At 56.8% G+C, this 57671-nt stretch carries 55 protein-coding genes, 2 tRNA genes and 1 riboswitch (2 of these 58 only partly in view); of the genes, 26 read left to right on the top strand and 31 right to left on the bottom strand.

Translation table 11 applies throughout. From position 1 onward, the window contains the following. On the bottom strand, positions 1–50 hold the start of the coding sequence (locus NAT49_RS03285; protein ID WP_251590280.1) for an adenosylcobinamide-GDP ribazoletransferase. Its footprint begins 733 nt before the window's first position; the window shows 50 of its 783 coding nt (coding positions 1–50); it begins with the start codon at positions 48–50; its stop codon lies off the left edge, out of view. Then, positions 47–1090, bottom strand: coding sequence for a nicotinate-nucleotide--dimethylbenzimidazole phosphoribosyltransferase (cobT, locus tag NAT49_RS03290; RefSeq protein ID WP_251590282.1), 1044 nt, complete (start codon positions 1088–1090; stop codon positions 47–49). Before cobT ends, NAT49_RS03285 begins: the two co-directional genes overlap by 4 nt. A gap of 98 nt (positions 1091–1188) precedes the next feature. Next, positions 1189–1333: riboswitch (cobalamin riboswitch) on the top strand. Positions 1334–1425: 92 nt separating this feature from the next. Between cobT and NAT49_RS03295 the strand changes: the two genes are divergently transcribed. The 18 genes from NAT49_RS03295 (at position 1426) to NAT49_RS03380 (ending at position 21819) form a co-directional block, all read left to right on the top strand. After that, positions 1426–3201 carry an AAA family ATPase gene (locus NAT49_RS03295; RefSeq protein ID WP_251590283.1) on the top strand — a complete coding sequence of 592 codons (1776 nt, stop codon included), beginning with the start codon at positions 1426–1428 and terminating at the stop codon, positions 3199–3201. After that, positions 3198–3800 (top strand): cob(I)yrinic acid a,c-diamide adenosyltransferase, encoded by a 603-nt coding sequence (cobO, locus tag NAT49_RS03300; protein ID WP_251590285.1) that lies wholly within the window; start codon positions 3198–3200, stop codon positions 3798–3800. Before NAT49_RS03295 ends, cobO begins: the two co-directional genes overlap by 4 nt. Before the next feature lie 7 nt (positions 3801–3807). After that, positions 3808–5145 (top strand): cobyrinic acid a,c-diamide synthase CobB, encoded by a 1338-nt coding sequence (locus tag NAT49_RS03305; protein WP_251590286.1) that lies wholly within the window; start codon positions 3808–3810, stop codon positions 5143–5145. A 2-nt stretch (positions 5146–5147) separates the two neighbouring features. Beyond that, positions 5148–6266 (top strand): cobalt-precorrin-5B (C(1))-methyltransferase, encoded by a 1119-nt coding sequence (locus NAT49_RS03310; RefSeq protein WP_251590287.1) that lies wholly within the window; start codon positions 5148–5150, stop codon positions 6264–6266. Beyond that, positions 6254–7024 carry a precorrin-6A reductase gene (cobK, locus tag NAT49_RS03315; RefSeq protein ID WP_251590288.1) on the top strand — a complete coding sequence of 257 codons (771 nt, stop codon included), beginning with the start codon at positions 6254–6256 and terminating at the stop codon, positions 7022–7024. The genes NAT49_RS03310 and cobK overlap by 13 nt, the downstream gene beginning before the upstream one ends. Beyond that, positions 7014–8024 carry a sirohydrochlorin chelatase gene (locus NAT49_RS03320; RefSeq protein ID WP_251590289.1) on the top strand — a complete coding sequence of 337 codons (1011 nt, stop codon included), beginning with the start codon at positions 7014–7016 and terminating at the stop codon, positions 8022–8024. The genes cobK and NAT49_RS03320 overlap by 11 nt, the downstream gene beginning before the upstream one ends. Continuing rightward, positions 8021–8677 (top strand): precorrin-8X methylmutase, encoded by a 657-nt coding sequence (locus NAT49_RS03325; protein ID WP_251590290.1) that lies wholly within the window; start codon positions 8021–8023, stop codon positions 8675–8677. Before NAT49_RS03320 ends, NAT49_RS03325 begins: the two co-directional genes overlap by 4 nt. Further along, complete coding sequence (gene cbiE, locus NAT49_RS03330; protein ID WP_251590291.1) at positions 8677–9984, top strand: precorrin-6y C5,15-methyltransferase (decarboxylating) subunit CbiE; 1308 nt, start codon at positions 8677–8679, stop codon at positions 9982–9984. Before NAT49_RS03325 ends, cbiE begins: the two co-directional genes overlap by 1 nt. Next, the gene (gene cobI / locus NAT49_RS03335) at positions 9981–10694 is read left to right on the top strand and encodes a precorrin-2 C(20)-methyltransferase (RefSeq protein WP_251590292.1); all 714 of its coding nucleotides are present in this window, start codon (positions 9981–9983) and stop codon (positions 10692–10694) included. The genes cbiE and cobI overlap by 4 nt, the downstream gene beginning before the upstream one ends. After that, positions 10691–11473, top strand: coding sequence for a cobalamin biosynthesis protein (locus NAT49_RS03340; protein ID WP_251590293.1), 783 nt, complete (start codon positions 10691–10693; stop codon positions 11471–11473). The genes cobI and NAT49_RS03340 overlap by 4 nt, the downstream gene beginning before the upstream one ends. Then, positions 11474–12259 (top strand): precorrin-3B C(17)-methyltransferase, encoded by a 786-nt coding sequence (gene cobJ / locus NAT49_RS03345; RefSeq protein WP_251590294.1) that lies wholly within the window; start codon positions 11474–11476, stop codon positions 12257–12259. After that, positions 12256–13050: a precorrin-4 C(11)-methyltransferase gene (gene cobM / locus NAT49_RS03350; protein WP_251590295.1), complete on the top strand. Its 795-nt coding sequence runs from the start codon at positions 12256–12258 to the stop codon at positions 13048–13050. The genes cobJ and cobM overlap by 4 nt, the downstream gene beginning before the upstream one ends. A 10-nt stretch (positions 13051–13060) precedes the next feature. After that, on the top strand, positions 13061–14149 hold the full coding sequence (gene cobW / locus NAT49_RS03355; protein ID WP_251590296.1) for a cobalamin biosynthesis protein CobW: 1089 nt from the start codon (positions 13061–13063) through the stop codon (positions 14147–14149). Positions 14150–14305: 156 nt separating this feature from the next. Next, on the top strand, positions 14306–15709 hold the full coding sequence (gene fliD, locus NAT49_RS03360) for a flagellar filament capping protein FliD (RefSeq protein ID WP_251590297.1): 1404 nt from the start codon (positions 14306–14308) through the stop codon (positions 15707–15709). Positions 15710–15718: 9 nt separating this feature from the next. After that, positions 15719–16126 carry a flagellar export chaperone FliS gene (gene fliS, locus NAT49_RS03365; RefSeq protein WP_251590298.1) on the top strand — a complete coding sequence of 136 codons (408 nt, stop codon included), beginning with the start codon at positions 15719–15721 and terminating at the stop codon, positions 16124–16126. After that, positions 16123–16458, top strand: coding sequence for a flagellar protein FliT (locus NAT49_RS03370; RefSeq protein ID WP_251590299.1), 336 nt, complete (start codon positions 16123–16125; stop codon positions 16456–16458). The genes fliS and NAT49_RS03370 overlap by 4 nt, the downstream gene beginning before the upstream one ends. An 82-nt stretch (positions 16459–16540) precedes the next feature. After that, complete coding sequence (gene cobN / locus NAT49_RS03375; protein ID WP_251590300.1) at positions 16541–20335, top strand: cobaltochelatase subunit CobN; 3795 nt, start codon at positions 16541–16543, stop codon at positions 20333–20335. Further along, positions 20332–21819: a cobyric acid synthase gene (locus tag NAT49_RS03380; protein WP_251590303.1), complete on the top strand. Its 1488-nt coding sequence runs from the start codon at positions 20332–20334 to the stop codon at positions 21817–21819. Before cobN ends, NAT49_RS03380 begins: the two co-directional genes overlap by 4 nt. Before the next feature lies 1 nt (position 21820). On the opposite strand, the gene NAT49_RS03385 is transcribed toward NAT49_RS03380, so the two are convergent. The 15 genes from NAT49_RS03385 to mobA all read right to left on the bottom strand — a co-directional run bounded on the left by NAT49_RS03385 (position 21821) and on the right by mobA (position 37712). Next, positions 21821–22639 (bottom strand): glycosyltransferase family 2 protein, encoded by an 819-nt coding sequence (locus NAT49_RS03385; RefSeq protein WP_251590304.1) that lies wholly within the window; start codon positions 22637–22639, stop codon positions 21821–21823. Then, positions 22639–23760 (bottom strand): glycosyltransferase family 4 protein, encoded by a 1122-nt coding sequence (locus tag NAT49_RS03390; protein ID WP_251590305.1) that lies wholly within the window; start codon positions 23758–23760, stop codon positions 22639–22641. The genes NAT49_RS03385 and NAT49_RS03390 overlap by 1 nt, the downstream gene beginning before the upstream one ends. Next, positions 23760–24806 carry an EpsG family protein gene (locus tag NAT49_RS03395; RefSeq protein WP_251590306.1) on the bottom strand — a complete coding sequence of 349 codons (1047 nt, stop codon included), beginning with the start codon at positions 24804–24806 and terminating at the stop codon, positions 23760–23762. The genes NAT49_RS03390 and NAT49_RS03395 overlap by 1 nt, the downstream gene beginning before the upstream one ends. Positions 24807–24816: 10 nt before the next feature. After that, positions 24817–25689 carry a glycosyltransferase family 2 protein gene (locus NAT49_RS03400; RefSeq protein WP_251590307.1) on the bottom strand — a complete coding sequence of 291 codons (873 nt, stop codon included), beginning with the start codon at positions 25687–25689 and terminating at the stop codon, positions 24817–24819. A gap of 1 nt (position 25690) precedes the next feature. Continuing rightward, complete coding sequence (locus NAT49_RS03405; protein ID WP_251590308.1) at positions 25691–27001, bottom strand: oligosaccharide flippase family protein; 1311 nt, start codon at positions 26999–27001, stop codon at positions 25691–25693. Further along, positions 26998–28215 carry a glycosyltransferase gene (locus tag NAT49_RS03410; RefSeq protein ID WP_251590309.1) on the bottom strand — a complete coding sequence of 406 codons (1218 nt, stop codon included), beginning with the start codon at positions 28213–28215 and terminating at the stop codon, positions 26998–27000. Before NAT49_RS03410 ends, NAT49_RS03405 begins: the two co-directional genes overlap by 4 nt. A gap of 15 nt (positions 28216–28230) precedes the next feature. Then, complete coding sequence (locus NAT49_RS03415; protein WP_251590311.1) at positions 28231–29511, bottom strand: exopolysaccharide biosynthesis polyprenyl glycosylphosphotransferase; 1281 nt, start codon at positions 29509–29511, stop codon at positions 28231–28233. Between the two features lie 51 nt (positions 29512–29562). Further along, a complete protein-coding gene (locus tag NAT49_RS03420) occupies positions 29563–31752 on the bottom strand; it encodes a polysaccharide biosynthesis tyrosine autokinase (protein ID WP_251590313.1) in 2190 nt (729 codons plus the stop codon). Between the two features lie 70 nt (positions 31753–31822). Next, positions 31823–32944: a polysaccharide export protein gene (locus NAT49_RS03425; RefSeq protein ID WP_251590316.1), complete on the bottom strand. Its 1122-nt coding sequence runs from the start codon at positions 32942–32944 to the stop codon at positions 31823–31825. Positions 32945–33148: 204 nt separating this feature from the next. After that, a complete protein-coding gene (locus NAT49_RS03430) occupies positions 33149–33514 on the bottom strand; it encodes a histone-like nucleoid-structuring protein, MvaT/MvaU family (protein ID WP_251590318.1) in 366 nt (121 codons plus the stop codon). 18 nt (positions 33515–33532) lie between these two features. Further along, positions 33533–34168 (bottom strand): YrbL family protein, encoded by a 636-nt coding sequence (locus tag NAT49_RS03435; RefSeq protein WP_251590320.1) that lies wholly within the window; start codon positions 34166–34168, stop codon positions 33533–33535. An 89-nt stretch (positions 34169–34257) separates the two neighbouring features. Further along, a complete protein-coding gene (gene moaA, locus NAT49_RS03440; RefSeq protein WP_251590322.1) occupies positions 34258–35247 on the bottom strand; it encodes a GTP 3',8-cyclase MoaA in 990 nt (329 codons plus the stop codon). Beyond that, positions 35244–35696 (bottom strand): molybdenum cofactor biosynthesis protein MoaE, encoded by a 453-nt coding sequence (locus NAT49_RS03445; protein ID WP_251590324.1) that lies wholly within the window; start codon positions 35694–35696, stop codon positions 35244–35246. The genes moaA and NAT49_RS03445 overlap by 4 nt, the downstream gene beginning before the upstream one ends. A 1-nt stretch (position 35697) precedes the next feature. Continuing rightward, positions 35698–37062: a cyclic pyranopterin monophosphate synthase MoaC gene (gene moaC / locus NAT49_RS03450; protein WP_251590325.1), complete on the bottom strand. Its 1365-nt coding sequence runs from the start codon at positions 37060–37062 to the stop codon at positions 35698–35700. A gap of 44 nt (positions 37063–37106) precedes the next feature. Further along, positions 37107–37712, bottom strand: coding sequence for a molybdenum cofactor guanylyltransferase MobA (gene mobA / locus NAT49_RS03455; RefSeq protein WP_251590326.1), 606 nt, complete (start codon positions 37710–37712; stop codon positions 37107–37109). A 103-nt stretch (positions 37713–37815) separates the two neighbouring features. Between mobA and NAT49_RS03460 the strand changes: the two genes are divergently transcribed. Then, positions 37816–38415 carry a cupin domain-containing protein gene (locus NAT49_RS03460; RefSeq protein WP_251590327.1) on the top strand — a complete coding sequence of 200 codons (600 nt, stop codon included), beginning with the start codon at positions 37816–37818 and terminating at the stop codon, positions 38413–38415. Positions 38416–38435: 20 nt separating this feature from the next. On the opposite strand, the gene upp is transcribed toward NAT49_RS03460, so the two are convergent. From upp to NAT49_RS03485, 5 genes are all read right to left on the bottom strand, one after another. Next, positions 38436–39065: a uracil phosphoribosyltransferase gene (gene upp / locus NAT49_RS03465; protein ID WP_251590328.1), complete on the bottom strand. Its 630-nt coding sequence runs from the start codon at positions 39063–39065 to the stop codon at positions 38436–38438. A gap of 65 nt (positions 39066–39130) precedes the next feature. Then, positions 39131–39823, bottom strand: coding sequence for a uracil-DNA glycosylase (gene ung, locus NAT49_RS03470; RefSeq protein ID WP_251590329.1), 693 nt, complete (start codon positions 39821–39823; stop codon positions 39131–39133). Beyond that, positions 39820–40320: a xanthine phosphoribosyltransferase gene (gene gpt / locus NAT49_RS03475; protein ID WP_251590330.1), complete on the bottom strand. Its 501-nt coding sequence runs from the start codon at positions 40318–40320 to the stop codon at positions 39820–39822. The genes ung and gpt overlap by 4 nt, the downstream gene beginning before the upstream one ends. Before the next feature lie 26 nt (positions 40321–40346). Further along, positions 40347–40892 carry an adenine phosphoribosyltransferase gene (locus NAT49_RS03480; protein ID WP_251590331.1) on the bottom strand — a complete coding sequence of 182 codons (546 nt, stop codon included), beginning with the start codon at positions 40890–40892 and terminating at the stop codon, positions 40347–40349. An 86-nt stretch (positions 40893–40978) separates the two neighbouring features. Further along, on the bottom strand, positions 40979–41584 hold the full coding sequence (locus NAT49_RS03485; RefSeq protein WP_251590333.1) for a riboflavin synthase subunit alpha: 606 nt from the start codon (positions 41582–41584) through the stop codon (positions 40979–40981). A 291-nt stretch (positions 41585–41875) separates the two neighbouring features. Here NAT49_RS03485 and NAT49_RS03490 point away from each other — a divergent pair, with 291 nt between their 5' ends. The 4 genes from NAT49_RS03490 to NAT49_RS03505 all read left to right on the top strand — a co-directional run bounded on the left by NAT49_RS03490 (position 41876) and on the right by NAT49_RS03505 (position 44918). Next, complete coding sequence (locus tag NAT49_RS03490; RefSeq protein ID WP_251590334.1) at positions 41876–42910, top strand: methionine ABC transporter ATP-binding protein; 1035 nt, start codon at positions 41876–41878, stop codon at positions 42908–42910. After that, positions 42900–43553 carry a methionine ABC transporter permease gene (locus tag NAT49_RS03495; protein ID WP_251590335.1) on the top strand — a complete coding sequence of 218 codons (654 nt, stop codon included), beginning with the start codon at positions 42900–42902 and terminating at the stop codon, positions 43551–43553. Before NAT49_RS03490 ends, NAT49_RS03495 begins: the two co-directional genes overlap by 11 nt. A 32-nt stretch (positions 43554–43585) precedes the next feature. Next, complete coding sequence (locus NAT49_RS03500) at positions 43586–44398, top strand: MetQ/NlpA family ABC transporter substrate-binding protein (protein ID WP_251590336.1); 813 nt, start codon at positions 43586–43588, stop codon at positions 44396–44398. Positions 44399–44465: 67 nt separating this feature from the next. Next, complete coding sequence (locus tag NAT49_RS03505; RefSeq protein ID WP_251590337.1) at positions 44466–44918, top strand: GAF domain-containing protein; 453 nt, start codon at positions 44466–44468, stop codon at positions 44916–44918. Positions 44919–44977: 59 nt separating this feature from the next. Here NAT49_RS03505 and NAT49_RS03510 read toward each other — a convergent pair whose 3' ends face one another. The 5 genes from NAT49_RS03510 to glpK all read right to left on the bottom strand — a co-directional run bounded on the left by NAT49_RS03510 (position 44978) and on the right by glpK (position 49415). Then, entirely contained in the window at positions 44978–46726 is a 1749-nt protein-coding gene (locus tag NAT49_RS03510) for a putative phage tail protein (RefSeq protein ID WP_251590338.1), read from the bottom strand. Between the two features lie 180 nt (positions 46727–46906). Beyond that, positions 46907–46983 (bottom strand) — tRNA-Val (locus NAT49_RS03515). 28 nt (positions 46984–47011) lie between these two features. Continuing rightward, a tRNA-Val gene (locus tag NAT49_RS03520) sits at positions 47012–47088 on the bottom strand. Between the two features lie 77 nt (positions 47089–47165). Further along, positions 47166–47891, bottom strand: coding sequence for an MIP/aquaporin family protein (locus NAT49_RS03525; RefSeq protein WP_251590339.1), 726 nt, complete (start codon positions 47889–47891; stop codon positions 47166–47168). A gap of 30 nt (positions 47892–47921) precedes the next feature. Beyond that, entirely contained in the window at positions 47922–49415 is a 1494-nt protein-coding gene (gene glpK, locus NAT49_RS03530) for a glycerol kinase GlpK (protein ID WP_251590341.1), read from the bottom strand. A 182-nt stretch (positions 49416–49597) separates the two neighbouring features. Between glpK and NAT49_RS03535 the strand changes: the two genes are divergently transcribed. Then, positions 49598–50377, top strand: coding sequence for a DeoR/GlpR family transcriptional regulator (locus tag NAT49_RS03535; protein ID WP_251590343.1), 780 nt, complete (start codon positions 49598–49600; stop codon positions 50375–50377). Between the two features lie 83 nt (positions 50378–50460). Further along, the gene (gene glpD, locus NAT49_RS03540) at positions 50461–51996 is read left to right on the top strand and encodes a glycerol-3-phosphate dehydrogenase (protein ID WP_251590345.1); all 1536 of its coding nucleotides are present in this window, start codon (positions 50461–50463) and stop codon (positions 51994–51996) included. An 81-nt stretch (positions 51997–52077) separates the two neighbouring features. Here the strand turns inward: glpD and NAT49_RS03545 are convergent, their stop codons facing one another. Beyond that, a complete protein-coding gene (locus NAT49_RS03545; protein WP_251590347.1) occupies positions 52078–53454 on the bottom strand; it encodes a class II fumarate hydratase in 1377 nt (458 codons plus the stop codon). 214 nt (positions 53455–53668) lie between these two features. On the opposite strand from NAT49_RS03545, the gene NAT49_RS03550 reads away from it, so the two are divergent. After that, entirely contained in the window at positions 53669–54088 is a 420-nt protein-coding gene (locus NAT49_RS03550; RefSeq protein WP_251590349.1) for a secondary thiamine-phosphate synthase enzyme YjbQ, read from the top strand. 73 nt (positions 54089–54161) lie between these two features. Here NAT49_RS03550 and araH read toward each other — a convergent pair whose 3' ends face one another. The 3 genes from araH to NAT49_RS03565 all read right to left on the bottom strand — a co-directional run. Then, positions 54162–55166: an L-arabinose ABC transporter permease AraH gene (gene araH / locus NAT49_RS03555; protein ID WP_251590351.1), complete on the bottom strand. Its 1005-nt coding sequence runs from the start codon at positions 55164–55166 to the stop codon at positions 54162–54164. A gap of 63 nt (positions 55167–55229) precedes the next feature. Continuing rightward, positions 55230–56723: an L-arabinose ABC transporter ATP-binding protein AraG gene (gene araG, locus NAT49_RS03560; RefSeq protein WP_251590353.1), complete on the bottom strand. Its 1494-nt coding sequence runs from the start codon at positions 56721–56723 to the stop codon at positions 55230–55232. 48 nt (positions 56724–56771) lie between these two features. Further along, a protein-coding gene (locus tag NAT49_RS03565) for an arabinose ABC transporter substrate-binding protein (protein ID WP_251591931.1) crosses the window boundary here: on the bottom strand, positions 56772–57671 show its 3' portion. The gene runs 33 nt beyond the window's last position; the window shows 900 of its 933 coding nt (coding positions 34–933); the start codon falls outside the window, past its right edge — the gene reads right to left on this strand; its stop codon occupies positions 56772–56774.

Consider the following 57671-nt stretch of genomic DNA (forward strand, 5'->3'; position numbering starts at 1 on the left):
GCCCACCCCATGAGACGCGCTTCACGGCGGCATCGATCACGCAGCGTCATACCGTGACGCCGGCGTCGTCAAACGAGGCCATTTCATTGTAGAACGCCAGTGCCGAGCGCAACATCGGCAACGCAAGTGCCGCCCCGCTGCCCTCGCCGATGCGAAGGCCCAGTGAGAGCAGTGGCCTTGCGGCGAGCCAATCGAGAGCCAGCGCGTGACCGCGCTCCTCGGACTGATGTGAAAAGATCAGGTACTCCCGCGCCTCCGGCGCAATCGCACAGGCGTACATCGCCGCCACGCTCACCATGAAGCCATCGATCACCACCGCCATGCCGGCCTCGGCACCGGCAAGAATCGCCCCGACCAGCCCTACGAGCTCGAAACCGCCCAGCGCGGCCAGTGTATCGATCGGATCGAACAGCGCCTCACGGTGACGCCGGAGCGCCTGGGTAATAAGGGCCTTCTTGCGCGCGAGCTGAATGTCGTTGACGCCCGTACCTCGCCCGACGCACGCCGCCACCGGGTGGCCGGTGAGCGCAGCCATCAGGGCGCTTGCCGAACTGGTGTTGCCAATGCCCATTTCACCGAGGGCAATCAGGTTGGTGCCCTCATGGTGCAGCCTGCCAATGAGCGATCGGGCATGCTCGAACCCTGCCTCCACGCAGTTCCGATCCATCGCCGGACCCTGATGAAACGCCGCCGTGCCCGCGCCAAGACGGGCATCGATGATGCGCTCATCGTCGAGAGCCGTGCGCATGCCCCAATCAACCACGGTCACGGGAAGATCCGCCTGGCGTGCGAAGGCGTTGACGCTGGCGCCACCGGCCAGAAAGTTCGACACCATCTGGCGCGTCACCGCCTGAGGCGCGATCGAGACGCCAAATTCGGCCACGCCGTGATCACCGGCCATGATCAGAAGCCTTGGCGCGCGAATCTCTGGAGGCGTTGCCTGAAACGGCGGCGTGCCAAGCACGCGGGCAAGCGTAAAGGCCAGAGCTTCAAGCTCGCCCAAAGCGCCCGGGGGCTTGGTTCGGCTGTCGATCCGGCGGCGAATCAGATCGTCCATCACGGTCGACACCGGAGGAATGTTAAAGGTCATGAAGGCTCGCATGCGGGTTCGAGGGCGCTCAGAACATACCACCGGCAAAGGCCACAACCAAGCACCTGCATTGACGGGCTCGCAGCGCCTCAATAGGATGGTCGCCACGCACAGGTGCCCGGCCGCACGCCGGGATAATCGGGAAAGTGATGTGAGTTCACTGCTGTCCCCGCAACGGTAAGCCGCCCGCCTCGGTTCGAGACGGCTGCAAGCCCGGAGACCGGCCTGATGCGCTTTTGTTCACCTCTCTTGACGCGTACGGGCGATGCGCGGGAACGGACCATGACACCACACGTTTTGATGATCGCGGCGACCGCGCTTAACGGAGTTGCCCGATGAGCACGTCTCCCCTGTTTCCGTTCACGGCCGTGATCGGTCAAGGCACGCTCAAGCGCGCCTTGATGCTCGCCGCCATCGAGCCTCGCCTTGGGGGCGTGTTGATCTCGGGCCCGCGAGGCAGTGCGAAATCGACGCTTGCCCGTGCGCTCGCCGCGCTTTTGCCCTCGAGAGACGCCCGCTTCGTGACCCTGCCGCTTGGTGCCAGCGAAGACCGCCTCACCGGCAGCCTCGATCTAAACCACGCGCTCTCTGAGCAGCGCGTGCGCTTCAATCCGGGACTTCTGGCGCAGGCCGATCAAGGCATTCTCTACATCGATGAAGTCAACCTGCTGCCCGACAGCCTGGTCGACCAGCTCCTCGATGTGGCGGCCTCCGGCGTCAACGTGGTCGAGCGCGACGGCGTCAGCCACTCACACCCGGCCCGGTTCACGCTGATCGGCACCATGAACCCTGATGAAGGCGCGCTTCGACCCCAGCTTGCCGACCGATTCGGTCTTCAGGTCGAGCTTGCCGATGCGCTGAGCCCCGAGCAGCGCATGGCGATTGTGCGCGCCCGCCGCGCGTTCGATGACGACCCCGAGGGGTTCTGCGCGCAGTACGCGAACGACCAGCGCGCCCTGACCGAAACCATTGCCACCGCCCGGGCGCAGCGCGCACGCGTCACCCTCTCGCCGGCGCTCGAGCTCGACATCGCCACCCGCGCCATGAACGCAGGCGTTGAGGGCGTGCGCGCCGACATCGCCTGGCAGCGCGCCGCTTGCGCTCACGCCGCGCTTGACGGCCGAACGGCTGTCACGGCCGCCGACATCGACCTGGTCGAGCCCTTGGTGTTGAATCATCGGCGGACGACACCGCCGCCTCCGAATCAGGGCAATCACAATACCCCTGATACGCCGCCACAATCGTCGTCGAACGACGCTCCGGGCGCTGGTAACGATCATGAGACCCGTGACACCAGCGAGGCCTCACCGTCTTCGGAAGACGACGGCGCGCACGGCGCCTTGCCGCCCGAGCCTCAGCCGACCGGCACCCGCCGCCGCTGGCGCCCGCTTGAGCGCAGCGCCTCCGGCGACAACGCCGCCGCCCCGCTTGAGGCCGAGCGCGCTCGGCACGTGGGAGGCGCCAACAAGGGCGCCCGCCAGCACCGCAGCGCCGTGGGCCCGGTCGACTGGCCGCGAACGCTTGCCGCCGGGCTTTTCGACGCCGCGCCGCAGCCGCACCATCGACGTCGTCGCACCGGCCGCCAGTCGCCTCTTCTGATCGTGCTCGACCGCTCCGGCTCGACACGTGCCGGCGCGCGCTTCAGTCAGCTCAAGGGGCTTCTTGCCAATATCGTCGAGCACGCCTACCGCACCCGGCGGCAACTGGCCGTGCTGTCCTTCGGCGGCGACGGGGTTGTCTGGACGCATGCCCTCGGCCGAGCGCCGAAGCACGTCGAGACACTGCTTGCCCCGCTCGGTGCCGGCGGCGGCACACCGCTTCTGGACGCGCTCGAACGCGCGCGCTCAGAACTCGCGCGCTGGCAAAAACGCTTCAAGGTTCAGGCTGAAAGCTGGCTTTTGACCGACGCCCGAGCGCCGTTTCCAAAGACGCTTCCCCCCTGGCCCGGCGCCCTGACGGTTGTGGATACCGAGCAGGGGCGCGTACGTCTTAATCGCGCCGAGGCGCTCGCCAAGGCGCTCGACGCGCAGTACACAACGCTTGACGAGTATCCGGCCCTTGATGACACAGGCGCCGGTTCGACCGCACCCCCACGAGGAGCCCTTGCATGAGCGACGCAGCTGATACCAAGTACCGTGAACGCATGGCTACCAAAAAGCAGGTCGTCGATGAGCGCATCGCCCGCGCAACGATCGAACGGGGCGTTTTGATCCTGATGAAAGGCAACGGCAAGGGCAAAAGCAGCTCGGCCTTTGGCACGCTCGCCCGCGCCCTCGGCCACGGCCACCGGGCCGCCGTCATCCAGTTCATCAAGGGCCGCAAGGCCACCGGCGAGTACCTGTTCTTCAAGGATCATCCTCAGGTCAATTTCCACGTCATGGGCCATGGCTTCACCTGGGAAACCCAGGACGCCACCAAGGACCGGGACGCCGCGCTCGCAGCCTGGGCTCAGGCCGAGGTCTACCTTCAGGACCCGAACTACCACTTCCTGGTGTTCGATGAGCTCTCCTATATGCTGAAGTACGGCCATCTCGAGCCAGAGCGCGTGGCAAAAGCACTTGCCGCACGGCCCGCGCACCAGAACGTCATCGTGACCGGGCGCACCATGGCCCGAGAGCTTCAGGACATTGCCGATACCATCAGCATCGTCAACGATGAGCGCCACGCCTTTCGACAGGGCGTCAAGGCTCAACCCGGCATTGAGTACTGAGACTGCCATGACCGACGTCACCGCCCCCACTCGCGAGGCCCTATGCCCGGCCCTGTTCATTGCAGGCATCGCTTCCGGTCAGGGCAAGACCACCGTGACGGCCGCGCTTGCACGCCTGCATCGCCGCAAGGGGCGCAAGGTCGCGATCTTCAAGACCGGGCCGGACTACCTCGACCCGCTGATTCTGGCCCAGGCTGCCGACCACCCGGTCGAGCCGCTCGATCTCTGGATGGCCGGCGACGCCTTCTGCCGCCAGCAACTGTTCGATGCCGCGCGCCAGTGTGATCTGATCCTGATCGAGGGGGCGATGGGCCTTTTTGACGGCACGCCCTCGAGCGCCGACCTCGCCGCGACGTTCGGTATTCCCGTCGCTGCCGTCATTAACGCCAAGGGCATGGCCCAGACCACCGCCGCGCTGGCCTTCGGGCTCAAATACGCCCCGCAGCCTGCGAGCAGGGCGTTTGAGCTTGCCGGCATCATCGGTAACCACGTGGGCAGCGCCCGCCACCGGGAACTGATCGAGACAAGCCTGCCCGATGACATTGCCCTGCTTGCAACGCTTGCCCGAGACGAGGCGTTCGAGCTGCCCTCGCGTCACCTCGGGCTGGTTCCTCCGAGTGAGCAGGACGGGCTTTCCAGACGCATTGACGCCGCCGCCGATGCGCTTGAAGGCACGGCCCTGGCCGCGCTGCCCCCGGCCTGTCGCTTTTTCGACCAGCACATTCCGGCGCCCGAGCCCACCCTGGCCGGCAAGACGGTCGCGATCGCCCGAGACGATGCGTTCAGTTTCATCTACGCGGCGAACCTGCGCCTTCTTCGCGCCCTGGGCGCCGAGCTTTGCTTTTTCTCACCGCTTGAGGACGCGCATCTGCCGGACGCCGACGCCTACTGGCTGCCAGGCGGTTACCCCGAGCTTCACGGCAAGGCCCTGAGCGCCAACACCGCTTTGCACGAGGCACTTCGTCAGCGCCACCGCGCCGGCACGCCGATACTTGCCGAGTGCGGCGGTATGCTCTTTTTGCATGAAACCCTGACCGACCACGCCGGCACCTGCCACACCATGGCCGGGCTCTTGCAGGGGCATGGCGAAATGCGCACCAAGCGCGGCTGTCAGGGCATGCAGTACGCGCCGCTGCCTGAAGGCGACATTCGCGGCCACGCGCACCACCACGCGAGAAGCCACGCAACGCTCGAGCCGCTGACCCATGCCCGGCGCGCCCATCACCCGGCACCGGGTGAGGCAATCTATCGGAGCGAACGCCTCACGGCGAGCTACCTGCATCTGTTCTTTCCCTCGAACCCAGCCGCCGTGGCCTCGTTGTTCGGCGCAGACGGCTCACGCTGACCATGTGGCCTGAAAGCGACGACGCATCCCGCCCGCTCAGAACCGGTTTGACGACCGGCAGCTGCGCGACGGCGTGTGCGTTGGCCGCGGCCAGGTTGTTGCTGTCAGGCACGCCCACCACACAGTGTGATATCGACCTGCCCGCCCGTCGGGGACGACCGGGCAAGCGGGTCAGCCTGCCGATCACCCGCTGCGAGCGTGTGGCACCCGACCGCGCCCGCGCCGATACGATCAAGGACGCCGGCGACGACCCGGACGTCACCCACGGCGCCACCGTGTTCGTGGTGGTGACGCAAGGCGCCCCCGGCATTCGCTTTCACGCCGAGCGCGGCGTCGGGGTTGTCACTCGAGACGGCCTGCCCGTACCTCGGGGGGAACCTGCGATTAACCCGGTGCCCCGGCGCATGATCACCGAGCACCTCGACACCCTGATTCGGGAGCACGGCGGCGAGCTCGGCTTCGACGTTGCCATTGGCGTTGAGCGCGGCGAAGCGCTTGCCCTGAAAACCATGAATCCCCGCCTCGGGATCGAGGGCGGGTTGTCGATTCTCGGGACGACCGGCATCGTGCGGCCGTTTTCCTGTGCGGCCTACATCGCCTCGATCCATCAGGCAATCGATGTGGCCCACACCAACGGCGTCACCCACGTGGCTGCGACCACCGGCAACATCAGCGAGCGCTACGCCAGGCACACGTTTGGCCTTGAGGACATGGCGCTGATCGAGATGGGCGACTTCGCCGGCGCCGTACTCAAGTACCTGCGCCGGGTGCCCATGGCCCGGCTTTCGCTGGTCGGGGGCATTGGCAAGATCAGCAAGCTCGCCAACGGCCACCTTGACCTGCACAGCCGCGCCTCAAGCATCGATTTCGAGTTCATTGCCGAATGCGCCCGCGAGCTTGGCGCCTCGAACGCCATGCTCGAGGCCATTCGAGGCGCCAACACGACCGGCGCGGCGATCGAGGCGGCCTGCGCCCTGCCGCTGGCCGAACGCCTGTGCAAGCGAGCCTGGGAGACCGCACGGTCTCGCCTGCCGGCGACGCTTTTGGTGGATGTCACCGCGACCGACCGTCAGGGCCATTGCCTCGGCGCCTGGCCCCGGGAGACCGCATGCGCGCACTGATTCTCGGTGGCACGGGCGATGGCCGAGCCCTCGCTGACAGGCTGAGCGGGCACGGACTCGATGTCCTCTATAGCGTCGCCGGCAGGCTCACCTCCGCCCGACTGCCAACCTGCGCGACTCGCGTCGGCGGCTTCTCGAGCAGCGACCGCGATAGTCTCGAGGGCTTGGCCGAGACACTGATCCAGGAAAACATCACACTCGTGATTGACGCGACCCATCCCTTCGCGGCACGCATTTCGGCCACGGCCCTCGTGGCCGCTGAACGGCTTGGCCTGCCGTGTTGGCAACTGCGCCGGCCAAGGTGGACACCAACGCCTGAAGACCGCTGGCACGAGGCCGAGGATCTCGAGGCGCTGGTCTCAAATCTTGCATCTTACTCGCGGCCGTTCGTGACCCTTGGCCAATCAAGTCTTGCTCTGGTCGAGCGGCTCGCGCCGCATCAACACGCGCTGGTGCGAAGCGCCGCCGAACTCGAGCTTCCCGCGCCGCACCGCCACGTGCTCGACCGGGGCCCGTTTACGACACATAAAGAGCTCGACGTCATGCGCGAGTATCCCTGCGACGCACTGGTGACCAAGCACAGCGGCGGCGAGACCACCGAGGCCAAACTGCTCGCGGCCCGAGCACTCGGACTGCCCGTTTTTTTACTTGCTCGTCCGCCACTTCCTGAGGCGGACCGCGTTTTCTATAGCCCGGCGGCGCTTGCACGCGCGCTGATCCTGGGCCGACCGACCGATGAGGTTCAACATGACCGATAAACCCGCCATCCTGTTCGTGGGCCACGGCTCCCGCGACGTCGATGCCGTCAACGAATTCACCCAGCTCACCGCCCACTTTCGCGAGCGCTACCCGGACCGCCTGTGCGAGTACGGTTTTCTCGAGTTCGCTCGCCCCGTCATCTATGACGGCGTCAAGAAACTGGTCGATCAGGGCGCAACCACCATTTCCGCCGTGCCCGGCATGCTGATGGCCGCAGGCCACGCCAAGAACGACATCCCGAGCGAACTGAACGCGCTTCAGGCCGAGTTCGACGGCATCACCATCAACTACGGCGCCGAGCTCGGCGTCAACGCCAACATGCTTCAGGCCGCGCGGGATCGCATCGAGGCCGCCGAGCAAGACTTCGGTGAGGACTACGATCGCAAGGAAACGCTGTTGGTGGTGGTCGGCCGGGGCGCCTCCGACCCGGACGCCAACTCCAACATCAGCAAGATTACCCGCATGCTCGAAGAAGGCATGGGCTTTGGCTGGGCGATTACCGGCTACAGCGGCGTGACCACCCCGCTTTTGCCCGAGGCGCTCGAGCGCGCACACCGGCTCGGTTTCACCCGCGTGGTCATCTTTCCCTACTTCCTGTTTACCGGACGTCTGATCAAGAAGATCTACGACTGGGCCGACGACTACCAGCGGGCCCACCCCGAGGTGGAAGTGGCCAAGGCCGGCTACCTCAACGACCACCCGCTGGTGATCGACACCTTCGCCGATCGGCTGCATGACATCGAGGAAGGCAGCCCCAACATGAACTGCCAGCTCTGCCAGTACCGAGTGCAGGTGGTCGGCAACGAGCACAAGGTCGGCGCGCCTCAGGAAGGCCACCACCACCATGTGCGCGGCGCCGGCACCGACGCCGATGGGCATCACCATCATCATGACCATCACCACCACGACCATGGGCATCATCACCACGGACACGGACATCACGATCACGGCCACAGTCACGCCCATGACAAGAACACGCTGGCGACCGACCGCGAATGATCGACTGGCCCGAGTTCGAGCGTGACCCCAGGGCCATCGAGCGTGAGAGCTTTCGACAGATTCGCGCCCTCACCGACCTGAGCCGCTTCAATGACGATGAGGCGCAGGTCGCAATGCGCCTGGTGCACACCTGCGGTGACCCGGCGATGGCCTCGAGCGTGCGCCTGAGCGCGGACGCCGTGACACGCGGGCTGGAAGCGCTCTCTCGCCGAGCGTCGGTCCTCTGTGACGTCGAAATGGTGCGCTTCGGCCTGACTCAGCGCTACATGGACGCCCTCGGGCTCGAGGCGCACTGTTTTCTGCGCCGGGACTCGACCGTCGAGCGGGCGCGCGCCCATGGCATGACCCGCACCATGGCCGCCATTGAGGACTGGCTCGAGCATCTTGAGGGTTCGATCGTGTTGATCGGCAATGCCCCGACGGCGCTTTTTCACCTGCTCGAGAAACTGCGCGATGGCGCGCCACGGCCCGCGCTGATCATCGCCATGCCGGTTGGCTTTGTCGGCGCGGCCGAATCGAAGGCGCACCTGTGGGCGGCTCAGGACGCGCTTGGCCTTGAGATCATGACGCTGCTTGGCCGTTCCGGCGGCAGCGCGCTGACGGCGGCGGCATTTAACGCGCTCCTTCGTGTTCATCAGGGGGAGCGGTACTAATGGCGCTTCATGTGGTGAGCCTTGGCATCGAGTCGCCGGCCGTTCTGCCTACACGCGCTGTCAGGTGGCTCGCCGAGGCCGATCATCTCATCGGCAGCAAGCGCCAGCAGGCGATGATCCACCCTTATGAAACGAACGCAAAGCGCCACGCCCTGCCCCGCCCGCTCGACGAATTGGGGCCGATGCTTTCGACTCTTGAAGGCACGATCGTGCTGCTCGCCTCCGGCGACGCCCGGTTTTTTGGCATTGCCAATACGCTTTCGAGGCGCTGGCCTGCGCTTTCGTTTGAAAGTTCGCCGAACGTGTCGAGCGTTCAGTATCTGGCGCATCGGATCGATACCGACCTGACCGTGTCGAGAACGGTCAGTCTCCATGGACGACCGCTCGAGGCGTTGACGCCGCATCTTGTATCCAATAACACGCTGATGCTACTGACCGATGCCGCCAACACACCGCAGTCCATCGCCACCCATCTTGTCAGGCACGGGTTCGAACATAGCGTCTGCACGATTGGAGAACGACTGGGTTACCCGGAAGAAACGGTGCGCAGGTTCGACACCGCCAGCGCGCTTGCCTCCGAAGAGACGCCCTTCGACGGCCTGAACGTGGTGTGCGTGACACTTGCGCCCAAGATAAGGACCGAGCCTCAGGCCGCGCTCTTGAATGACACGCCGCCGTGGGTGTTGCCCGATGATCAGTTCGCAACCGACAGCCCGACACCGGGCCGGGGGCTTCTGACCAAGGCCGATGTGCGACTGCAGGTGCTAGCCCTGCTCGCCCCACGCCCAAACGACATCGGCTGGGACATCGGCGCCGGCTGCGGCGGGGTCAGCATCGACTGGGCGCGTCAGCTCGAGTCGGGGTGTGTGCACGCGTTCGAGCATCACCCGGGCCGGTGGGAAGCGCTTTCGATCAACCGCGACCGCTTCGGTGTCTCGAGCCGGCTTGCACTTCACTGTGAGACGGCATCGAGCGAGACGCTCGCCGCCTTGCCGTCTCCGGACGCGGTCTTTATCGGTGGAAGCGACGGCCACCTCGATGCCTTGCTGCCCTGGCTCTGGCAGACACTGCGGCCCGGCGGGCGGCTTGTGATCGCAACCGTGCTCGAAGGAAGCCGCGCCGAGGTGCTGTCGTTTGAAACCAGCCACGGCCTTGATGGCCAGTGGCGGCAGCTCGGCATCAGCCGCGGCGAATGGCTCGCCGGTCAACGCCTGCTGCGCCCGGCGCTGCCGGTCACGCTTGCCTGCTTTCATAAACCGGACGCCACCGACAGGACACACGCAACGTCACAGGAGCACCCGGCATGAGCGGTACCTTTTTCGGACTCGGCGTCGGCCCGGGCGACCCGGAGCTTTTAACGCTCAAGGCCCACCGACTGCTGCAGCGGGTGGATGTGGTGTGTTTCATTACCAACAAGGACGGCTACTCGCTTGCCGCCGACATCGCCCGTGAGAGCCTGCCAACGACGCGTCGCCAGCGCCATCTTCCGATTGAGATCGCGATGTGCCGAGATCGTACCCTGATCGAGCAGGCCTATGATCAGGCAGCGGCTCAGATCGGTGAGGCGCTTGACCACGGTCATGATGTGGCCTTTCTGTGCGAGGGCGACCCGCTGTTCTATGGCTCCTTTGCCTACCTGCTGGCGCGCCTTGCCCCCGACTACCCGTGTACGAGCGTGCCGGGCATCAGCTCGCTTCAGGCCGCCGGCAGCGCACTGACCCAGCCATTGACGACCCAGGGCGATCGATTGGCGGTGATCAGCGGGCTCGAGGACGAGCGTGACCTTCTGGACGCGCTCGAGCGCTTTGAAACCGTATTTATCATGAAGGGCGGACGACGGCGCCATCACATCGCGGCGGTGATCGAGCGCGCCGGCCGCGCGCATGAATGCGCCTACCTCGAGCACATCTCGACACCGGCGGAGACGCGCCTTCGCACGCTCTCAAGGCTGCCGGACGGGCCCGGCCCCTACTTCTCGGTGTTCGTGGTCAGCCGCCATCACCGGAGTACGCCATGATCACGATCGTCACACTGACCGAACCGGGCCGCGCCCTCGGCGAGCGCCTGCTCGAACAGCTCGGTCAGGGCGGCCGTCACGTCCACAAACCGGCGCCCTTCGGCGAGTGGCTCAGAGGCGCGTTTGTTGACGCACAAACAACGCGCGCTCCGCTGATCTGCGTCTGCGCCACTGGCATCGTCGTACGAACGCTTGCCCCGATCCTCGGGGATAAATACCGGGACCCGCCGGTGCTGGTGCTCGATGAGCGCGGCCAATTCGTGATTCCGCTGCTTTCAGGCCACGAGGGCGGTGCCAACGACTGGGCCGAACGGCTGGCCGGTATTCTCGGCGCCCAAAACGTAACGACCACAGCCAGGCGCTACGTCACCCCGCGCTATACGCTTGGCATGGGCTGCGAGCGCGGCTGCGAGGTCGATCATCTGGAGGCCCTGGCGCGCAGCTGTCTGAATGAACGCGGCCTTGCCCAGGGCGATGTTCACGCGATTGCAAGTATTGACCTCAAGGCCGATGAAGTGGGTCTGATCGACCTGGCAAACCGCTGGCAAGTGCCCTTCCGGACGTTCACGGCGGCACAGCTTTTCGAGTTTGACGATGCACTGACGCAGCGCTCCGAGATTGTCTATCGTGAAGTCGGGGTGTATGGCGTTGCCGAGGCCGCCGCGCTTGCCAGCGCGCACGCCCTGACCGGCGCAACCGATGATGCGTGCGAACTGATCCTTCCCAAACAGAAAACGCGACGCGCGACCTGCGCGATCGCCCGAAGCTATGGTGACTGAATGACTCCTCTCTACGTGATCGGTATCGGGCCGGGCGATCATGCCCACCTGACCATGGAGGCGGAAGCCGCGATTGCGGCGGTGACCGATGTGGTCGGCTACGGCCTTTATATGGATCTTCTAGGCGATGCCATGACCGGCAAGCGCCGCCATCAGCGCGAACTGGGTGAGGAAACCGACCGCGCCCGAATGGCGCTGGATCTGGCGGCGTCCGGCAAGCCCACCGCGCTGATCTCGAGCGGCGACATCGGCATCTTCGCAATGGCAACGCTTGTGTTTGAACTGCTCGATCACGCCAATCAGGGCCTCGAGAACGGTCGCGGCTGGGACCGCGTCGATATCCAGGTCATGCCCGGCATCAGTGCGATGCAGCTGGCCTCGGCCCGTCTCGGGGCGATTTTGGGCCACGATTTCTGCGCCATCTCACTCTCGGATCTCTTGACCGATTGGGAGGTGATCGACCAGCGCCTGAACGCCGCGGCCAAAGGGGATTTCGTGACCGCCTTCTATAACCCGGTGTCCAAGCGCCGTGACTGGCAGCTCAACCACGCCCGCACGGTCTATCTCGAGCATCGCCCGCCCGAGACGCCGGTGATCGTCGCCCGCAACCTGGGCCGTGACGATGAGCGGGTCGAGGTCATCGCCCTTGCCGAGCTGGAGGCGAGCCGCGTCGACATGCTGACCGTGGTCGTGATCGGCAGCTCCACCACCCGCCATATTCGCTTCGGTCGCAATGAGTGGGTTTATACGCCGCGCGGTTATGCCAAGAAGCGGGTCGAGTCATGACGGTTCACTTCATTGGCGCAGGCCCGGGCGACCCGGAGCTGATCACGGTCAAGGGGCTCAAGTTGATTCAGCGCTGCCCGGTGATTCTCTACGCGGGCTCACTGGTGCCCATCGAGATTCTTGAGGAAGCCCGTAGTGATGCCGACATCATCGACACCGCCTCGATGGCACTTGACGCCATTATCGAACGCATCCAGCGCGCCCACGATGAGGGCCTGGATGTTGCGCGGGTGCACTCGGGCGACCCGTCGATCTACGGCGCGACCGGCGAGCAGATGCGTCGGCTCGACGCGCTTGGCATCGACTTCGAGATCGTGCCCGGCGTGACGTCCACCAGCGCCTCGAGCGCGGCGCTCAAACGGGAGCTGACGCTTTCGGGCGTGACCCAGACCGTGATCATGACGCGCTTTGCTGGCAAGACCCCGATGCCCGAGCGCGAAAACCTCGACGCCCTCGCCCGCCATGGCGCCACGCTTGCGATTCATCTGGGCATTACGCGCATTCACAAGATCGTTGAGACACTGATCCCGCACTACGGCGAAGACGCGCCGGTTGCGGTGAGCTACCGCGTCGGCTGGCCCGACGAGCAGCATCTGACCGGCACGCTCTCGACCATCGTCGAGCAGGTGCGCGCGGCCAAGATCACCCGTACCGCGCTGATTCTGGTCGGTCATGTTCTGGCCCCGCGGGAGTTTAATGATTCGTACCTGTATGACGCGCAGAAAGCGCACATCTATCGCCCGAAATTCAAGACCGCTTCCCCGCGCGCGGTGAAGCGTGAGCCTCAATAAAGGACGCCTCATGCATCTGAACAAGATTCCCGCTACCGTCGTGACCGGCTTTCTCGGCAGCGGCAAGACCACCCTTTTGAGTAACGTGCTGCGCCAGGCCAGGGGCAAGCGCATCGCGGTCATCGTCAACGAATTCGGCGAGATGGACGTCGATTCAGAGCTTTTAAGAAGCTGCCAGCTCGATCATGGCGATGACGCCTGCAATACGCTTGAAGCCGATGACGACGGCATCTATGAGCTGGCCAATGGCTGCATCTGCTGCACCGTGGAAGAAGAGTTTTTGCCGGTGATGAAAAAACTGGTCGAGCGTCGTGATCAGATCGATCACATCGTGATCGAGACCTCCGGCCTTGCCTTGCCCAACCCCCTGGTACAAGCCTTCAACTGGCCCGACGTGAAGCAGTTCTGTACTGTCGATGCTGTCATCACGGTGGTCGATGGCCCGGCGCTGGCCGAGGGCCGGGTCGCCCACGATGAGGACCGGGTCGCACACCAGCGCCTCGCCGATGAGAGCCTCGATCACGATCCCTCGCTCAAGGAGCTGCTCGACGATCAGCTTGATTCGGCCGACCTGGTCGCGATCAGCAAGACCGACCAGATGGAGGAAGGTGATCTCGAACGGATCGAGGATGAGCTTCGTGCGCGCCTGGCGCCGCACGTCAAACTGATCCGTGTGCGCGACGGGGAAATCGACGCGAGCGCCGTGATGGGGCTCAACCTTGAAAGCGAGGCGCGCATCGAGGCGCTTGAGACCCACCACGACCACCACCACACCCACGGCCATGACCATCATCACGCCCATGACGATTTCGACAACGTCGTCGTGCGGCTTGGCCAGGTCGATCCGGCCCGACTCAAGGAAGCGCTCGCCGAGGCGATTCGCCAGTACCCGATCGTGCGCGCCAAGGGGTTTGCCGACGTCGGCAAACCGATGCGTCAAGTGGTTCACGGCGTGGGCCACCGACTCGACATGTATTTCGACCGCCCCTGGCAGTCAGATGAGCACCGCGATACCAAACTGGTACTGATCGGTAAGGGCCTTGATCGACAGGCCATCACCGATGCCCTGGCCAAGGCACAGATGCCTACCCCCGCCTAATACAAGGGCCCCGGCACATGCCGGGGCCCTTACACTTCGTTACCTAAAAAAGCCTGAAAGCATTAAAGCCAAGCGCTCTGGCGTCGTTATTACCGACATGCAATCACGCGACCTTCGCCTGAATTCGCGGTTCAACGACTTACTAATGGGGACATTATGGCTTCCATTTCATCACTCGGAGTAGGTGCGGGGCTTGATCTTGGCTCGTTGCTCAATCAGCTTCAGAGCGCTGAGCGCTCCCGCCTGGCCCCCATTGCCACTCAGCAAAACAGCTACAACGCCAAGCTGACAGGCTACGGCAAGCTCTCGAGCGCACTCGAAAGCTTTCAGACCGCTGCCAAGGCCCTCGGTGACCCGTCGCTCTATCAAAGCAAAAGCGCTGCCAGTGAAAGCACGGCCTTTTCAGCCGCGCTCGGCGAAAACGCTCAGGAAGGCAGTTACAGCGTCAAGGTCAATCGTCTGGCCACGGCACAGTCTCTGGCCACCACCGGTCAGGCCAGCCGTACCGATACAATCGGCACCGGGGATGCGGGTAAGCTCACCATCACCGTCGGCGACAAGACCACCGAGGTGGTCCTTGGCAGCGACAACAGCTCCCTCGAAGGCATTCGGGATGCAATCAACGGCTCTGACGCCGGCGTAACGGCCTCCATCATCAACGATGGCAGCGGCACGCCGCACCGATTGGTCTTGAGCTCCGAAACCACGGGTGAATCATCACAGATCACAACCTCATTCGCCTATGACAGCCTGCTGGCCACGGATACGACCATGGCCAACATGTTGAACTACGACAGCGCAGACAAGAGCGGCAATCTGATCGAGACGGTTGCGGCCCAGAACGCCGAGGTCGTCATCAACGGGTTAACGGTCACCAGCAATACCAATACGGTCGAAGAAGCCATCCAGGGGGTAACGCTGAGTCTGACCGAGACCAATGAGACCGCCGAAACCCTGTCCGTGTCGCAGGATAAGGACACGATCAAGGGCGCGTTCGAGGAGTTGGTGTCGTCGTACAATGCGCTCCAGAAGGTTATCGATACTCAAACCAAGTTCGATGCCGAAAACGGGCGTAACGGCGCACTGTTCGGCGAGTCGTCGGTCAGAAACATGCAGGTGCAGATTCGGGGTGCATTCAATACCAGCACCGAGGGTACCGGGTTCAATTACATGGCGCAGATCGGCGTGTCACTGAACTCCGACGGCGAACTCGAAATCGACAGCGACAAGCTCGACAAGGCAATCGCAAGTGATAGCGCAGGCGTTGCCGAGCTGATGGCCGGTGCAGACGGAGAGTCTGGCGTCGCTGGCATCATGACCAGCACCATGGACCGCATTCTTGGTGACGATGGGCTGATCGACTCGGTCAAGGACAACATCAATAACCGCCTCGACTCGCTCTCAAAGCGCTATGACCAGGTCTCGGCCAGCATCGACGCAACCGTTTCCCGCTACCGTAAACAATTCAACGATCTGGACGTGATGATGTCGTCGATCAATTCGACCAGTAATTATCTGAGCCAGCAGTTCTCGGCCATGAACGCACAGTCCGGTCAGTAAGGAGGCATCATGTATTCACGTAAGAGAGCCAACGCCTACGCCAATATCGGTCTTGAAACCGGTGTAATGAGCGCATCGCCCCACCAGCTGATTGTCATGCTGTTTGACGGCGCTCAGGCCGCGCTCAAGAAGGCGCAGTGGGCTATCGAGCAACACGACGTGCCGACCAAGTGTACGGCGCTGTCCAAGGCGATTCGCATCATCGAGGAAGGCCTGCGCGCAAGTCTTGATAAGGATCAGGGCGGCGAGATTGCCGACAACCTCGACAACCTTTACGAGTACATGTCGCGTACGCTCACACGAGCCAATGCGCGCAATGATCTCGAGGCCATTCGTCACGTCGATGCGCTGCTCTCAGACATCAGCAGCGCCTGGAAGGACATCGCAGCCGAGCCGCAAAGTGCGGTGAGCGCATGAATGCCAACGTCACGCCTCGCGCCTGCTATCAGGCCCTTCACAAGACAACCGAGGCGTTACTGAGTGCGGCCCGTGAAGGGCGCTTTGAGGAACTGACCGAGCGTCAGCAGGCCTATCAACGCGCCTTTAATCGGGTCGCTGCGATCGATACCGCGCTTGGCGAGGCCGACAAGCAGTTCGAGGGCAAGGATGAACTGATCCGAGACGTACTGGCCATGAATAGTGAGCTGACCCGGCTGATCAAAGAGGCCAGAACCTCGCTCGACAAGGACACCGCCGGCCAGCAGCGAACCGACAAGGCACGTCTGGCCTACCTGTCACAAAGCAGCTGAGCACCTCCCCTTTGCCGACGAGAGTCGGTATGATGACGCCCAACACGCATGGCTTTCGCGTTTACCTGTTGGGCGTTCTTTTATGCATCTCTTTGCCGCGCAGCCTGGTAGCTTCGGCGACCAGGATGGCATCATCGATCTCGACCAATCTCCTGCCGATATCGTCATACTCGCCGCCGCCGATAGCCTTCTGGCCGCGCTAGCCGATGCCGTCGACGAGCGAACACAAGCCGCCCCCTCCATTCGGCTCGCCAACTGGCTGAACCTGACCAAGCCTGCATCCCTGGATCTTTATCGAACCAAGGTGCTCGATCATGCGCGTGTGGTGGTGGTCTCGCTTCTGGGTGGTCAGAGCTATTGGCATTACGGCCTCGATCAACTTAGAGACTGGCAATCGGCAAGACCGGAACGTCATTTGATTCTTGTGCCGGGCGACGACCGGGCCGACCCCGACCTCATGACGCTGAGCAGTACAGAGCATCATGAAACCGAGCGCATGTGGCGCTACTTTCGAGAAGGCGGCGCAACCAACGCCCAGCGCGCGCTCGACTTTTTGATTCATCGTTTCTTCGATGACACGCAAGCCGTTGCCGCGCCCCAACGTTTGCCGAAGGCATTGATCTACGCCCCCGAGCGGCTGGAAGGCATTACCGTCGATCACTGGCATGAACAGGCTGATCCGCAGTGTGACAACGCACTGCTGATCTTTTATCGAAGCCACCTGCAGGCCGTGAACACGGCGCTATTTGATACGCTGATCGCGCTCGCACTCGAACACGGCATCAACCTGTTACCACTCGCCGTTACCTCGCTCAAGGACACGTACTGTCTAAGCCTTGCCAACCAACTGTGCCACACGGTCGATGCCAGACTGATCCTGAACACGACCGGCTTCGCGCTGTCCGGAACCGGCAACGCCTCACTCGCCTCGCAGCCTCGAGACGATGCGCCCGCCTTCGAGGCGGATGTGCCGGTCCTACAGGCAATCCTTTCAAGCAGTAGCCGAAACGATTGGCAGGACACCACTCAGGGGCTTAGAAGCCGCGATATCGCCATGCAGGTAGCGCTGCCTGAAATCGATGGCCGTATCACCACTCGAGCGCTTGCGTTCAAACATATAGAGCGCCGAAGCCAGCACGCTCAAATAGACGTGATTCGCTTTGCACTCGATGACGGCCGGGCACGGTTTGTCATGCGTCTGGCCCAACGCTGGATTCGCCTGGGCCGGCGCACCAATGCCGACAAGCGCGTGGCGCTGGTTCTGGCCAACTACCCCACGCGCGAGGGTCGCATCGGTAACGGTGTCGGCCTGGACACCCCCGCCTCGGCGCACGCCCTTCTTAACGCGCTCGAGCGTGCGGGCTATACGCTCGATGACCTGCCAGACGACGGCAATGCGCTGATCGAGCGGCTCAAGGACGGCATAACCAACGACCTTGATACCCTTCCCGGCCGCCCATGCTTTCAAAGCGTCTCGCTTGAACGTTATTTAATCTATTTCAAGGCGTTACCCGAGCCGCTTCAGCAGGCCGTATCGGCGCGCTGGGGGCTCCCTGAGCGCGACCCCAAATACCGCAGCGGCCGTCTGATGATTGCAGGCCGACGGTTCGGTCACGTATTCGTAGGGCTACAACCTGCCCGCGGCTTCGACATCGACCTTGATGCAAACTACCACGACCCCGACCTGGTCCCGCCCCATGCCTATCTGGCGTTTTATGCCTGGCTGACAGAGATCTGGAACGCCGACGCCGTCGTGCATGTCGGAAAGCACGGCAACCTCGAATGGCTACCAGGCAAGGGACTTGCGCTTTCCGAGCATTGCTGGCCGGAAGCCGCCTTCGCCCCGCTGCCGCACTTCTATCCCTTTATCGTCAACGACCCAGGCGAAGGGGCTCAGGCCAAGCGGCGCACTCAGGCGGTCATTATCGATCATTTGATGCCGCCCATGGCCCGCGCTGAACTCTACGGACCAATGATCGAACTCGAGGAATTGGCCGACGAGTACTATCAGGCGCTGGGCATGGACGACACCCGAGCCGAGCACCTCAAGGCCGCGTTACTCGATAAAGCGCGGGAATCGCATCTGATGGAGGAACTCGGCCCGAGCGACGGTGACGATGAGTCACTCGTGGCGCTGGATGGCTATCTCTGCGAGCTCAAGGAAGCCCAGATTCGAAACGGGCTGCACTGCCTGGGCCGGCTTCCTGAAGGCGCCGAATTCGAAGAGACACTCGTGGCCTTATTGAGACTGCCCCGTGGTGAACGGGCAGAAGACCGAGGCCTTCTTCACGCCCTGGCCATCGACCTTGGCCTTCCCGAAGCGTTTGACCCGCTCAGTCAGGAAGTGACGCCCTGGCAAGGCCCGTACCCTGATATTCTGGCAGAACTCAGTGACGCACCATGGCGCACCCATCAGGACACGCGCGAACGGCTCGAGCAGCTGGCACGGCGCGTTGTGGGCGCGCTCAGTACCGAAGAACGTTCAAGCTTGAAACGATCGGACTGGCCGGCAACGACTGCGTTGCTCGACTTCATCGACACCCATCTGGGCCCTGCACTGGACGCCAGTGCCCATAACGAGCTGAACGCGCTCGTTCAGGGGTTGAACGGTCGTTTCGTACGCCCAGGCCCCAGTGGCGCCCCGACTCGGGGACGGCTCGACACCCTCCCGACCGGCCGCAATTTCTTCTCGGTCGACAGCCGCGCTATCCCGAGCAAGATGGCATGGACGCTCGGTCAGCGTTCGGCCGACCGGCTGATCGAACGTCATCTACAGGAACATGGCGACTACCCCAGAACACTGGGGCTTTCGGTCTGGGGGACGGCCACCATGCGCACCGGCGGTGATGACATCGCCCAGGCCCTCGCTTTGATGGGGGTCAAACCACGCTGGGCGGCCGGTTCACAGCGCGTGGTGGGCTTTGAAATCATCCCGGGCTTTATCCTGAACCGCCCTCGGGTCGATGTGACCCTTCGGGTCTCCGGGCTATTTCGTGACGCCTTTCCCAATCTCATGCAGCTCATCGACGCCGCGGTACGCCAGCTTGCAGACTTTGAGGAGCCTCTCGAACTCAATACGATTCGGGCCAATGTGCTTGAGCGAACTTCCGCCCTTGGCGCCACATTGACTGCCGAGCAGGCACACGAACAGGCGCGCTACCGCGTTTTTGGCACCCGCCCGGGGGCGTATGGCGCGGGCCTTCAAGGATTGATCGATGAGCGGCTTTGGGACAGTCGGGACGACCTGACCGAGGCCTATCTCAACTGGGGCGGCTACGCCTATGGCGAGCATGATCACGGCACACCGGCGCGCCAGGCGTTTGCTCATCAACTCGGTAACCTCGAGGCCGTCGTACAGAATCAGGACAACCGCGAACACGACCTGCTGGATTCGGATGACTATTACCAGTTCCAGGGCGGCATGACCAACGCCGTCACCACGCTCAGCGGCCACGCGCCCTCGGTGTATCACGGCGATCACAGCCATCCCCATGCCCCGCGCATTCGAACCCTCAAGGAAGAACTCAATCGGGTACTGCGCTCACGGGCACTCAATCCCAAATGGCAGCAGGCGATGCGACGCCATGGGTACAAGGGCGCGTTCGAGATGGCCGCGACCGTCGACTACCTGTTCGCCTTCGATGCCACTACGGCACTGATCGATGACTATCAGTACGAAAACGTGACCGACAGCCTGATCCTGGACCCGGACAATCGCGCGTTTTTGGAACATCACAACCTGGACGCGTTGAAAGAAATGAGCGAGCGATTGCTTGAAGCCTGTCAGCGCGGGCTGTGGGCGCAGCCCGGCAATTACCAAGATACCCTCGAGGCGCTGCTGCTCGAGATTGATGCCAAGCAGGAGCACACCCGATGACGTACCCGCTGCCCCGTCACACATTCAAGGCCACAAGGAGCCTGATGATTCAGGGGACGACCTCGGATGCCGGCAAGAGCGCAATTGTCACGGCCCTGTGCCGTTTGTACCGGGACCTAGGCGTGCGCGTTGCCCCCTTCAAGTCTCAAAACATGGCCCTGAACAGTGCGGTGACGCTTGATCAGGGTGAAATCGGCCGCGCCCAGGCCGTACAGGCGTTTGCCGCCGGCATCGAGCCAACTACCGATATGAACCCGGTGCTCTTGAAGCCCAACTCCGATCTTGGCGCCCAGGTCATCGTGCACGGCAGAGCCATCGGTAACATGGACGCGCGAACCTATCACCGCCACAAGCCGGCCCTGCTCGAGGATGTCGTCGACGCACACACCCGCTTGGCCGCCGAATTTGACGCCGTATTCATCGAGGGGGCCGGCAGCGCTGGCGAAGTCAACCTGCGCGAACATGACATTGCCAATATGGGGCTTGCCGAAGCGATCGACTGCCCGGTGGTCATCGTTGCAGACATTGATCGGGGCGGGGTCTTTGCCCACCTGCTCGGCACGCTTGATGTACTCGCGGCGTCTGAGCAGGCGCGCGTTGTGGGCTTTATCATCAATCGTTTTCGCGGCGATATCCGGCTACTGGAACCAGGCCTTGAGTGGCTCGAGCAGCGCACCGGCCGGCCGGTGCTCGCCGTACTGCCATACCTTGATAACCTGCACATTGAAGCCGAGGATGGCCTGTCCCGCGGTGGCAACAGCGGCGATGAGCAGCGCGCCCTTCAGGTGGCCGTGCCACTGCTTCCAAAGATCTCCAACCACACCGACCTGGACCCGCTCAGGCGCCATCCCGATGTGGCCGTCACCTACTGTGATCATCCCGATCAGATCGGCAGAGCCGATTTGATCATACTGCCTGGCAGCAAGAACGTGCGTTCGGACCTTGCGTGGCTGAAACAGCGCGGCTTCGACCGGCTGATCGAGCGCCATCTTCGTTATAAGGGCAAGGTATTAGGCATCTGCGGTGGCTATCAAATGCTGGGGCAATGGATTCACGACCCCGAGGGAGTGGAAGACTCCACTGGCAGCAGCGAGGGACTGGGTTGGTTCGCGATGCACACCGTATTAACCGGTGACAAGACACTGACTCGCGTCAAGGGCACTCTTAGCCTGGGGGGCGCGGTAGAGGGCTATGAGATTCATGTCGGGCGCAGTACACATTCAGCGGCCCACACATCGCTGGTGAGCCTTGCCGATCAAAAGGAAGACGGTGTGATATCAGACGATGGTCAGCTCGCCGGGAGTTATCTGCATGGCCTGTTCGATCATCCGGAGGCCCTGGCGTCGCTCCTTAAATGGGCAGGACTGGATGCGCCCGCGACGTTTAATTATCAAACGGAACGCGATGAACATATCACGCGGCTGAGCCAGGCACTTGATCGTGCCTGGCCCGAGGCAAAACACTACATTACGCCACGAACGTGACTTAGCCGGCTTTCTTTCGAAGAAAACGCTGGTACACCGTACCCAGCAGCCACTCGGGGGCGAGCCTGAGCGGCGCTCGTTTTGCGGCATTAATCACGCATTCAGGCATCGAGATGAAGCCCATCTTGCGAAATTTATTCTGCAAGATGACGTCCTGCTTGAAGTAGTGCCAACCTCGACGGCGAGTGAGCATGCCGTTGCCGACTCGGGCATCGACCAGAATATCTGTCATGTTATCCATGACACGTCCAGCCACAAGAAGCCGTGCCCACAAGTAGTAGTCTTCCATACCCAGAAACGGCTGATAGCCCCCTGCCGCCTCGATGGCCGACTTCCTGAACATGACCGTCATGTGATTGACCGGACACCGGGCCTTGGCGAACTCACGGACGCTTTTCACTCCAGTGGGCAGCTCGCGAATCGCATGAGGCTGCGCGGGGTCATCGTTGAACTCCGCAATCGCCCCACCGAGCACATCTGTTTCCGGATGGTGCTCAAAGAACGCCAGCTGTTTCTCGAAACGATCACGCCGACAGAGGTCATCGGTGTCCATTCGGGCAACCAGCTCGAATCGGCACTGTGCCAGTCCCTTGTTCAGGGCTTCACCAAGACCAACGTTTTTTTCAAGAGGCACGGACACGATATTCAGTACGTCCCGAAAGCGCTCAATGATGGCCTTCAGTTCGTCTCCGATCGGGCCATCTTCAACGATGATGACTTCACTGGCCTTGACCGTTTGTGCCACCAGGCTTTCAAGGCACGTCTCCAGAAAAGCCGGTTTCTCCTTGAAATAGATCGACATGAGTACCGAAAAGTCCATCAGGTACGCTCTCCCTGCGATAACGTCTCTGCATAGACGTCTTGATAGTGTTTTGCCATTACACGAGCGCTGAGATGGTCACGCACGATGGACAGTGCCGCCTGAGAGCGGCGCTCGACCTCGGCTTTGTCCATCGTTAATTCGTTATCCAGCACGTTTTGAAGCGAGTCGGCATTGCCGGTTTCAAAAAGGGCCACGGCCTGCTCGTTGATGTCGTATAACTCGCGATGCGAAGGAATATCCGAAAGCACTGCTGGAAGTCCGCACGCCATGGCCTCGATCACGCCCATGGGAAGCCCCTCCATATGCGACGCGGAAATATACGCGTCAGCGGCGTGATACCACTTCACAACATCCGACTGATAGCCCTTGAAAATAATGCGCTCGCTGCCAAATTCCCTGGTGAGTTCCTCGAGCAGCGGGCCATCACCCAAACAGACAAAATAATTATTACTGCCCGAGCGTGACAGTGCCTTTACAAGCGTACGGGGGTCTTTGCGCTCATTAAGATAAGCGCTTGTAACATAGATAACAGCATCCGCAGGCAGTCCCAGTTCCTCCCGCAACCGGTACTTTTCTTCCTGTGTCGCTGGAAGAAAGAACGTATCATCGACGCCGTTTCGGATATAAGTAAATCTAGGATTTGAAAGATAACCGAGCTGATCGAGGATGCTTTTTGAAACCGTAATGCACTTGTCTTTTCTCGCAAAGATTCGCAAGTGCATGAACGCCATTAGTGTCCCTTTCTTCCCGAAGGAAAACGGATAGTCACCATATGGGTAATTATGCATCGTGCTGATGCAGGGGTATTTTTTCAAAAATAGTGTGTAAAAATCGCTTCTAAGATCCTGGGTATGAATCAGATCAGGCGCAATGGCATCAACGCGTGATTTAAGCGATTTAATCACGGTCTTTGCAGACTCATATCGACTGAAGTTCAAGCATTCGATATCACTGACGATCTCGTCAAAGTGAGGCTTGATCGAATTATCGCCTTCAGGCGATAACGTAATGATATTCACCTTGTATTGCCCTTGATCCATATTGGACACCAGCTGGTAAAGCTGGTTGATCGGTCCAGATCGTTTTAAGGCAGTTACAATAAATAGTATCTTTTTCATCATGAGCCTGTTAGCAGGAAGTTAAAGGCCGAGCTGAACAGGAACGTTGGCGCAATCCCCAGCATTACAAATACCAGGCGGCTGATCCAACGCAATGCAGCGTCTTTGAATAAGCGATCAAAGTCGGCCAAGAACATTGGAACGATTATGATAAGCAGCATCATGCCTACACGCTCACCTTGTGCCCCGCCGAGTACCGGAAAGATAATCAAGAAGGAAAAGAACGCGTACAAGATATAAGCGTAATCGGCGACGAGCTTTTTCAAGTTGAACTTCGCCATGAACACCGCAAGGATGAAAAACAGGGTAAACAGCGCTGCATACGCTGGACCAAGTGAAATTCCGGTGCTGTTCGAGGACTTGGCAAGTTCAGAATCCCCAAGAGACGAGTAATATACTCCGCCGATCATGACCAGAAAGGTCATGGAAAAGATTGCCAATTGAATCGGGTTCAACTTTTTACGAGTAGAGCTCTTTCTCGCCGAGTACAAATAAAGTAAGGGCAAGTAGATGATCGCCGAGTTGTGAACAAACAAGGCAACCAAGCCTAGCGCGTAAATAATGTATTTGTTCTTGAAACCGTAAAAGGCAAACATGACTACCATTGAGGCCAGGAACTGACGATAGATATTTTCGTAGCCCATCAATAGAGGGAAGAAACAGATCATGAACGGTGCACAGAATAAAGGAATGCTCCGCTCATTTTTCTTGTTGAGTACAGAGTAAAATACGAAAAATACCCAAATGATATCTACAACGATGAACGTCCAGATTTCATCGTCCACGATATTGAATATCGCCGGCATGCCGTACCAAAACACGAATTCCCGCATGTAATACATGTTTTCCATGCTGAAGTCGAAATTCGCATGGAGCATGGACGCATACAGATGCATGTCATAGTCCCAGCCTGAATGCCTGACTATTCCCATATAAACGACTACAGCAATGAAAGCGAAACTAACTGTCAGTATGTTCTTGGGCATCAGCGTCGACGTCAGTGCAACAAGACAAACGCCAAGGTAGCCCATTAACTCAAGCGTCATGGAACATTCCTCAATGATTTTTTCTGAAGTTGCACAAGATCCGGCAATAGGTCTTGAACACACCGACTCGACGAGCCATATCCCCGGTAAGTTTCACCACTTTCAACTGCGGCGAAAGATACGAAAGACGCATATGTCGACTAAAAAACGTAAACCCCGATTCATGAGCCGCCACAATCGACGTCAAAAACTGACGCTTGCAGAACCCGGTAATATGACGTTTATCGGTAAGATAATGCGAAATGAAAAACTCACTGGCCTGAATGTTGAGTGAGCTGCTCATGTTCGTACCGCGATCGACATACAAAACGACAGAGGCGTCAGAGTCGTAGCGCCAGTCAATGCCCTTATCGTCTATATCAAGAAAGAACCCCCAATCCTGATGCTTGTTAAGTGTTCCATTCATGTACTCTTTTCGCGACATCGAAATCGTTGATGTTCGAAAATCACCGTCATGAACAAACAGATAATCACGGGCCGGCACTTTTCCGATACTGTCGACAAAAACGTGATCACGCTCAGCGCGCTCGATAAACCCACCGAAAATGAATTCAGCGCCTTCCTCACGATGCATCTTTAGCCGCTTTTGAATATGATTGCGCTCAAAGGCATCATCGGAATCAAGCAGAAAAACGACTTCGCCTACGGCAGCTTCGATGCCCATGTTTCTGGAGGCTGCCGCATTGGATTTTTCAGGCTTGTGAATAAGCGTTACGTTCGAATACTCGGCAACAATAGCCTCGAGTGACTCGGCATCATCCGAGCAGTCATCTACCAGGATGATTTCAGTACTGGCCGTATCAGCGGCACTGAATACACTATCGATCGTCTTCTTGATAAATGAAGAACTTTTATATGTCGGGATAACGACACTGGCATCCATGCTATACACCCACCCAGAACAGATAAACGAAAGTCAATACGATCAGTCCTGGAAGCCAGGTCAAGGTGTACTTAAATACACTCAGCTTCATCAACCGACCCAGGAACAGTTTTTGCTGGAGAATGGTCAGGGCAATCTGAACGCCAAGTATCGTGTAGGCGAAATACGTCGCACTGAAGAACACGGCAATGACAAGTGAAACACCCAAGATGATGGTCGAGATCACATTCCAGGAGAACTCGATACTGGTTTTACCCACGGACTGCGCAAGAATCCCGGTCGGCAGGCCAAGACAACGCAAGTAGGCAATCAAAAGGAAAATAGCAAAAAATTGCTGCGCATCCGCATAGCGTTCGCCGTAAATGAGCGTAAGGAAAAACTCTGCGAACACGATACCGACGATGGCGGGCAACCCGTAGGCCACCGTGATCCCATGAAGCGTTGCCAAATACGCCTTGGAGAGTGCCTTGTTATCTTTCTGGCGCTCAGCATAGATCGGCATTACGACTTTCTGAATAACGGGTCGAATGATAATCATTGAGCGCAGTGCCAGTTCCTTGCCAACCGTATAAAGCCCCAGTAGATGAGCCGGCATAAAGCGGGCCGCCAGAAACACATCAAACTGCTTTCTAAACTCACCGATCAGGACACTTCCTAGATGGAATCCACCGAAGGACAAAGGCTCGCGCAAGAGCGCGAATGTGTCTCGACCGGCATAGAAGCGAATTGGGCTAATTCTGTTGGCGGCGTAAAAGCATAGAAGACTCATGATCAGATTGGCGCTGATCATTCCAATAAGCTGCGAATAGATATCGAACCCGGAGTAAAGAAGTCCAACGACCAGAGCAAGCCCCGTCCCCTTCGCCAGCATGTCGAAAATAGCCAATTTATCCAGCATTTTCGATTTGATTAGAATCGCCTGAGCCTGACTCCCAAGGCCAAGTGCCAGAAAATTCAAGCCGCCGACCATCATGAGACTCGCAAAACCCGGCTTATTGATCAGATCCTCAATAAACCCGGCCGACCCCAGCGCTCCGAAAAACAGCAGAATTCCCAGAACAATGTTCAACGTAAACAGGATGTGGCGTTGATTATCGGTAATGTCTTGCTTATAGATCAGAAACGAGGAAAAACCGACATCCTGAAAAATGATGCCGATGTTCACGATTGCAATAACGACCGACAGAAGGCCCATATCGGAAACGGCCACGAAGTGACCGACGATTCCGAGTTGAACGATCTGAATAACGGAATTGATAATTGTGGCGGCAAACGTCCAAGAAATATTCTTGACCAAGGCGTTCGATTTCATGGCGTGGTCTCGTTCCTGAGAATCGATTCCAGCTCATCAATCAATTTAAACTTATCAAACTCGAGATTTACCTTTTCTCGCGCATTATTGCGGATGTCGAGCATATCTTCCGCAGAATACGACAAGGCCTCTCTAATGGTCTGACTCAAAGACTCAGCATCCGCTTCGCGTGCCAAAAAGCCACTGCGCCGATGTTCGATCAGCTCCGGAATTCCGCTGTGGGTCGATGAAATCACTGGCAGCCCTAGGCACATGGCTTCCATCAAAGCCACTGGAATACCTTCCATGTCACCATCGAACGATGTCTTGCTCGGCAGTAGGAAGAAATGAGCGTGCTCCATTTCGTCGCGGATCGTTGCCTGGGTTTGATTACCCAGAAATACGATCTTGTCCGCAATATCAAGCTCTTCGGCACGCTGTTGATATCCCTGCAGCTGATCACCAGAACCAATAACACGATATGAAAAATCAATGCCCTGCTTATGCAGTTCACCTAGCGCTTCTATTGCAGTGTCTATGCCCTTTTTAGGAGCAAGTCGCGCAACGCTCAGGAAACGAACAGGCGCGTCATGTTCAGGCGGCTTATATCCTTCGATCCAGCTAAAGCTATTCGAATCGACCCCCATTCGATGAAGCACAACTTTTTCAGGTGGACAGCCCAACTGCTTCAACTTGTCTGCCCACAGGTGACTAATTGGCAGGAAAAGCTCGCCTTCAGAGAAAAGTGTCTTGTAGCGCGCTTCATAGTCGGCCATAACCTGGTAACGCGAGATGTCGTACCCATGAAAAACAGTGGCAAGCTTGCCTGTAAACAAACCATCATTTCTTAGATTACTGGCTTGAACGCCGACAGGTCCGAAATGCGCAATCACCATATCAAACTTACCAAGAAAGCCATTTTTACCGAGGGCGGCAAAATGATTGATCGACTCTCTATCCAGATTGCTCGGCATGGCCGGTTTCTTTAGGAAACCGACTACCCCATAAGCAAGCAGTTTGGCTGCCTTGACCCATTTATTGTCGCTAGCAGGCAATAAATAGACGGTTCTACTTAGAAGGTCGTATTTAGAAATAAGGTCATGCGATATACCGTACTCTTTCTCGAAAGAGAGAATCGACACATCGTGCCCCTTGTCAATTAACCCAACAATCTGATTCAAAATGAATGTTTCAGAAAGCTTGGGAAAACCCGTTACAAAAAAAGCAATTTTCATTCCGTCACCGAAGATTTACCGCGCACCGAAGCCAGTCAGCATTGTCTTGATTGTTCTTACAACGATCAAAACATCCAGCCAGAACGAAAAGTGCTTAATGTAATAAAAATCATATTCCAGTTTCTTGGTCATGCCCTCGATCTCTGCGGCATAGCCCTGCTCGACCTGCGCCCAGCCAGAAATACCCGGGCGAACAATGTGTCGATAATGGAAAAAAGGAACGTCTTTTTCATACCACTCAGCAAGGCTCAATGACTCAGGCCGAGGCCCGATCAAGCTCATGTCGCCTTTAAGCACATTGAAAAGCTGCGGCAGCTCATCGATCCGATACTTACGAATCACCTTACCGATCTTGGTAATACGCGGATCTTCGCCTTCGGAGGTAAACCCTTCACCTGGGTGATTCACATACATGCTTCGGAATTTATAAACCTTGAACGGCTTACATTTGAATCCCATCCGCGTCTGGTTGAAAAAAGCCGGGCCCGGATCATCACGCTTGATCAAGATCGCTGTTACAAGCATGACAGGCAGGACCGGAGGCAGAACCAGAAGCACAGCGACAACATCAATCAAACGCTTGAAAAACTCATAATCTTCACGCGGCAGCAGGCTACCGAACTTGTTTTCATACATGTGATCGAGGTGTACGCGGCCAGTAACTGACTCATGAATTTGGCGCGCGTTATACACCGGAATGCGGTTGATTGCGCATTCAGCCAGAAACTTTTGCCACTCGTCCGGGATCTCGGCTCTCAAATCTGCAACGATGCCATCAACGCGCATATCTTCAAGATCCGCCTGCTCGAGAAAGCGCCAGTCAATGTCCTTGCTGGTACAAAACTCACCAATTCTGCCAAATGGCACGACCGCGAGCTTGGCAGTTTGATACTTCTTTCCAATATAGCTTCCTACAAAGCTATAGATAATCGAAAAGAGGCAAGAAACCGCCATTGCGTTTTCAAATATTTTAATACCTAAAAGATACGCAATCAGATAAGCAATACCGAACGCTGCCAGCGCGACCGGCACAATATAAAAATAGGATATAGCGCCAGGATAAGACGCAATCTGTCTTACGACACTAACGGTCGCAAGCAGAGCCAAGCCATTGAGAATGAACGTACTGAGAAGGCTTACTCGACCGAATTCGCTCTCACCTGGGACAACTAGAAATGGCAAAATGACGCAAAACGCAATACCGAGAAACAGATGAATATTGCGGCTGAAGATCAGCTTTTCGTACCACAACGAATGTCTACGATTTTTGTCCAGGCTGTCCTTGAACGATTCCATATCAACATCCCTTTAGTAAAAATCAGGCCGGCTTTCGCCGGCCACTCATGCTTATTTATAAGAATAATTATAATAGCTGTACTGATTACGCATGTTCTTTTCAACCGCGTTGAAGATACAGCCTTTAACCTCAATTCCGTTATGTGACAAACGACGTTGAGACGTCTTAACTTCCTTAATCGAGTTAGTCTCGTACTTAACTACCATCATGGTCGTGCCAGCATGCTTACCAATAACCGCAGCATCCGTGACAGCCAATACGGGCGGCGTATCGATAATAACCAGATCGAAATTCTTGTTTGCCCAGGACGCAAACTCGCTGAATCGGACATTGGCAAGAAGCTCTGAAGGATTGGGCGGCGTTTTACCCTTGGAGATAAAGCTCAGATTTTCATGTTTAGTGCTTTTCACCACAGTTTGCGGATCCTTCGCACCACTCAGGATATCACTCAACCCGTTTTCTGATTTTGCATTAAAGGCGTTGTGAACATGCCCTTTACGCATATCAGCATCGATCAGCAATACTTTTTGACCAGCCTCCGCACAAACTGCTGCCAAGTTCGACGTCAGGAAGCTTTTACCGATACTTGGGCTTGCACCCGTGATCATCAGAATCGAGTTCGATGCTTCCATCATCGCAAAATGCAAACTTGTCCGCAGCGAACGTACCGCCTCGACTGACATGTCTGTCGAATCGTGGAAAGCCAGCACGTCGGTATCCACGGATGTGCTTTTGCCAACCTTGGATTTTTTGATACTGCGAGTCAGCGACTGCTGCTTTTCAGCCAGCGGGATTGTTGCGTAAACAGGAAGCCCTGTTTTCTCCAGCTCGTCCGGATCCTCGATACCCTTGTTCAATGCAGCACGTACGAATACGTAAAGAACGCTTAGGATAAGGCCCATGAAGGTAAACAAAAGAACCACGAGCGTGGAACGTGGCGAGACCGGACCACGAACAACGGCATCGTCGATGATACGAACGTTACCTACGGCACCTGCCTTGGCGATGTTCAACTCTTGAAGCTTATTAAGAAGTTGTACATAAATATCCTGGGTTACAGACACATTGCGCTGTAATCGTAGGATTTCCTGCTGTGTTTCTGGCAGGTTATCAATGCGCTTCTGAAGATTCTCTTTTTCCTGATTAAGCTGCTGTTTCTTTTCAAGAAGAGATTGGTACTGCGGGTGGTTCTTAGTGAAACGTTGAGAAAGGTCAGCTTCATCAAATTTCAACTGATTGAGCTGAGATTCCACATTGACCAACTGATTTAGTGTTGACTGAGTTTCTTGAGTCAGGTCAACAGAATCCTGGCGCACACGGTAGTCGTTAAGCTTATTCTCGGCGCTCGAAAGATTTTCGCGTACTTCAGGAATTTGCTTTTTAAGGAAGTCAATGCTGTTTTGAGCTTCCGCTGACTGTCGGCGAATATTCTGCTCAAGATAAACTTCATTAATCGCTTGAAGGCTGTCTTTGATCTGAAGTGCATCAGCACCAGAAAGAGTCAGCTGAAGGATGCCGGTGCCAGAACGACCCGTTTCTTCAACGCTAAAACGACTTTTAAGACTTCCAATCGCAGAAAGGTCCGAGCGCTTGTACATGATGAACTCAGCCCCTTTAGGAGCATCCAGGTTCATGACTCGTACTTCGACGTTGCCATCGGAGGATTGAGAGAGCTGTCCTACCAGTCCGGAAAGCACACGCTCGCCACCGGCATAAACATCATAGCTTTGATCGCCAGTCACCTTTACTGTCAGCGGGTAACCAATAAGACGGGACGGAAGAACCAGACGAGTAACGTTAATCCCCTCACCGCCGAACACGTAGGACCAGTTACTGGCAAATCCTGGCCGCTTAACGCCTTTACGTAAAATAAGGTCGCCGATAAAAGGCAGCTTCTTAGGTTTTACTACAGTTTGAAGATTTACACGATTTGCCGCGTTACCCAGCACCTTGCGTGACTGCAAAATCTGCATTTCGGCGACAGACTTTGGCCCCGTGTTACCAAAGATATTACCGATCTCACCTGCTGCATTGCTGGCATTAGGGCGAGACTCGATCTCTATCAAGGAATTGGCTTGATAAATAGGGGTCGCTACAAACGAGTAGATAACACCGATCATGGCGAATATAAAGGTAACGCCAGCGATCAGCCATTTCCTATCATATAAAAGGCCGAGGATACGACCAATGTCCATATCCTCGTTTTCTTGCGCAGTTTCAAGCTTTTCGTGCGAAGCCATTGTCTATACACCTAGCGATAAAATAGAAAAGCGCTCGCTATCGAAATAACGAACGCTTCCAAACGAACAATTAATCGAAGTCGTTGTTGATACCAGTACCCTGGCGAGTGATGTTGGTGGTCGGCAGCAGCAGGCTGATAACCTTGTTCCAACGAGCCAACGGTGCGGCAGTCACATAGACAATGTCTTTCGGTTGCAGTTCAAACTCGGTACCAAGTACAAACGCAGCTGAGTTGGATACATCCAACTGGTAGACGGTGACGTCTTTATCCTGTTCGGAGGCTTCAGCATTGCGGCGAATCACGAAAATACCGGAAGGTTGCGCCTGAAACTCATCAATACCACCAGACTGTGCAATTGCGTCAGTCAAGCTAAGACTATAACCGCCCATCGGCAAGGCTTGAGGACGGTTTACTTCGCCCATCACGTAAACTTGCTGCCCGCCAATATCTGGAATGTGAATCACGTCGCCATCGTGAAGGATTCCGTTAACGCCTGCGCGGCCATTTTGAAGAAGATCATATAGAGAGATTTCACGCCGCTGCCCGTTGTGCGTGATCACAATGTGATGCCAATCTGCGGCATCAGTTACACCGCCTGCTTGCGTAATAGCATCCATAATGGTCAGCGGAATGTTAGTGATCGGCTGAGGACCAGGATTCTGAACACGCCCTGTGATGTAGGCTTTCTTGGCACGGTAGGAAGCCACATTCACGTTAACCTGAGGATCAGCCACGTAGTCCTGGAGTGCGGAAGTGATAATACCGCGGACCTGATTGACGGTCTTTCCTTCGACGCGAATACGACCTACATACGGATAGTAGATAGAGCCATCTTGCTGAACAACATAACCAGAGTCGCTTGAGCTACGCTCGGATCCGGCCGGAATGGTCAGCTCAGGATGGTCATAAACGATAATATTAAGAATATCGCCACGACCGAGTTCATACTCATATTCATTTAGGCTATTTACATAATCGAGAGAAACAGTTTTATCCTGCGCCTGCTCGCTTACCGCCTTACGCTGCATTTCTTGCTGATTGATCAAGTCGAATGTAATCGCCTTGACTTCAACGTGATCGTCCATCGAAGGACTCTCAGCGCTATAATCGATGTCACCACCAGGCGCCAGAACACACCCCCCCAGAAGAAGCGTTGAACTCAGCAGCACACAACCATAGATTTTTTTCATAATACAGCTCTCTATCCTTTTAAAACCGCCAATTAGCTGATAATTGTCATGTTTTTTGTCCGACTTGCCAGCGTTTTGCACATACGCTCAAGCAGAAGATAAGACATAAGTTTGAGCAAACGATACCAGAAAGCGCTCTCTAGGCATATGCCGTTTTGCGCAAACGCCAGTCAAAAAAAAGCGCCCCGGAGGACGCTTTTGGGGTTATTCAACAAGCCAGGATTCGACCGTATCCGCTCCATACTGCTCTTTCCAGGCTTTAAGCGTTTTCTGGTTTCCACCTCGAGTTTCTACAACTTCTCCGCTGTGCGGGTTTTTATACACCTTGAGCTTTCTCTTCTTGCGCTGATTCGAAGTAGATTCGGTTTTTTCAGCTGATTGTCCCTTGGAAGGCTCCAGCAGTTCAATAACATCACTTGATGTCTTACCGAACTCTTCCATGAGATTTTCTAATTTAGACTTAAATTCAAGCTCTTCCTTGAGGCGCTGATCCTGCTCGAGCGACTGCAATTCATCCTGCAATTTCTTAAGCAGCTGCTCTTTTTCCATGTATTGATTTAATAGCGACATCGACTCAACCTCAATAATTCAATTTAATTTGGCAACAATATTATGAGATTGATTATCTGTAATCAAGCCAGCTCTTGAAAACTTGCCTAATAATTTTCTTAGTCTTTTCTTTATGCGCCTCTGAGCAAACCATTTCGAATAATTTGCAATCGGTAAAAAAGCTGGATTGGAAACACCATCGATCAAAAAAAGACGCATACACTTTTGGTCCTCAATGACGCAAACAATGTTTCTATCATTTATGTCTGATGGAATAATCCAGTTGGAATACAAAAAAACACATAGCTCGAGCAATGCATCCTGAAACCGATATAACTCCAATAGCTCTGGTTTAGACTCTCGATAGAATTTTAGTGTTTTAGCAGGGACACCTTTATCCAGAATCAGATCAAATATAAGTCCTTCACCCCGCCCTCCAAGATCAACCGACCCATAATATTTGGGAATGAAGTGCCAGTAAGGCACATTGCGCGCCTCCAAATAGGAGAAATAACGCTTTTCGCGTAAATTCTGCTCACTTCCCCGCTTGGGATACCTCGGCAATTTCAAGCAGCGGGGCGTACTACATTCGAGCTGATAGACGACTCGGTCATTGCCTTGACCGATAGGCTCCTGATGCGTCAGCGTCTTCAAAATTTGTTGCTTGTCGTTCACGCTACTCTATCCGTGATAAATCCTTGCCAGTCACGGTCCAGACACCGACGCCCCTACTATGACACGTCACATCGAAACCGCCTTACGACCTAGCCACCGGTCATATTCATAAAACGCACGACCTGAACATCCCCGTCCGTTCTGAAGTGGTGCTTTTCTGGTTTCAAGCCCATGGCATCAATAATCACCTGCTTAAGCTTCTCAAGATCGCCAGGATACGTTCTGATTGTTTCCTTTAGATCGACCGAATGCTCATTTCCTAAACACAAAAGAAGTCGACCTTCTACAGTTACGCGCACGCGATTGCAATCGGCACAGAAGTTATGGGAATGCGGTGAGATAAACCCGACCTTCTGATTACGATCGATCAACTGGTAATAGCGCGATGGCCCAAGCGTAGATTCCGCCAGCGGGACCATGGCGTATTTCTGGCGTATACGTGCATAGACATCATCATTGGACATGAAGGTCTCCTCCCGACTGTGGTCGGACACCTCACCAAGCGGCATCTCCTCGATGAATGAAATATCCACGCCTTCCTGATAGGCAAACTCGACGAGATCAAGAATTTCGTCATCGTTACGATTTTTAAGAATCACGGCATTGAGCTTGATGCGCTCAAAACCCGCGGACTTGGCCGCTCGAATACCTTTTATAACCCGGTCCAAGCGCCCCGTACGCGTAAGCGCCTTGAAACGCTCCGGGTCGAGAGAATCAAGACTGATATTGAGTCGACGAAGCCCCCCATCGAACAAACGCCTGGCGTATTTATCAAGCTGTGCGCCATTGGTTGTCATGGCAAAATCCTTGATGCCCGAAAGCGCACCAATTTTATCAACGAGGTCATCTACCCCACGTCGCACCAAGGGTTCACCGCCCGTCAAACGCACCTTTTCGACGCCGAGGGACTCAAATGCCTCGGCAACAAACGCCAGCTCATCGATCGAAAGCACCTGATTTCGAGGCAGGAACTCCATGTCCTCGCTCATGCAGTAGACGCATCGAAAATCACATCGATCCGTAATCGAAATACGTACATATTTGATTCGACGTTGAAAGTTATCGACCAAAGCCGTCATGCATTTCTCCAACGATCCTTGGCGTGTTGATCGCTTTCGCGTTCACGCACCCAATAGGAACCGTGGCTGGTGTGTTCCTGCTTCCAGAAGGGAGCATCGGTCTTGAGTATGTCCATGAGATAGGCACATGCTTCAAACGCAGACTGACGATGGCGGGCCCCCACGATCACCAATACGATGTCTTCCCCGAGAGAAAGGCGTCCGACTCGGTGAACAATGCGCGCCTGATCGATGTTCCAGCGTGCCTTCGCGTCCTTTACAAGATCATCCAGAATCCGCTCGGTCATGGCCGGGTAATGCTCGAGCGTGAGGGCCTCGACCGAGGCATCAATCATATCCCGGACCCGACCGACAAACATGACTACGCCGCCCATCTCTCGATTATTTTCGGTAAATTCAAGGTACTCGGCGTTGATATCAAAGGCGTCTGGCTGGATGCGAACGGTCATATCACCCCCCTGTGACTGGCGGGAAAAATGCAACTTCATCATTTTGAGCCAACACATCGTCCATACGCGCCATTCTTTGATTGACAGCGACCATCAAACGCGAGGCCCCAACGGAAGATAAGTCGATACCATGTTGACGCTCGAGATACGTTAACAAGGCAGCCGGTGTCGTATCCGCCAGCGCATCAAGATCAAGCCGCATTTCTTTATGACCTGCAAGCTCGCCAATTTCGCCAAAAAAACGCACCAATAGCGTCGAGGACTCTGATGAGATCGCATCACCCTCATTCTCCAGAGAGACCTGCTCGACATCGTTTTGAATCAACGACCAGTCGCCACTTTTACCACCTTGTTTTGCCCGCACTCGGGTGTAGTCGATACTCATGCGCTTATCGACGGCCTTGCACATGTCATAAAGCGTTAGGCTCGCTACGCTTGCAGCCGTCAACGCCTCCATTTCAACGCCTGTCTTGCCATCGGTTTTGCAGGTCGCCAGCACGTGTACGCCACCGCGGTCCTTATCCGGCGTACATTCAATGCTCACATGCGTCAGCGACAGCGGATGACAAAGCGGAATCAGTTCCGATGTGCGCTTGGCAGCTTGAATCCCCGCAATGCGCGCGCTTGCCAGCACATCTCCCTTGGGCAGGCGCTCATCAAGCAGTAACTCCAGCGTTTCCGGCGCCATGGACAAAAAGCTTTCGGCTTCTGCAGTGCGCTTAGTAGTAGCCTTATCGGCAATATCGACCATGTGCGCGTCACCGCGCTCATTAAGATGCGTGAGAGACATTTGGTGCCCATCAAATCCATTGTGAGTTGCAGACCGTCTCGAGTACAACCAGCGAACGACCCATTCGAGCGTCTGTTCGTGAGTGTCGAGCACTGCCATATTCGGCGAAAAGGGTATATTTTGTTTGGAAAGGTCCGGGCTGAATACCGCCTCGATATTCGGATCATTCACGACCTTGATCGCATCCGAATCATCCACCGCTTTACGAGCCACCCAAAGCTTGGGCACTGAGTGTGATTTAAAACCTTCAAGCAGCAATAGATCGGGTGACAGGGTCTCAGCGTAGCGGATCACATCATCCAACGCAGGCTCATCCGATGTTTCCTTGACCAGCGAAAAACCATTTTGCCCCGATATGATCGAGGCTACGGCCCCGGCACGCCGATAGCGCTCGCTGTCTGATCCCGGCTTATCCAGCGCAAGAGCGTGATGGCTGTGTTTGAAGACACACACACTGACCCCAAGCGCGGACAACCTCTGCACCAAATGTTCAAGCAAAGTGGTCTTGCCTTGGCCGCTGTAACCGGAAACCGCCAACACTGGCAAGGCCGTTCTCATCAAGACGGATGCAGTCATACCCTACCCATTTTTTAGCACACGCATGACAAGCCTGCTAACGTTCAATGCGTCTTTTTAAGCTCCGTAGACATGATCCGCTCTACAAGCGCCCTATCTTCTGGCGTATTCACATTCTGAAAGCATTCGGCCCGTGAAAACACCATGCGCTCCGCGTCATGGCGCTCATACCAGGGTAGAATCTTGCGCTCCCCCTTGAGAATGTATGATTCAAGATCTTGCGCCAGCGACGTTTTCACGACCGCAACCACAGGATGCGCTCGTTGCCCATCAGCGGCATACACCATATCCCTTGCCCCCCTGCGGGCTCGATCAACCAACGCTTCAAAAATACCCGGCGCAATGGCAGGCACATCGCAGGGCGCGATCATCAGCCACGCGGCATTGGATGCGCAAAGGGCTGCGTGAATACCGCCCAGCGGTCCGATAAATCCGGGAACACGATCTGCTATGACATGCCACCCGAATGCCGCGTACTCATCAACCGATCGATTGGCGCTAACATAAAGCGTCTCGACCTGATTCGTCATCGCGTTCGCGACATGCATGACCATCGGAGCGCCATTGACTAACTGCAACCCCTTATCGACGCCACCCATTCGGGTGCCTTGACCGCCAGCAAGAATCAACCCGTCCATCGATTCATTCATGAGTATCGTATCGCTCTATTGCACCGCATTGCGTAAAATCAAAACGTTATCCCAGCTGTTGCCATAAGAAAAGACGCCGGACAGGTGTCGATAGGACCAAGTCATGACCGATACCCAAACAACGCATAACGTGGGCCAAAGACTCAAAGACCTCCGACAGCAGCACCAACTGTCTCAGCGAGAGCTTGCAAAGCGCGCCGGCGTCACCAATAGCACGGTGTCCTTGATCGAACTCAATACGGTCAGCCCGTCCGTCAGCTCACTTCGAAAGATTCTGGACGCCATTCCAGTATCGCTCAGCGAGTTTTTCGCCGAAGAAGCAACGAGCCAGACCAAGTTTTTCTACAGGGCAGATGAACTGGTTGAGCTTGGAGACGGTCACCTGTCATTTCGAATGATAGGCAATCACGGCAAGCACCGCGCAATGACCATATTGCATGAACGCTACCCAAGCGAGGCCGACACGGGCGCAGATATGCTGAGTCACGACGGTGAAGAAGGTGGCATCATCGTCGAAGGAGAAATCGAATTGACCGTCGACGGTGAAACACGGGTACTGAAAGCAGGCGATGGGTATTACTTCGATTCCAGCCTGCCCCATCGATTTCGGAACGTGGGCGACGCACCCTGTGTCATCGTAAGCGCCAATACGCCTCCCACGTTCTCAGAGGGCCAGTTCAGAAGTGATAAGGCTCACTCCTGACCAGAGTCTCCCAATCAGAGTCAGCGCGTACCGAAAATCTTGTCTCCGGCGTCGCCCAGGCCGGGGACGATGTAGCCTGACTCATCAAGGCGCTCATCAACAGAGGCCGTATAGATCTCGACATCGGGATGCGCCTGCTCGACCTTTTCAATGCCTTCTGGCGCGGCGACCAGCACGATTACCTTGACCTGAGAGCATCCTTTCGCCTTCAGCATATCGATAGTAGCCACCATCGAACCGCCTGTTGCAAGCATTGGGTCAATCACGATGGCCAGGCGCTCGTCCAGGTCACTGACAAACTTCTCGAAATACGGCACCGGTTCGAGGGTTTCCTCGTTGCGGTATAGCCCGACCACGCTGATACGCGCACTCGGCAGAAGCGCCATGACACCGTCCATCATGCCAAGACCGGCACGCAGAATCGGAACAATCGTTACCTTCTTGCCCTTGATGTGCTCGACTTCGATCTTCTCGCCGTTCCAGCCATCAACAAACGTCTTTTCGACCTCAAACCCCTTGGTCGCCTCGTACGTCAGCAACTCAGCCACCTCAGAAGCAAGCTCCCGGAAGTTTTTCGTGCTGACACGAGCGGTGCGCATCAAGCCGATCTTGTGTTTGATCAGCGGGTGGTCAATTTCATGCACACTCATGCAATCATCCTTTTCTAAAATCGTTCGGTTTTAACTGTTCTCGTCGCCACAAATGGGCTGTGCGATCACTCGCTGACGCGTGCTGGCAATCGCCAATCGATCGGCTCGAGACCGTGCTCGACGAGAAACTGATTTGTTTGGGAAAAATGACGGCACCCCAGAAAACCGCGGTGCGCAGACAGCGGCGACGGGTGTGGGGCGTGAAGCACCAGATGCTTCTTGCGATCAACAAACGCGGCCTTCTTCTGGGCATAACTTCCCCAGAGCAAAAACACGACATGATCACAGGATCGATTGATCGCCTCGATGGCACGATCGGTGAACTGCTCCCACCCCTGTCCACGGTGAGATGCAGCCTGACTCTGCTCGACCGTCAACACGCTGTTCAACAACAACACACCCTGTTCGGCCCAAAATTTGAGATAGCCGTGATTGACCGGCTCGAAGTCGACCGTATCCGCGGCCAGCTCCTTGTAGATATTCACAAGAGACGGGGGCGTCTTGACATCCGGTCGCACCGAAAAGCACAGGCCATGCGCCTGTCCGGGACCATGATAGGGGTCCTGACCAAGGATAACGACCTTGACTCGATCCAATGGCGTAAGCTCAAAGGCCTTGAACCAGTTCGATGAGTGAGGATAGATCACCTTGTGCGCGGCTTTTTCATTGGCAAGAAATGCGCGCAACGCCTGCATGTAAGGCGTCTCGAATTCCTGACCGATCTCATTGGCCCAGCTTTCGGGAAGCGGCGTCGTCATGACGATTCGGAGCTGCCGCGCTGAGCGGCAAGCGGCTCAATGTAGGACAGCGCCATATCCCAGGGAAACTGAATCCAGGTCGCCTGCTCGACATCGACCACACTTAGATCCACCAACGCCTTGCCCTCGGGCTTGGCATACACAGTGGTAAACAAGGCATTGGGGAGCATGTCGCGAACGGCGCGTGCCGTATTGCCAGTATCAACCAGATCGTCGATCAAGAGCCAGCCCTGACCGTCGTGATCGACGCCCTTGAGCACGTCCAGACCGCCCTGATCCATGTGATCATAGCTTTTAATGCATACGGTATCGATCAACCGAATGTTCAGCTCCCGGGCCACCAGCGCAGCTGGAATCAACCCACCGCGCGTAATGGCAACGATCCCCTTGAACGGCTCTTCATGCGCTTCAAGCAACCGATGGCACAGAGTACGAACATCGCGGTGCAAACGATCCCATGAAATCGTCAGGTGAGTTTGATAACGTGCTTCACTCATTACATTCAACCTTGGCGATAACGCCCTTACTCGTTTTCCAGAAAACTACATACCGCAAAGACATTGTGACCCGACTGACGGATTTTTTCTGAGCCACCCAGCTCAGGAAGGTCCACAATGGTCGCGGTTTCAACGACATGGCCACCGCTTCGCTGAATGAGCTTGGCGGCCGCAAGCATAGTGCCGCCCGTCGCAATCAAGTCATCCATCACTACGATCCGATCCCCTTTTTGGAACGCATCGGAGTGGAGTTCAACCGATGACTCGCCGTATTCCAGGGAATACGTTTCACTGATGGTCTTGAACGGGAGCTTGCCCTTCTTTCGCACCGGCACGAAACTGCAGCCCAACTCATAGGCCAACGGTGCACCGATAATGAACCCGCGAGCATCGATCGCAGCAACGGCATCGACCTCAAGCTCCTGGTAGCGATGCACGAAACTGTCGATCAGTTTTCGAAACGCCGCACTGTTTTGCAAAAGCGGGGTTATGTCGCGGAAATTGACGCCGGCCTGCGGCCAGTCAGGTACCGTACGAATGACCGACTTGATGTAATCGCCGTAGATGCTCATGGCTTGGGCGCTGTCCTTTGTTGAATCAGGCAAAACACAAAACCGCGCATCTTAGCGAAAGCGAGGCAGTGAATCGAGTCAATTTATCACCGTGCGGCCAGCACACGCTCAACCGTTTCAACGATGGCCTGGGTTTGGGGATCGATCTCTATATTGACCGAATCGCCAATGCCCTTGTCGGCAAGGGTCGTGCGCGCCATGGTCTCAGGGATCAAGTTGACACAGAAACGTCCGTGATCGACTGCCCCAATCGTCAAACTGATGCCATCGATACCAATGTAGCCCTTGTCCAAGACGAACCGCGTGAAATCCATTGGTAAATCGAACCAGATTCGAAGGTTATTGGGCGCCGTATCCAACTCGACAATGGACGCCATGCACGCGATGTGACCAGACATCAGATGTCCGCCGATATCGTCCCCGACGCGCGCGGCGCGCTCGACATTGACCACATCGCCAGCTTCACGTTGCCCAAGCGTTGTCAGACGAAGCGTTTCACGCATCATATCGAAGGTGACACGCGTACCTTCAATGGAGGTTACGCTCAAGCAGCAGCCATCGAGGGCGACCGAGGCGCCAAGCGCCAGGCCATCGATCATGGGCTCAGGAAGCTCGACTTCAATCTGGGACAGCGCTTGCTGCCGTAGATGGGCAATGACCGGCGCTTTGGCCTGGACGATTCCGGTAAACACGCGACCTCCGATAAGGCGGAAGCACATCGGCACCGGGTTTTCCCGGCTCTGAATGCCCGCCTCTGGACAATGAATGGAATTGGCGTGACCATTTTGCCACGCGTTGACACGATGAGGCGAGCTATCTAAGATTGCGCTCCGTTTTTTCGCGCCGATTTGAACCCAGCTTGCGGGGCGCTTATAAATGCCGCTAAACGGGTGTGTCCAGCGTTGAGCCACCCTTCGGGGTGGCTTTTTTTATGTCTGTAGTACACTTGCATCTCTCACATTGCCGACACCTTGCCAGGTACCATGATTCAACTTGAGCAACTCAGTAAATTCTACGGCTCGGATCACGATGCGATCTGCGCACTAAACAACGTTGACCTGACGGTCCCCAAGGGCAGCATCACAGGCGTCATCGGTGTCTCGGGGGCGGGGAAAAGTACGCTCATTCGCTGCGTCAACATGCTCGAGCGTCCAAGCAGCGGGCGGGTTCTGGTCGACGGCCAGGACCTTACTCAGCTCGATGCACCAGCGCTTCGCAAAGCGCGCCACGACATCGGCATGATTTTCCAGCATTTCAATCTGCTCGATTCTCGCACGGTCTATCAGAATATCGCGTTTCCCCTGGAACTGATGGGCTTTGACAAGAACGCTATGAAAGAGCGTATTACGCCTCTTCTGGAACTGACGGGGCTCAGCGACAAGAAAGACCGCTACCCTTCTGCGCTTTCAGGCGGTCAGAAACAGCGCGTCGCCATTGCACGAGCCCTGGCCAGCCGACCGAAAGTTCTTCTGTGCGACGAGGCCACCTCCGCCCTCGACCCGCAGACCACCTCCTCCATCCTGGAACTGCTTCGTGAAATCAACCAGGAACTTGGCCTGACTATCCTTTTGATCACGCATGAAATGGAAGTGGTCAAATCAATCTGTGACAGCGTGGCACTGATCAGCGGCGGCGAACTGGTCGAGACATCAAAAGTCGGGCCATTTTTTACCGCCCCGAGCACAAAGCTGGGCCGAGAGTTTCTGGAGGAATTCCTTCGCATCGACCCGCCAAAATCGCTGCTTGACCGGCTCTCCAGCGATGGAAGCGATAAACCCTATCCGGTGATACGTATCATTTTCAACGATGAGAATGTCGCATCACCACTGATCTCCCAGTTGGCGCGCTCGTTCGAACTGGACATCAGCATTCTTCAGGCCAAGATCGAGGACATCCAGGGGCATACCCTCGGCCTGATGATCGCCGAATTTCGTGGCAACGCCGCACATATAGAGAAAGCGCTTGCCAGACTGTCCGATATGCAACTGTCCACGGAGGTTTTAGGGTATGTCGACTGACATGATGGCTCTTATCGGCCACGCCACATTGCAAACGCTTTACATGGTCTTGATCAGTGGCATTATTTCAGGTGTGCTGGGCCTGGCGCTCGGACTGGCACTTTACGTGACACGACCGGGTCAGATCCTTGCGTATCGCCCGGCGTTTCTGGTCACAAGCGCAGTAGTCAATATCGGGCGTTCGATTCCCTTTATTATCCTGATGGTGGCCATCGTTCCCTTTACTCGCCTTGTCGTCGGCACCTCCATTGGCACCAATGCGGCCATGGTACCGCTGACGATCGCAGCGATCCCCTTCGTTGCCCGACTGATCGAAGGTGCATTGAACGAGATTTCGCCCGGACTGATCGAGGCGGCTCAGGCCATGGGGGCGACACCGAAGCAGATCGTAACCAAAGTACTGATCCCGGAAGCGCGAGGCGGCATCATTACGAGCATCACCATCACGATTGTTACACTCATAAGCTACTCGGCCATGGCCGGTGCCGTTGGCGGTGGCGGTCTGGGTGACGTCGGCATTCGCTACGGGTATAACAGGTTCGAGCCGTTGATCATGCTGGTGACGGTCGCCATCCTGGTAATCATGGTTCAAGGCGTGCAGATGCTCGGCGACTCGATGGTCAAACGCGCCAACCACAAATAAGACACCACATCACTAAAGCAGGGAGTTCATCAATGCATCTACCTATTCGTTCACTGGCCCTGGCTGCCCTCACCCTCGGCTCGGTCGCATTGGCCGGCTGCGGCAACTCGGAAACCGATGACACCACGGTCAAGGTCGGCACGATGTCGGGCCCTGAAACCACGGTCATGGAAACGGCCAAGAAAATCGCCAAGGATAAGTACGGGCTGGACGTTCAGATCGTTGAGTTTACTGATTACAACTCCCCGAATGCGGCGCTTGCTGATGGCAGCCTCGACGCCAACGCGTATCAGCACAAACCGTATCTTGAAAGCATGGTCAACGATCGTGGCTACAAGTTTGCCACTGCAGGCGCAACATTTGTCTATCCGATCGGCGCCTATTCCAAGCGCTACGACAGTATCGACGATCTGCCGGAAGGTGCCACGATCGCTATTCCCAACGATCCGTCCAATGAGGGCCGCTCCCTGATCCTGATGGATAAAAAGGGACTGATCACACTCAAGGACAATACCGATCTGAATGCCACGCCGATGGACATTTCAGAGAACCCACATAACTTCAAGTTCAATGAGATCGACGCCGCTCAATTGCCACGCACGCTTCAGGACGTCGACCTTGCCTTTATCAACAATACCTACGCCCAACCAGCCGGCTTGAGCCTGCAGGACGACGCGCTTATCAAGGAAGGTCCGGATTCACCCTACGTGAACCTGATCGTAGTGCGTGAAGGTGACCAGGATAAAGAAAAGATCAAGCATCTGGTCGAGGCCTACCAGACAGACGAAGTCGCTGAAAAAGCGAAAGAGCTGTTCAAGGGCGCCGCCGTTCCCGGCTGGGAATAATGAAGACGGCTCGCCGGCCATCATGCTCGGCGAGCCTTGATGCCATTTCGATGTGAGTCTTGATTTAATGACAGACACGCTTTTCGACCGCCAGCTGGATGCGCTCCTGGATACCCGAGATTGGGTAACCAATACCGCCCAGATGAGCGCTTTTTTGTTCAATACACTTTCGGACGTCAACTGGGTCGGGTTTTACCTGCATCGCACGCCATCGGTTCTGAGTCTCGGCCCCTTTCAGGGCAAGCCCGCCTGCAACCCAATCCCCTTTTCAAAAGGCGTTTGCGGCAAAGCTGCCACCATGCGCCAAACTCAACGCGTCGATGACGTTCATAGTTTCCCCGGCCACATTGCCTGCGATGAGGCGTCACGCGCCGAGCTGGTCGTTCCTCTCGTGGTTGGCGATACGCTCTGGGGAGTACTGGACATCGACAGCCCGCGCCCGGAACGATTCAGTGTCGACGACGTCGAGCTTATAGAGCGCCTGTGCGCTCTATTCATCGAGCGCACCGACCTCATCTAAAAAAACGGGCGCCATCGGCGCCCGTTTTTTATACAGCGTTTAGAAACGTCAAATGGGGATCACTCTTCAAGCTTGTTACCTTCAACGTGCGCAAGCATCAGACAGAACCGGTCAGGCGTTTTGGCTTCTCCCGTCTCACGGTCAATGAAAAAGACATCAAAGCCCTTGGCACGACGATAGGCATTCCACGACCCACCGTAGACATTGACATGACCAATGCCGTCACACATGACACCGCGTGTGTGCACCGTGCAATGAATCAAGTAGTTACGAAGCTGGGGCGCACCATCTTCTAATAGAAAACGCACACGACCCGGCTGGCTGTCATCGATTTCCGTAAAGCACCCGGTGCCTGTTGACGGGCCGGAGTCCCAGAGTACCTGCTGAGGGATCGCGACAGTGGTTTTTCGAACCTTACTGTCACACTGGAAATCAGCCTCACCGACCAGCCCCCCAATACTCCAGGAGGGAAAGCTGTAGCTTTCCTTGAGGTCATTGCCGTCATCATCCTTACCCTGAAGGAAGTGAAGCTTGCCTTGCCAGCTGCCATCATTGCCGCGCGAGGTGAACACTAGACTGCCGTTTTTCAGGTCGCGATGACGATAGCCGGTGTTATTGCCGGCCATGATGTAAAAGTCGCCAACGTTTGAATAGACCTTGTCATAGCCGGTTTCAAGCGTCAGGTCCCCCTTGCCGGTCCACTGATCGCATTCAGACTTGATCGATTCGTGATCGATTCGAAGCGCCTGACCGGTCGGCGTTCGAATAACCACATTACCCTCGCCCGTCATGACACCGCCAACACGGTTATCGTGCGTATCACTGTTGAATACATTGATCCAACCAAATACCGCGTAATTGGCACTGGCTGTATTGTAGAAAAGCTGTTGATACATCTCGGTAGTCACACAGCGCGCCTCTTCAGCGCCGTTACGATGCTCCCACCAGTTACCTTGGAAGTGGGAGTGATAGATTACCTTGCCATGAATGGCCCGACCCGTAACGCGTTCGAAAATGTTATCGACGAAGCTTGCACCGTAGAGTTCACCGTCGACCAGAATACAGTCATGAACGTAATGGAAGTGGTTTCGAATAAATCGGCTGGTCGTACACAGTGAGGCATCCTGAAGATGGATCGCCGTCTCGACCGAGGTAAAGGTATTGTCCAGCAGCGACAGATCCACCCCGCCCGGCGTTTCAATCGCGCTTTTGAAATTGTGAAACGAGCAGTTCTGAACCAGATTGACGTAAGATGTCATTTCAAGCGCGGTATGGGTTTGATTGCGATCATGAAAGGCAATCCCGATTACGTTCTTGCCGACCTTGGTAAACATGGCTCCGTCGAGATCGGAGCCGGTAATCAAGCTTGAATAGGCCGCTTTTTGGCCGAAGTGATCCTTACTGCCACCGATCAGACTGACACGACCCAGCTCGATCGTTTCATTGATGACAAATTTACCCTCGTGCGGAATGACCACCGTTCGCGTCTTGCCATCGGCGATTGCGGCCTTGATCGCAGAAGAGCTGTCATTTTTACCAGAGGGATCAGCGCCCCACAGCAGAATATTGCCTCGCTCCTCACCTTCTGTGACGCGCTTCCAACGACACCCGCCCTTGGTGACGATAATCATGCCGTTGTCATCAGCGCTTTTAGTATCGCCCGAGGCAACGAACCGACCGCCTCCACAGTAGGGGTAGGTGTGATAAAGAACCTGGACGATTTGCTTTTCCGCTTCAGGTTCGTAGGCTCGCAGCTTTTCGACGTTTTCAACAGTGATCACGGCATTGGCGGTTGTTAGTTCAGTCATTAGGCTTCTCCTTAGGTCCCTGTGTAGCGCAGTCCGAAGCGTGCACCGCTTCCCGACTCCACAGCCCTATTTGTAAGAGACACCTAAAAAAGAATCTAACGATACGCCGAGTAAGCGCAAAGCTTACACCCGACCAACACAAAAAAAGCCCAACTTTCAAAAAGTTGGGCTTTCGGGATCTGGTAGGACCGAGCGGATTTGAACCGCTGACCTCCACGATGTCAACGTGGCGCTCTAACCAACTGAGCTACGGTCCTGTATAGCGATGTCATTGATCGGGTTTATTGGTAGGACCGAGCGGATTTGAACCGCTGACCTCCACGATGTCAACGTGGCGCTCTAACCAACTGAGCTACGGTCCTGCAAGGGGTCTTGCCTGATCAACGCTGCGCTATTTTACGGATTTGCCCTTTGAATGCAAGCATTTAAATTACTTTTTTTAAGCGGCCGGGATCAGGCTAGTCCACATAAGTGCACCAACGGACGCACCAATGATCGGCCCAAGAATCGGAATCCATGCGTAGGACCAATCCGAGCCGCCCTTACCTGCGATCGGCAACAGCGCATGGGCCAATCTGGGGCCAAGGTCTCGCGCCGGATTGATGGCGTAGCCCGTCGGCCCCCCAAGGGACAACCCGATGGCCCAAACCAGCCCACCCACCAGAAACGGCAGTAGTCCACCGGCAATAGAGCTTGAGTGAACGATCGCCCCGATACCAACAATCAAGGTGATCGTGCCGATCACTTCGCTCAGGACATTGCCGAACGGATGCCGGATTGCCGGCGCCGTACAAAAGATGCCGAGCTTACTTTCTTTCGATTCCGTCAGCTTCCAGTGCGGCAAATACGCAAGCCAGACACAGATCGCCCCGACAAAACACCCAAGCATCTGAGCCGCGATCATCCCGAAAACCACATTGGCCTCGACGTACATGCCCATGACCCACTTGGCGATGGTCACCGCCGGATTGATATCGGCCCCGGGCGAGCCCATTGCGTTGGCAACGAACACGCCCATCATGACCGCAAGACCCCACCCGGTGGCAATGACCATCCACCCACTGTCCTTGCCTTTCGTTCGCTGCAGCAGCACGTTGGCCACCACCCCGTCTCCGAACAAAATCAGAGTCAGCGACCCAAAAAATTCCCCAATGTACGCATGCATGACACTCTCCTTTTCGTCGTGTTTAAGGGCTTAATCCTGATTGTCGGATTTAACCCGGGACACGGCGTCGAGCCAGCCGGCATAGAGTGATTGACGCTTGTCATCGGAAAACTGCGGATAAAATGAGCGCTCTTTGTGCCAAAGCGAGGTGATGTCTGAAAGCGACTCATACCAGCCAAGCTTCAAGCCTGCCAGATAGGAGACCCCAAGCGCGGTGGTTTCAAGCACTGTCGGACGATCGACCTGAACATCGAGAATGTCGGCCAAGAACTGCATGACCCAATTGTTGCTGACCATGCCACCATCGACCCGCAGTGCCGCCGTGGACGCCGTCACATCACGGTTCATGCACTCCTGAAGGTCACGTGTCTGATAGCAGACCGACTGCAATCCGGCCGCCACCAGTTCGGCAATGCCGGTATTTCGGGTCAGCCCGAAAATCGCGCCCCGCGCCTGCGGATCCCAGTGTGGCGCCCCCAGCCCGGTAAAGGCCGGCACCAGATACACGCCGTGGCCATCGTTGGTCTCGCGCGCAAGATGTTCTGTTTCCGAGGCATTGGAGAAGAGCTTCAATCCATCGCGCAGCCACTGAACTGTCGCGCCCGCAATGAAAATACTGCCCTCCATCGCGTAGGTGACCTTGCCATCCAGGCGATACCCAACAGTGGTCAACAGCTTGTTATTGGATACCTCTGCTCGCTCGCCGGTGTTCATGATCATGAAACAGCCGGTGCCATAAGTGCTTTTGACCATGCCCGGCTCGAAACAGGTTTGACCGATCAAGGCAGCCTGTTGATCGCCGGCAACGCCTGCAATCATCAGGCTCGCCCCCAGAAGCTGAGCATCGGTTCGCCCGAACTCATCACTTGAATCCATAACCTCCGGCAGCATGGACGCCGGAATACCAAACAGCTCCAGAAGATCACGGTCCCAGCACTGCTCATGAATGTTGAAAAGGCAAGTGCGAGAGGCATTGGTCGCATCGGTTCGATGCTCGCGTCCTCCCGTAAGCTTCCAGATAAGATAAGTGTCGACCGTTCCGAACAAGAGCTCGCCTCGCTCGGCACGCTCGCGAGCCCCATCTACATTTTCTAGAATCCAGCGAAGCTTGGTGGCTGAAAAGTACGGATCGATCAAAAGCCCGGTCTTGCTTTGGATCTTTTCGTCATGCCCTTGAGATTTCAGGGAGCGGCAATAATCACCCGTGCGACGATCCTGCCAGACGATGGCGTTGTAGACCGGCTCGCCGGTGTTCTTGTCCCAGACCAGGGTGGTTTCGCGCTGGTTGGTAATACCGATCCCGGCGATCGAATGCACGGTCTTGCCGCTATTGGTGATGGCCTGCTTGATGGTTCTAAGCGTTGACCCCCAAATATCATCCGGATGATGCTCAACCCAGCCGCCCTCAGGGAAATGCTGTGGAAATTCTTCCTGAGCCAATGAAACAATATTGCCGGTCTTGTCGAACAAGATGGCTCTGGAGCTGGTTGTACCCTGATCAATGGCGAGCATGAGAGAGGTCATGGCGAAGTCCTTTGTGTCTCGGATGTCATGTTCATTTATTTTCACTTTCGAACATTGGGTACAGTACTGGCATGTCGCACATACAAACAAACTAAAATTGCGTGAACGTCCTTAGACATTGGTAGAGCAGCATTCACCAACGGCGCGCAAACCGACCATTCTTGATGAAGGAACGTGGCTTGATGTCCCAACATAAACGCCAGGACGAAATGGTGTCGCTGATACAACAGCAGAAGTACATAAGCATCGAACAGCTGACCGCGCATTTTAACGTAACGCCCCAGACCGTTCGCAGAGACCTTAACGTACTCGCGGAAAAGGGCATGATCCGGCGGGTTCATGGCGGGGCGGGAAGCATCGAATCCAGCACCGTCAACACGTCCTACAACACGCGTAAAACGCTGAATTATGAGGAAAAGAAAGCGATCGCGGCCACCCTTGCGTCGCATATCCCCGACCACAGCTCCATTTTCATCAATATTGGCACCAGTACCGAACTGGTGGCCGAAGCCCTGCTCGACCACAAGGGGCTTGAGGTCATCACCAACAATCTGAACGTGGCCGCCATGATGCACGCCAAGGATGATTTCAACGTCATTGTGGCCGGCGGCGTGGTGCGCTCTCGTGACGGGGGCATTATCGGTGAGGCCGCGATCGATTTCATAAACCAGTTCAAGGTTGATTTCGGCATCATCGGCATCAGCGGCATCGACGAAGACGGCTCGCTGTTGGAGTTCGACTATCAGGAGGTCCGCGTCGCCCAGGCCATCATCGGCAATTCCCGACACGTGTTTCTGGCCGCGGATCATTCGAAATTCATGCGTCGGGCAGTGGTTCGCCAAGCCCACATCAACCAGGTCGACGCCCTTTTTACCGACGTTCGCCCGCCCGATGCGTTTTGCGCACTGCTCGATGAGTCCGATGTTCGGCTCTACCTTCCGGAGTCGGACTCGACGAGGTAATGGATTGATGTTCGTTCGAACTTGTATTATTTTCTTTTTCGAACATAAATGACACATCGAAGACGACTTCGGCGGAGAACAGCATGGCACATCAGCAAACGCCCCTATTGGACATGTATGTCATTGGTGGAGGCATTAACGGCACTGGTATTGCCTGCGACGCTGCCGGCCGGGGTCTGAGCGTCGGGCTCTGCGAGCAGGCTGACCTTGCAAGCGCCACATCCTCGGCGTCCAGCAAGCTGATTCATGGCGGCCTGCGCTATCTCGAGCATTATGAATTTCGTCTGGTCAGAGAAGCGCTTCACGAGCGGGAAGTCTTGCTCAAAAAAGCGCCGCACATTGTCTGGCCGATGCGCTTTATCCTGCCCCACCAGCCGCATTTGAGACCGGGCTGGATGATTCGAACGGGACTTTTCCTCTACGACCATCTAAGCCATCGGGACAGCCTGCCCAAGGCCAAGAAACTGACGTTCGGTTCGGGTTCACCGTTGTCCTCAGACATCAAGAAAGGTTTTGAGTACTCAGACTGCTGGGTTGATGATGCCCGCATGGTGGTACTCAACGCGTTGCAGGCCAAGCAAAATGGGGCCGAGGTTCTGGTCAGAACCCGCTGCGAGCAGGCCCGCGCCGATGAAAACGGCCACTGGGAGCTCACGCTCAAGGATATGCTGACCGGTGAAACACTCGTCCGTCGAGCCCGAGTTCTGATCAATGCTGCCGGCCCGTGGGTGGAATCCTTCATCCGAAACGAAACCCAGCGAAAGCCGCGCTACGGCATCAAGATGATCAAGGGCAGCCACCTGGTCACCAAACGCATCAATACCGACGATCGCGCTTATATCCTTCAAAACAAGGACAAGCGCATCGTGTTCGTGCTGCCCTATCAGAACGACTTCAGTCTCATCGGTACCACCGACGTCGCCTACGACGGCGACCCATCCAAGCTGACCATCAGCCAGGAAGAAACCACGTATCTATTGGACGTGCTCAACGACCATTTTGACGCACGCATCACCGAAGATGACATCGTCACCAGCTACTCAGGCGTGCGCCCGCTTTGCGATGACGAGTCCGACGACCCATCAGCCATGACGCGGGACTACACCTTGAACCTCGATGCCGAGAAGGCGCCGATGCTTTCCGTGTTCGGCGGCAAGATCACCACATTCCGCAAGCTCTCGGAAGCCGCACTGCACGAGTTGAAAGCCTATTACCCGACCATGCGTGGCGACTGGACGGCAGAAGCCACCATGCCCGGCGGCGACATCACCGACCGGCTCGAGTACGCCAAGACCTTGAAAGCCAACTATCCCTTTTTGGAGACCAAGACGGCCGAGCGTTTTGCCTCGAGTTACGGCACGCTCTGCGAGCAGTTCCTTGACGGCTGCAGCACGCTTGATGATCTTGGCGAGCAATTCGGCAGCGGCATGAGCGCCGCCGAGATCAACTATCTGATTGAGCAGGAATGGGCGCGTGAGCTTGACGACGTTATCTGGCGCCGAACCAAGATGGACCTGCGCCTCGATGACGCTCAAAAGAATCGCCTGAGCGACTACATCGCAGAACGCATCGCTCGTATTTACCCAGGCACGCCCAAGGCGGAAAGTGCTCAGGCCTGAAACGCTCTGGTGCACTCTGCATGAAAAACGCCCCGCTTAAGTAAGCGGGGCGTTGTCGGTTTGATGGGCCTTGCCTGACGATTACTGAATGCCGCCTTCGGTCAGCTTGGCCGGATCAAGATAGCGCTCGAGCTCCTCTTTCGACAGCTCGGTCTCCTCTTCGGCCACCTCCAGAATCGGCCGCCCTTCCTGATACGCCTTCTTGGCTACTTTCGCCGCCGCATTGTAGCCAATGACCGGATTCAAGGCCGTGACCAGCACCGGGTTTTTCGAAAGCGGAGCTTCAATGCTGTCCTTTCTGACACTAAAGGTTGCGATCGCGTTATCGGCCAGAAGGCGCGACACGTTGGTCAACAGCGTTATCGAGGAAAGAACATTACTCGCCATCAGCGGCAGCATCACATTGAGCTGAAAATTACCGGACTGACCGGCCACGGTGACGGCTGCGTCATTACCGATAACCTGCGCCGCCACCTGCGCCGCCGACTCGGGAATGACCGGATTGACCTTGCCGGGCATGATGGAACTTCCTGGCTGAAGCGCTTCGAGCTCAATCTCGCCAAGCCCCGCAAGCGGCCCGGAATTCATCCAGCGAAGGTCATTGCTGATCTTCATCAACGCACACGCGAACGCCTTGAGGTGCCCGGAAAGCTCGACGGTAGCGTCCTGTGAGCCAAGGCTTGCAAAGAAGCTGTCACTGGGCGCGTACGAAAGCCCGGTGTGCTCACCCAGCACCCTGGCAAACCGCTCGGCAAATTCCGGGTGCGCATTGATGCCGGTGCCCACTGCCGTGCCGCCTTGTGCAATACGAAGAAGGCGACGCTGTACGTCTTCAAGGCGCTCAACCGACTGCGCCACCTGAGACGACCACCCTCCAAGCTCTTGGCTCATCTTGATCGGCATGGCGTCCATCAAATGGGTGCGCCCTGTTTTTACGACGTCTTCGACCTCGCCGGCCTTGGTATCGATCACCGCGCTCAGGTGCCTGAGCGCCGGCAACAGCGTTTCATGCAGAGCCATCGATGCAGACACATGAAGCGCCGTGGGGATCGTGTCGTTGCTGCTCTGCCCCATATTGACGTGGTCATTGGGGTTGACCTCGAGCTCATCGCTTGACGCCAGGTGAGCGATAACCTCGTTGACGTTCATGTTGGTCGAGGTGCCCGAGCCCGTCTGGAACACATCGACCGGGAACTGGTCCTGGTGCTTGCCTGAAAGCAGTGTGTCGGCAGCCGCAATGATGGCCTCGGCGCGGGGCTTATCCAGAAGTTCAAGGTCGAGATTAACCTGGGCGGCAGCCCGTTTGACGTGTACCACTGCCTTGATGAACTCGAACGGCAGGGGCTGACCGCTGACCGGAAAGTTATTGATCGCGCGCTGCGTCTGCGCGCCGTAAAGCGCCGATTCCGGTACCTCGAGCTCACCCATGCTGTCACGTTCAATGCGCGTATTGGCCATGCCTGTGTTCTCCCACTTGAGATTGAAACTGCGTTAGTGCGTTCAGGATAGACCCAGCACAAGGCGTTCGTCGAAAAAAGCAATGCGACTCATTACCATAAATGATTGAGTACCTGGCCAGAATGTGGGTAGAAGGCGCTCTACACCCGCTGGCGCGTCTTCTAGACTACAAACCTATGCGCGACGCGCCCTTATCACCGATGGAGTCAACGCCATGTGGATGCAAAAAGAGATCACCCTGAATGCGCGCTCGCGCGGATTCCACATCATCACCGACGACATCGAACGCGCCCTCAAGGACCTCGGCACGATCAAGACCGGACTTTTGAGCGTGTTCATCAAACACACCTCGGCTTCGCTGACCATTAACGAAAATGCCGATCCGACCGTACGCACTGACTTCGAAAGCTTCTTCGACCGCGCCGTGCCCGAAGACGAGCCGTATTTCGAACATGTCTTTGAAGGCAGCGACGACATGCCAGCCCACTTGAAAAGCAGCCTGCTGGGGCCGAGCGTTCAGATCCCGATTACGGACGGCCGGCTCAACCTCGGCACCTGGCAGGGCATCTATCTCTGCGAGCATCGCAATCACGGCGGCAGCCGGCGGGTCGTGATCACCGCGTTCGGCGAGTAACCCTTGCCCGCACATGACCATAAAAAACGCCGGGGCAGATCTGCCCCGGCGTTTTTCATATGACATCTTTGTGCTAACGCTCCCCTGCCCTTCGGGACTGCTTCCAGCGGTCGAACATGACCGCCAGCAGCAGGATCGCCCCTCGAACGAGATACTGATAAAAGGTCGGCACATTCAATAGCCCCATGGCGTTTTGCACGCAGCCCATGATCAGCACCCCGACCAGTACGCCGGTGATCGAAGCCACACCGCCCGACAGTGACACCCCACCCAGCACACAGGCAGAGATCACGGCAAGCTCCAGCCCCTGTGAGGTGTTCGGGTCGCCAAGGCCCATACGCGAGGTCAAGAGCACGCCGGCAATACCGGCCACCAGCCCCTGCAGCGCAAACACGGTGATCTTGAGCTTTCGTACGTTGACCCCGGCCAGAGCCGCCGCTTCGGCATTGCCGCCGGTGGCCAGCGTATTTCGACCGAAACTTGTCATGTTGAGGATGACCCCGAACACCACAAAGCACGCGATCATCGTCCACACCGGAAGCGTCAACCCCAGAAAGGCCGCGCTGCCGAGATCGAAAAAGCCCGGCACCGTGATCATGACGGCGTCACCGCCGGAGGTGATGTAGGCAAGCCCGCGCACGAACTCCATCGCGGCAAGGGTCGCAATCAGCGAATTGATGCCAAAGCGCGCCACCACAAACCCATTGAACGCTCCGACCGCCGCGCCGGCGGCAATGCCCGCCACCACGCCGATGAAAACGCTGCCGCTGGTCGATGTGATCACCGCGGCTACCACCCCGGCGAAGGCAACGATCGAGGCAACCGAGAGATCCACCTCCCCAAGCGCCAGCACCATCATCATGGTGGTCGCGATCGAACCGATCAAAGTGACCGACAGCAACAGCCCCACGATGTTACGCCCGGTCAGAAAGTCCGGCACTAAAATCGAGAGCCCGGCGAACAGCAGAATGAACACCGCAATCAGACCGGACGTATCCAGTAATGTGCGAAGCGGCTTTGGCAGCCGACGCCGCGTCGGCTCGCTTACCGAGGACGCGGCGGTATCGTGTTGAGACATGGCGTTTTCCTTATCATTGTTAAGAGCACAACAAGCGCATCGAGAGCAGACGAGATGACTCGATCAGGCCGGCAGCGCCAGCCCGAGCAGACGTTCGGGCGTGGCGTGCTCCCGCGAGACGATGTCCAGCAGTTCGCCGTCTCGCATGACACCGATGCGATCGCAGATCGAACTGACCTCCGCCAGATCGCTCGAGATCACCAGCACGCTCTTGCCCTGTTCGGCCAGGTCATAAAGCAGGCTATAGATGTCACGGCGGGCGCCGACATCGATCCCTCGGGTCGGCTCATCCATGATGAACAGATCGATTTCCTCGGCCAGCCAGCGCGCCAGAATGACCTTTTGCTGGTTGCCACCGGACAAGTTCGCGATCGGCGTGCGCGGCCCCGGCGTCTTGATGCTGAGCGCACGAATGTAGTGCTGCGTGGTCTCCATCTCGCGGGCCGTGTGTCGAAAAAGACCAAGTCGTTTGAAAAAACGACGGCAGCTGATGTTGAGGTTGTCCGACACACTCGCGACCGGAAAGATGCCCTGGGATTTACGGTCTTCCGGGCACATGGCGATGCCGGCTCGAATCGCGGCCTGGGCGCTGGTGTAGCGACTGCGCTGCCCCTTGAACATCACGGCGCCGTCGCTTGCGCGCTCGGCGCCACAGACCAGACGCATCAGTTCACTGCGCCCGGCGCCGACCAGACCAAAAAGCCCCAGCACCTCGCCACGACGCACCTCAAGCGATACCGGCGCGCGAACGCCTCGCCCCTTCAGGCCGTCCAGCGCCAGCAGCACCTCGCCAATGTCACGCGGCCGGTAGCCGTACACGTCCTCGATGTCACGGCCAACCATTTCGCTGACCAGCGTGTCGTTGTCGACCCCCTCAAGCGTCTCGTGAGTGCAGATGTGACGCCCATCTCGAAAGACGGTGATCGCATCGCACATCTCGAACACCTCTTCCATGCGATGGGTAACGTACAAGACGACCCGTCCTTCATCACGAAGGCGTGCAACGATCCGCTTCAGGTGCCGGGTTTCCTGAACCGAGAGCGAGCTGGTCGGCTCATCGAAGGCAATGATGCGCGCATCCCGTAACAGCGCCCGCCCGATCTCGATCATCTGCTGCTGGCCGACCGACAGCTCACGCACCTTGGTTGCCGGGTCGAGCGCCCCTTCGCCCAGATCATCCAATATAGCGAGGGCGCGCTCGCGCAGGCGCCGACGGTCCACGAAGCCGTGGTGAGCCGGCAGCTGCCCCATCAGAAGGTTTTCCGCCACCGACAGATTCGGTGCCAGTGTCAGCTCCTGATAAATGATGGCGATGCCGCTTTTGAGCGCCTCGCGGGCGTTGGCGAACACATGCGACGTGCCCTGGATCACCAGATGCCCCTGGGTTGGCGTGTTGACACCGCTCAGCACCTTCAAAAGAGTCGATTTCCCCGCGCCGTTTTCCCCCATCAGGGCGTGCACCTGCCCCTGATGTGCGGCGAAACTGACGCCGTCGAGCGCCTTGACCCCCGGGAACTCAACGGTCACGTTTTCCACGCGAAGATATGGTTCGTTCATGGCCCTGCTCCTGTCCGACATGAGTACACGTTCTGACCGATAACGGGCTTACAGGCCGAGATCGTCGCGTACCTCCTGCCAGTTCTCACGGGTCATGAGCGTGCCGGTAGTTTCAGTATTGGCCTTGGGCTTATCCCCGGTGGTGATCCAGGTATAGAGGTTGTCTGCGGTTTGACGGCCATGCATGGTCGAGCTGACCGCCATGGTGCCGTAAAAGCCTGTGGGGTTCTTGCGCGAGAATTCGGCAAAGGCGGCACCTGAGCCGTTGATGCCAACGCCGATGACCTGATCGGGTGACAGCCCGTACTGCTCACTTGCGCGCACGCCGCCCAATACGCTTTCTTCATTAAGGGCATAGATAACCCAATGATCGAAGTTGCCGTGTTTTGAAAAGACCGGTGAGGCCGCAGCAAATGCGCTGCTGGTGTCGGTGTTCTGTTGGGGCGCGTCAAAAATGTTGGCCTTGACGAACCCGGACTCAAGCAGTGCCTGGGTCGCACCATCAGTGCGCTCCTTCGCGGTCGGCAACTCATAGTTGGTAATACGAAGTGCGGCCACGGACTTTGGATCCCAGCCGCGGGCCTTCATCTCGGCCGCGATCGCCTTGCCGACCTGCTGGCCGATCTTGTAGCCCGACATGCCAAGGTGCGGCACCGACTCGATGGGCTCACCGCCCGGCCCTAAAAACCGGTCGTCAACGGTAATGACCTTCATGCCGTAACGCTCGGCCCGGTTGACGATGGCCGGCCCAAGCCGGACATCCGGCGGACAGATCACGAACCCCTGAGCACCCTGAGAGTGAAGGTTATCGATCGCACTCAAGACCTGCTGGCCATCTTCGCCTGCAAGGCGCACCACCGAAAACCCTTTATCCTCGCCAAGTTGGGTCGCCGCCTTTTGTTCGTTGATGAACCAGGCTTGTTCGGGCTTTTTGACGATAAATCCGAT

Origin of the sequence: Larsenimonas suaedae (assembly GCF_023712105.1) — a bacterium.
Taxonomy (GTDB): Bacteria; Pseudomonadota; Gammaproteobacteria; order Pseudomonadales; family Halomonadaceae; genus Larsenimonas; species Larsenimonas suaedae.

Bases quoted from the DNA above. Each gene is read 5' to 3' on its own strand.
- NAT49_RS03445 (WP_251590324.1), bottom strand. From the start codon at position 35,696: ATGACCGTTCGCATCCAGCCAGACGCCTTTGATATCAACGCCGAGTAC.
- NAT49_RS03550 (WP_251590349.1), top strand. From the start codon at position 53,669: ATGTGGATGCAAAAAGAGATCACCCTGAATGCGCGCTCGCGCGGATTC.
- NAT49_RS03385 (WP_251590304.1), bottom strand. From the start codon at position 22,639: ATGGACTTTTCGGTACTCATGTCGATCTATTTCAAGGAGAAACCGGCT.
- cobN (WP_251590300.1), top strand. From the start codon at position 16,541: ATGCATCTCTTTGCCGCGCAGCCTGGTAGCTTCGGCGACCAGGATGGC.
- NAT49_RS03405 (WP_251590308.1), bottom strand. From the start codon at position 27,001: ATGAAATCGAACGCCTTGGTCAAGAATATTTCTTGGACGTTTGCCGCC.
- cobT (WP_251590282.1), bottom strand. From the start codon at position 1,090: ATGACCTTTAACATTCCTCCGGTGTCGACCGTGATGGACGATCTGATT.
- NAT49_RS03370 (WP_251590299.1), top strand. From the start codon at position 16,123: ATGAATGCCAACGTCACGCCTCGCGCCTGCTATCAGGCCCTTCACAAG.
- NAT49_RS03525 (WP_251590339.1), bottom strand. From the start codon at position 47,891: ATGCATGCGTACATTGGGGAATTTTTTGGGTCGCTGACTCTGATTTTG.
- NAT49_RS03325 (WP_251590290.1), top strand. From the start codon at position 8,021: ATGATCGACTGGCCCGAGTTCGAGCGTGACCCCAGGGCCATCGAGCGT.
- NAT49_RS03430 (WP_251590318.1), bottom strand. From the start codon at position 33,514: ATGTCGCTATTAAATCAATACATGGAAAAAGAGCAGCTGCTTAAGAAA.
- cobI (WP_251590292.1), top strand. From the start codon at position 9,981: ATGAGCGGTACCTTTTTCGGACTCGGCGTCGGCCCGGGCGACCCGGAG.
- gpt (WP_251590330.1), bottom strand. From the start codon at position 40,320: ATGAGTGAAGCACGTTATCAAACTCACCTGACGATTTCATGGGATCGT.
- NAT49_RS03410 (WP_251590309.1), bottom strand. From the start codon at position 28,215: ATGAAAATTGCTTTTTTTGTAACGGGTTTTCCCAAGCTTTCTGAAACA.
- NAT49_RS03545 (WP_251590347.1), bottom strand. From the start codon at position 53,454: ATGGCCAATACGCGCATTGAACGTGACAGCATGGGTGAGCTCGAGGTA.
- NAT49_RS03400 (WP_251590307.1), bottom strand. From the start codon at position 25,689: ATGGATGCCAGTGTCGTTATCCCGACATATAAAAGTTCTTCATTTATC.
- NAT49_RS03310 (WP_251590287.1), top strand. From the start codon at position 5,148: ATGTGGCCTGAAAGCGACGACGCATCCCGCCCGCTCAGAACCGGTTTG.
- NAT49_RS03305 (WP_251590286.1), top strand. From the start codon at position 3,808: ATGACCGACGTCACCGCCCCCACTCGCGAGGCCCTATGCCCGGCCCTG.
- NAT49_RS03420 (WP_251590313.1), bottom strand. From the start codon at position 31,752: ATGGCTTCGCACGAAAAGCTTGAAACTGCGCAAGAAAACGAGGATATG.
- mobA (WP_251590326.1), bottom strand. From the start codon at position 37,712: ATGAATGAATCGATGGACGGGTTGATTCTTGCTGGCGGTCAAGGCACC.
- NAT49_RS03460 (WP_251590327.1), top strand. From the start codon at position 37,816: ATGACCGATACCCAAACAACGCATAACGTGGGCCAAAGACTCAAAGAC.
- NAT49_RS03295 (WP_251590283.1), top strand. From the start codon at position 1,426: ATGAGCACGTCTCCCCTGTTTCCGTTCACGGCCGTGATCGGTCAAGGC.
- NAT49_RS03395 (WP_251590306.1), bottom strand. From the start codon at position 24,806: ATGACGCTTGAGTTAATGGGCTACCTTGGCGTTTGTCTTGTTGCACTG.
- cobW (WP_251590296.1), top strand. From the start codon at position 13,061: ATGCATCTGAACAAGATTCCCGCTACCGTCGTGACCGGCTTTCTCGGC.
- NAT49_RS03490 (WP_251590334.1), top strand. From the start codon at position 41,876: ATGATTCAACTTGAGCAACTCAGTAAATTCTACGGCTCGGATCACGAT.
- cobK (WP_251590288.1), top strand. From the start codon at position 6,254: ATGCGCGCACTGATTCTCGGTGGCACGGGCGATGGCCGAGCCCTCGCT.
- araH (WP_251590351.1), bottom strand. From the start codon at position 55,166: ATGTCTCAACACGATACCGCCGCGTCCTCGGTAAGCGAGCCGACGCGG.
- cobM (WP_251590295.1), top strand. From the start codon at position 12,256: ATGACGGTTCACTTCATTGGCGCAGGCCCGGGCGACCCGGAGCTGATC.
- moaA (WP_251590322.1), bottom strand. From the start codon at position 35,247: ATGACGGCTTTGGTCGATAACTTTCAACGTCGAATCAAATATGTACGT.
- ung (WP_251590329.1), bottom strand. From the start codon at position 39,823: ATGACGACGCCGCTTCCCGAAAGCTGGGCCAATGAGATCGGTCAGGAA.
- NAT49_RS03415 (WP_251590311.1), bottom strand. From the start codon at position 29,511: ATGGAATCGTTCAAGGACAGCCTGGACAAAAATCGTAGACATTCGTTG.
- NAT49_RS03320 (WP_251590289.1), top strand. From the start codon at position 7,014: ATGACCGATAAACCCGCCATCCTGTTCGTGGGCCACGGCTCCCGCGAC.
- NAT49_RS03505 (WP_251590337.1), top strand. From the start codon at position 44,466: ATGACAGACACGCTTTTCGACCGCCAGCTGGATGCGCTCCTGGATACC.
- NAT49_RS03390 (WP_251590305.1), bottom strand. From the start codon at position 23,760: ATGAAAAAGATACTATTTATTGTAACTGCCTTAAAACGATCTGGACCG.
- cobJ (WP_251590294.1), top strand. From the start codon at position 11,474: ATGACTCCTCTCTACGTGATCGGTATCGGGCCGGGCGATCATGCCCAC.
- NAT49_RS03340 (WP_251590293.1), top strand. From the start codon at position 10,691: ATGATCACGATCGTCACACTGACCGAACCGGGCCGCGCCCTCGGCGAG.
- NAT49_RS03480 (WP_251590331.1), bottom strand. From the start codon at position 40,892: ATGAGCATCTACGGCGATTACATCAAGTCGGTCATTCGTACGGTACCT.
- araG (WP_251590353.1), bottom strand. From the start codon at position 56,723: ATGAACGAACCATATCTTCGCGTGGAAAACGTGACCGTTGAGTTCCCG.
- NAT49_RS03510 (WP_251590338.1), bottom strand. From the start codon at position 46,726: ATGACTGAACTAACAACCGCCAATGCCGTGATCACTGTTGAAAACGTC.
- fliS (WP_251590298.1), top strand. From the start codon at position 15,719: ATGTATTCACGTAAGAGAGCCAACGCCTACGCCAATATCGGTCTTGAA.
- moaC (WP_251590325.1), bottom strand. From the start codon at position 37,062: ATGACTGCATCCGTCTTGATGAGAACGGCCTTGCCAGTGTTGGCGGTT.
- NAT49_RS03380 (WP_251590303.1), top strand. From the start codon at position 20,332: ATGACGTACCCGCTGCCCCGTCACACATTCAAGGCCACAAGGAGCCTG.
- NAT49_RS03495 (WP_251590335.1), top strand. From the start codon at position 42,900: ATGTCGACTGACATGATGGCTCTTATCGGCCACGCCACATTGCAAACG.
- cbiE (WP_251590291.1), top strand. From the start codon at position 8,677: ATGGCGCTTCATGTGGTGAGCCTTGGCATCGAGTCGCCGGCCGTTCTG.
- NAT49_RS03425 (WP_251590316.1), bottom strand. From the start codon at position 32,944: ATGAAAAAAATCTATGGTTGTGTGCTGCTGAGTTCAACGCTTCTTCTG.
- NAT49_RS03535 (WP_251590343.1), top strand. From the start codon at position 49,598: ATGTCCCAACATAAACGCCAGGACGAAATGGTGTCGCTGATACAACAG.
- cobO (WP_251590285.1), top strand. From the start codon at position 3,198: ATGAGCGACGCAGCTGATACCAAGTACCGTGAACGCATGGCTACCAAA.
- glpK (WP_251590341.1), bottom strand. From the start codon at position 49,415: ATGACCTCTCTCATGCTCGCCATTGATCAGGGTACAACCAGCTCCAGA.
- glpD (WP_251590345.1), top strand. From the start codon at position 50,461: ATGGCACATCAGCAAACGCCCCTATTGGACATGTATGTCATTGGTGGA.
- fliD (WP_251590297.1), top strand. From the start codon at position 14,306: ATGGCTTCCATTTCATCACTCGGAGTAGGTGCGGGGCTTGATCTTGGC.
- NAT49_RS03500 (WP_251590336.1), top strand. From the start codon at position 43,586: ATGCATCTACCTATTCGTTCACTGGCCCTGGCTGCCCTCACCCTCGGC.
- upp (WP_251590328.1), bottom strand. From the start codon at position 39,065: ATGAGTGTGCATGAAATTGACCACCCGCTGATCAAACACAAGATCGGC.